54 protein-coding genes and 2 tRNA genes (1 of these 56 running past the window's edge) are annotated in these 57,671 nt (G+C 38.0%); 48 read left to right on the top strand and 8 right to left on the bottom strand.

Annotated features, from left to right (window positions below):
- Positions 1-988, bottom strand: partial view of an O-antigen ligase family protein gene (locus CTER_RS19810; protein WP_004628547.1) — the 5' portion only. It extends 890 nt beyond the left edge of the window; the window shows 988 of its 1,878 coding nt (coding positions 1-988); the start codon lies at positions 986-988; the stop codon falls past the left edge of the window.
- A gap of 173 nt (positions 989-1,161) precedes the next feature.
- Between CTER_RS19810 and CTER_RS19805 the strand changes: the two genes are divergently transcribed.
- From CTER_RS19805 to rlmH, 24 genes are all read left to right on the top strand, one after another.
- Positions 1,162-1,665 carry a winged helix-turn-helix transcriptional regulator gene (locus CTER_RS19805; RefSeq protein WP_004628650.1) on the top strand — a complete coding sequence of 168 codons (504 nt, stop codon included), beginning with the start codon at positions 1,162-1,164 and terminating at the stop codon, positions 1,663-1,665.
- Between the two features lie 44 nt (positions 1,666-1,709).
- On the top strand, positions 1,710-2,342 hold the full coding sequence (locus CTER_RS19800) for a sugar transferase (RefSeq protein WP_004628579.1): 633 nt from the start codon (positions 1,710-1,712) through the stop codon (positions 2,340-2,342).
- Between the two features lie 13 nt (positions 2,343-2,355).
- Positions 2,356-3,219: an NAD-dependent epimerase/dehydratase family protein gene (locus tag CTER_RS19795; RefSeq protein WP_004628589.1), complete on the top strand. Its 864-nt coding sequence runs from the start codon at positions 2,356-2,358 to the stop codon at positions 3,217-3,219.
- 18 nt (positions 3,220-3,237) lie between these two features.
- Positions 3,238-4,374, top strand: coding sequence for a glycosyltransferase family 4 protein (locus CTER_RS19790; protein WP_040761714.1), 1,137 nt, complete (start codon positions 3,238-3,240; stop codon positions 4,372-4,374).
- Positions 4,375-4,446: 72 nt separating this feature from the next.
- Positions 4,447-5,766: a nucleotide sugar dehydrogenase gene (locus CTER_RS19785; protein WP_004628560.1), complete on the top strand. Its 1,320-nt coding sequence runs from the start codon at positions 4,447-4,449 to the stop codon at positions 5,764-5,766.
- Positions 5,767-5,786: 20 nt separating this feature from the next.
- Positions 5,787-6,752 carry a glycosyltransferase family 2 protein gene (locus CTER_RS19780; RefSeq protein WP_004628602.1) on the top strand — a complete coding sequence of 322 codons (966 nt, stop codon included), beginning with the start codon at positions 5,787-5,789 and terminating at the stop codon, positions 6,750-6,752.
- Entirely contained in the window at positions 6,749-8,179 is a 1,431-nt protein-coding gene (locus tag CTER_RS19775; protein WP_004628614.1) for a lipopolysaccharide biosynthesis protein, read from the top strand. Before CTER_RS19780 ends, CTER_RS19775 begins: the two co-directional genes overlap by 4 nt.
- A gap of 26 nt (positions 8,180-8,205) precedes the next feature.
- Positions 8,206-8,724: an acyltransferase gene (locus CTER_RS27170; RefSeq protein WP_004628599.1), complete on the top strand. Its 519-nt coding sequence runs from the start codon at positions 8,206-8,208 to the stop codon at positions 8,722-8,724.
- 56 nt (positions 8,725-8,780) lie between these two features.
- Positions 8,781-10,103, top strand: coding sequence for a phenylacetate--CoA ligase family protein (locus CTER_RS19765; protein ID WP_004628582.1), 1,323 nt, complete (start codon positions 8,781-8,783; stop codon positions 10,101-10,103).
- An 8-nt stretch (positions 10,104-10,111) separates the two neighbouring features.
- Entirely contained in the window at positions 10,112-11,272 is a 1,161-nt protein-coding gene (locus tag CTER_RS19760; RefSeq protein WP_004628566.1) for a glycoside hydrolase family protein, read from the top strand.
- A gap of 4 nt (positions 11,273-11,276) precedes the next feature.
- On the top strand, positions 11,277-12,479 hold the full coding sequence (locus tag CTER_RS19755) for a glycosyltransferase family 4 protein (RefSeq protein WP_004628595.1): 1,203 nt from the start codon (positions 11,277-11,279) through the stop codon (positions 12,477-12,479).
- A complete protein-coding gene (locus CTER_RS19750; RefSeq protein ID WP_004628608.1) occupies positions 12,460-13,695 on the top strand; it encodes an O-antigen ligase family protein in 1,236 nt (411 codons plus the stop codon). The genes CTER_RS19755 and CTER_RS19750 overlap by 20 nt, the downstream gene beginning before the upstream one ends.
- Positions 13,696-13,734: 39 nt before the next feature.
- A complete protein-coding gene (locus CTER_RS19745; protein ID WP_083909043.1) occupies positions 13,735-14,808 on the top strand; it encodes a Wzz/FepE/Etk N-terminal domain-containing protein in 1,074 nt (357 codons plus the stop codon).
- Between the two features lie 151 nt (positions 14,809-14,959).
- On the top strand, positions 14,960-16,801 hold the full coding sequence (locus CTER_RS19740; RefSeq protein ID WP_004628628.1) for a polysaccharide biosynthesis protein: 1,842 nt from the start codon (positions 14,960-14,962) through the stop codon (positions 16,799-16,801).
- A gap of 145 nt (positions 16,802-16,946) precedes the next feature.
- Positions 16,947-18,272: a TolC family protein gene (locus CTER_RS19735; RefSeq protein ID WP_004628554.1), complete on the top strand. Its 1,326-nt coding sequence runs from the start codon at positions 16,947-16,949 to the stop codon at positions 18,270-18,272.
- Between the two features lie 22 nt (positions 18,273-18,294).
- Positions 18,295-19,443 carry a TolC family protein gene (locus tag CTER_RS19730; protein WP_004628629.1) on the top strand — a complete coding sequence of 383 codons (1,149 nt, stop codon included), beginning with the start codon at positions 18,295-18,297 and terminating at the stop codon, positions 19,441-19,443.
- 154 nt (positions 19,444-19,597) lie between these two features.
- Entirely contained in the window at positions 19,598-20,290 is a 693-nt protein-coding gene (locus tag CTER_RS19725; protein WP_004628616.1) for a response regulator, read from the top strand.
- 97 nt (positions 20,291-20,387) lie between these two features.
- Complete coding sequence (locus tag CTER_RS19720) at positions 20,388-22,229, top strand: ATP-binding protein (RefSeq protein WP_004628638.1); 1,842 nt, start codon at positions 20,388-20,390, stop codon at positions 22,227-22,229.
- A 105-nt stretch (positions 22,230-22,334) separates the two neighbouring features.
- Complete coding sequence (locus tag CTER_RS19715; RefSeq protein ID WP_004628606.1) at positions 22,335-22,805, top strand: hypothetical protein; 471 nt, start codon at positions 22,335-22,337, stop codon at positions 22,803-22,805.
- Between the two features lie 201 nt (positions 22,806-23,006).
- Positions 23,007-24,293 carry a hypothetical protein gene (locus tag CTER_RS19710; RefSeq protein ID WP_004628641.1) on the top strand — a complete coding sequence of 429 codons (1,287 nt, stop codon included), beginning with the start codon at positions 23,007-23,009 and terminating at the stop codon, positions 24,291-24,293.
- 37 nt (positions 24,294-24,330) lie between these two features.
- Entirely contained in the window at positions 24,331-25,155 is an 825-nt protein-coding gene (yycI, locus tag CTER_RS19705) for a two-component system regulatory protein YycI (RefSeq protein ID WP_004628587.1), read from the top strand.
- 132 nt (positions 25,156-25,287) lie between these two features.
- A complete protein-coding gene (locus CTER_RS19700) occupies positions 25,288-26,553 on the top strand; it encodes a UDP-N-acetylglucosamine 1-carboxyvinyltransferase (protein WP_004628652.1) in 1,266 nt (421 codons plus the stop codon).
- Positions 26,554-26,618: 65 nt separating this feature from the next.
- Positions 26,619-27,410, top strand: coding sequence for an MBL fold metallo-hydrolase (locus tag CTER_RS19695; protein WP_004628624.1), 792 nt, complete (start codon positions 26,619-26,621; stop codon positions 27,408-27,410).
- Positions 27,411-27,491: 81 nt separating this feature from the next.
- Complete coding sequence (gene rlmH / locus CTER_RS19690) at positions 27,492-27,971, top strand: 23S rRNA (pseudouridine(1915)-N(3))-methyltransferase RlmH (protein ID WP_004628570.1); 480 nt, start codon at positions 27,492-27,494, stop codon at positions 27,969-27,971.
- A gap of 99 nt (positions 27,972-28,070) precedes the next feature.
- Here rlmH and CTER_RS19685 read toward each other — a convergent pair whose 3' ends face one another.
- Complete coding sequence (locus CTER_RS19685) at positions 28,071-28,631, bottom strand: flavin reductase family protein (protein ID WP_004628572.1); 561 nt, start codon at positions 28,629-28,631, stop codon at positions 28,071-28,073.
- A gap of 445 nt (positions 28,632-29,076) precedes the next feature.
- On the opposite strand from CTER_RS19685, the gene CTER_RS19680 reads away from it, so the two are divergent.
- From CTER_RS19680 to CTER_RS19665, 4 genes are all read left to right on the top strand, one after another.
- Complete coding sequence (locus CTER_RS19680; RefSeq protein WP_004628565.1) at positions 29,077-29,520, top strand: GreA/GreB family elongation factor; 444 nt, start codon at positions 29,077-29,079, stop codon at positions 29,518-29,520.
- Positions 29,521-29,688: 168 nt separating this feature from the next.
- On the top strand, positions 29,689-30,330 hold the full coding sequence (locus CTER_RS19675) for a lactate utilization protein (RefSeq protein WP_004628648.1): 642 nt from the start codon (positions 29,689-29,691) through the stop codon (positions 30,328-30,330).
- Between the two features lie 51 nt (positions 30,331-30,381).
- Positions 30,382-30,879 (top strand): hypothetical protein, encoded by a 498-nt coding sequence (locus tag CTER_RS19670; RefSeq protein WP_004628610.1) that lies wholly within the window; start codon positions 30,382-30,384, stop codon positions 30,877-30,879.
- A 71-nt stretch (positions 30,880-30,950) separates the two neighbouring features.
- Positions 30,951-31,688, top strand: a complete 738-nt coding sequence (locus CTER_RS19665; RefSeq protein WP_004628562.1) for a class I SAM-dependent methyltransferase — start codon at positions 30,951-30,953, stop codon at positions 31,686-31,688.
- Here CTER_RS19665 and CTER_RS19660 read toward each other — a convergent pair.
- Positions 31,685-31,957, bottom strand: coding sequence for a hypothetical protein (locus tag CTER_RS19660; RefSeq protein WP_004628646.1), 273 nt, complete (start codon positions 31,955-31,957; stop codon positions 31,685-31,687). The two genes, CTER_RS19665 and CTER_RS19660, sit on opposite strands and share 4 nt — an antisense overlap.
- A gap of 231 nt (positions 31,958-32,188) precedes the next feature.
- Here CTER_RS19660 and arcA point away from each other — a divergent pair, with 231 nt between their 5' ends.
- The gene (gene arcA / locus CTER_RS19655; protein ID WP_004628627.1) at positions 32,189-33,421 is read left to right on the top strand and encodes an arginine deiminase; all 1,233 of its coding nucleotides are present in this window, start codon (positions 32,189-32,191) and stop codon (positions 33,419-33,421) included.
- A 37-nt stretch (positions 33,422-33,458) separates the two neighbouring features.
- On the opposite strand, the gene CTER_RS19650 is transcribed toward arcA, so the two are convergent.
- Together CTER_RS19650 and deoD are read right to left on the bottom strand one after the other, a co-directional pair.
- Positions 33,459-35,966, bottom strand: coding sequence for an LTA synthase family protein (locus CTER_RS19650; protein WP_004628642.1), 2,508 nt, complete (start codon positions 35,964-35,966; stop codon positions 33,459-33,461).
- A 263-nt stretch (positions 35,967-36,229) separates the two neighbouring features.
- Positions 36,230-36,940: a purine-nucleoside phosphorylase gene (deoD, locus tag CTER_RS19645; RefSeq protein ID WP_004628583.1), complete on the bottom strand. Its 711-nt coding sequence runs from the start codon at positions 36,938-36,940 to the stop codon at positions 36,230-36,232.
- A 329-nt stretch (positions 36,941-37,269) separates the two neighbouring features.
- On the opposite strand from deoD, the gene CTER_RS19640 reads away from it, so the two are divergent.
- The 9 genes from CTER_RS19640 to prmC all read left to right on the top strand — a co-directional run bounded on the left by CTER_RS19640 (position 37,270) and on the right by prmC (position 45,390).
- A tRNA-Val gene (locus CTER_RS19640) sits at positions 37,270-37,345 on the top strand.
- A gap of 4 nt (positions 37,346-37,349) precedes the next feature.
- A tRNA-Thr gene (locus CTER_RS19635) sits at positions 37,350-37,425 on the top strand.
- A gap of 502 nt (positions 37,426-37,927) precedes the next feature.
- Positions 37,928-38,110, top strand: coding sequence for a hypothetical protein (locus CTER_RS19625; RefSeq protein WP_004628626.1), 183 nt, complete (start codon positions 37,928-37,930; stop codon positions 38,108-38,110).
- A gap of 272 nt (positions 38,111-38,382) precedes the next feature.
- Positions 38,383-39,444: an HD-GYP domain-containing protein gene (locus CTER_RS19620; RefSeq protein WP_004628597.1), complete on the top strand. Its 1,062-nt coding sequence runs from the start codon at positions 38,383-38,385 to the stop codon at positions 39,442-39,444.
- A gap of 154 nt (positions 39,445-39,598) precedes the next feature.
- Entirely contained in the window at positions 39,599-40,258 is a 660-nt protein-coding gene (locus CTER_RS19615; RefSeq protein ID WP_131469465.1) for a hypothetical protein, read from the top strand.
- 203 nt (positions 40,259-40,461) lie between these two features.
- Positions 40,462-42,804, top strand: a complete 2,343-nt coding sequence (rho, locus tag CTER_RS19610) for a transcription termination factor Rho (protein WP_004628592.1) — start codon at positions 40,462-40,464, stop codon at positions 42,802-42,804.
- A 189-nt stretch (positions 42,805-42,993) separates the two neighbouring features.
- The gene (gene rpmE, locus CTER_RS19605) at positions 42,994-43,203 is read left to right on the top strand and encodes a 50S ribosomal protein L31 (protein ID WP_004628621.1); all 210 of its coding nucleotides are present in this window, start codon (positions 42,994-42,996) and stop codon (positions 43,201-43,203) included.
- A gap of 284 nt (positions 43,204-43,487) precedes the next feature.
- Positions 43,488-44,423 carry a DUF1385 domain-containing protein gene (locus CTER_RS19600; protein WP_004628576.1) on the top strand — a complete coding sequence of 312 codons (936 nt, stop codon included), beginning with the start codon at positions 43,488-43,490 and terminating at the stop codon, positions 44,421-44,423.
- Positions 44,424-44,487: 64 nt separating this feature from the next.
- Positions 44,488-45,390 carry a peptide chain release factor N(5)-glutamine methyltransferase gene (gene prmC / locus CTER_RS19595; protein WP_004628559.1) on the top strand — a complete coding sequence of 301 codons (903 nt, stop codon included), beginning with the start codon at positions 44,488-44,490 and terminating at the stop codon, positions 45,388-45,390.
- A gap of 128 nt (positions 45,391-45,518) precedes the next feature.
- Here the strand turns inward: prmC and ytvI are convergent, their stop codons facing one another.
- The gene (gene ytvI / locus CTER_RS19590) at positions 45,519-46,580 is read right to left on the bottom strand and encodes a sporulation integral membrane protein YtvI (RefSeq protein WP_004628612.1); all 1,062 of its coding nucleotides are present in this window, start codon (positions 46,578-46,580) and stop codon (positions 45,519-45,521) included.
- Between the two features lie 582 nt (positions 46,581-47,162).
- Between ytvI and CTER_RS19585 the strand changes: the two genes are divergently transcribed.
- The 9 genes from CTER_RS19585 (at position 47,163) to hypB (ending at position 54,578) form a co-directional block, all read left to right on the top strand.
- Positions 47,163-49,148: an NADH-quinone oxidoreductase subunit 5 family protein gene (locus tag CTER_RS19585; RefSeq protein WP_004628634.1), complete on the top strand. Its 1,986-nt coding sequence runs from the start codon at positions 47,163-47,165 to the stop codon at positions 49,146-49,148.
- Positions 49,145-49,999, top strand: a complete 855-nt coding sequence (locus CTER_RS19580) for a respiratory chain complex I subunit 1 family protein (RefSeq protein WP_004628578.1) — start codon at positions 49,145-49,147, stop codon at positions 49,997-49,999. The genes CTER_RS19585 and CTER_RS19580 overlap by 4 nt, the downstream gene beginning before the upstream one ends.
- A 97-nt stretch (positions 50,000-50,096) precedes the next feature.
- A complete protein-coding gene (locus CTER_RS19575) occupies positions 50,097-50,546 on the top strand; it encodes an NADH-quinone oxidoreductase subunit B family protein (protein ID WP_004628553.1) in 450 nt (149 codons plus the stop codon).
- Positions 50,547-50,645: 99 nt separating this feature from the next.
- A complete protein-coding gene (locus CTER_RS19570) occupies positions 50,646-51,026 on the top strand; it encodes an NADH-quinone oxidoreductase subunit C (RefSeq protein ID WP_004628619.1) in 381 nt (126 codons plus the stop codon).
- Positions 51,026-52,105, top strand: a complete 1,080-nt coding sequence (locus CTER_RS19565; protein ID WP_004628623.1) for a hydrogenase large subunit — start codon at positions 51,026-51,028, stop codon at positions 52,103-52,105. Before CTER_RS19570 ends, CTER_RS19565 begins: the two co-directional genes overlap by 1 nt.
- A gap of 111 nt (positions 52,106-52,216) precedes the next feature.
- A complete protein-coding gene (locus CTER_RS19560) occupies positions 52,217-52,594 on the top strand; it encodes a 4Fe-4S binding protein (RefSeq protein ID WP_004628557.1) in 378 nt (125 codons plus the stop codon).
- A gap of 211 nt (positions 52,595-52,805) precedes the next feature.
- A complete protein-coding gene (hypA, locus tag CTER_RS19555) occupies positions 52,806-53,147 on the top strand; it encodes a hydrogenase maturation nickel metallochaperone HypA (protein WP_004628550.1) in 342 nt (113 codons plus the stop codon).
- Between the two features lie 96 nt (positions 53,148-53,243).
- Positions 53,244-53,912, top strand: coding sequence for a trimeric intracellular cation channel family protein (locus CTER_RS19550; RefSeq protein WP_004628632.1), 669 nt, complete (start codon positions 53,244-53,246; stop codon positions 53,910-53,912).
- Between the two features lie 21 nt (positions 53,913-53,933).
- Positions 53,934-54,578: a hydrogenase nickel incorporation protein HypB gene (gene hypB, locus CTER_RS19545; RefSeq protein ID WP_004628600.1), complete on the top strand. Its 645-nt coding sequence runs from the start codon at positions 53,934-53,936 to the stop codon at positions 54,576-54,578.
- Between the two features lie 123 nt (positions 54,579-54,701).
- On the opposite strand, the gene map is transcribed toward hypB, so the two are convergent.
- Together map and CTER_RS19535 are read right to left on the bottom strand one after the other, a co-directional pair.
- Positions 54,702-55,526, bottom strand: coding sequence for a type I methionyl aminopeptidase (gene map, locus CTER_RS19540; RefSeq protein WP_040761709.1), 825 nt, complete (start codon positions 55,524-55,526; stop codon positions 54,702-54,704).
- Between the two features lie 31 nt (positions 55,527-55,557).
- Complete coding sequence (locus CTER_RS19535) at positions 55,558-56,685, bottom strand: SpoIIE family protein phosphatase (protein ID WP_004628585.1); 1,128 nt, start codon at positions 56,683-56,685, stop codon at positions 55,558-55,560.
- Between the two features lie 258 nt (positions 56,686-56,943).
- Between CTER_RS19535 and yyaC the strand changes: the two genes are divergently transcribed.
- Entirely contained in the window at positions 56,944-57,588 is a 645-nt protein-coding gene (gene yyaC, locus CTER_RS19530; RefSeq protein ID WP_004628563.1) for a spore protease YyaC, read from the top strand.
- The last annotated feature ends 83 nt before the right edge of the window (positions 57,589-57,671 follow it).

Here is a 57,671-nt window from a genome sequence, read left to right as displayed (position 1 = left end):
TGGTATCACCATCTTTGTAGATTGGCTGAACATGTTTTTTGGGCAAAAAATCTGTAATTTCATTTGAAATTATATTTCCAAGACTTACGTTAAGAATTATAAGTAAAATAGAACTAGAAAGGAGTATCCCTAGTACTGGAACCCAATACTTTAGTAGCTGTTTCCTATGTAAAATGACCAAGGCTATTGTAGTTATAATGACACTGACAATTCCTGCGCTAGAACGACTTCCAATAAGATTGATCAGAACCAGACCAGATAGAATTGCAGAAAAGATTTTTAAGTATGTTTTTCTTGAAAACAGAAGAGTTACAATAGTAATAGGCAGTGTCATTGCACAGAAGCTACCAACATAGTTTGGATTAAACAGGGTAGAATAAATATAGCGGGATGGGAACTTAAAATTTAAAGTAGTGCCGGAATCTACATATTTTTGTGGGAGAATCAACTGTTTCATAAAATCAGTCTGAAGAAAATCAAAGTTAAATAGCTGAGAGATTCCTAATGTGCTCAAAATAGCAGCGCATATCATTAAAGAACCAAATAACACTTTAATGTCCTTCTCGTTGGATATCAAATGTGCTGATATAAAGCAAATAATAACATAACATAAAATCACCCAAAAACCCTCATATCTATCGATAAAACCCATGAACGCAATATCATGGTATTTTGACATTGACGAAGACAAAAAAACTAAGAAGAGATAAACAAACAACGGTATAAAACCAATATTTAGTTTTAAAATAATTTTCTTAGTATACAAGTAAAAAGAAAAAAAAACAGTTGAGAAGACAGTGAAAATTATTAACCACTGCACTTTGTAATAATTAAAAAAATCACCTACCGTAGGGGAAGAATACAAATTTTTTAGCCCTTCATTTACAGGAACTTCCTTCAAATAAACAATCATTGGTACTACTAATAAAATTAAAGCCAATGGAATTATTTTCACATAATTTTCATTGCTTTTATTAATTTTTTTCAAATTGGTTTCGACCACCTTTCATTATCAACTCACATAATTTTAACATAGCTTAATAAGTAAATAAACTGTAAAATATAACTTTCTAGATATATTCTGAAATAACTTCAATTGACAAACATAAGGGAAAATAGTAATATTAACGTGTTCATAAATTAAACATATAAGAGTATAACATGGATAAAAAACACATTGTACTTAACGAAATACGTAAAAACCCAAAGATAACTCAAAGAGAATTATCAAAAATACTGCAATGCTCTCTTGGGAGCATTAATTTACTCTTGAGTAAAATGGTAAATGAAGGCTTGATTAAGATAAAAAGAATGCCTATGAATAGAATTCGTTATATACTTACGCCAAACGGAGTCTTAGAAAAGCTGCAAAAAACAAGTAAATACATAAAAAGTAACTATAATTTTATCATTAATATACAAGAAACAATTAGGATGACGCTGGAAGATTTAACAAATGAGTATGGAGATATAACCGTCGTTTTAGAAGACGATGAGATAAGTGAGCTTGTTAAGCTTTCAATAGGAGAAAACGATAAAGTAAACTTGATTAGACATGGGGAAACAATTGGAGAATTTAAAACAGTTGTAGCTTTAGATATAAATACTTATAATGTGTTAAAGTCCAAATATAAAAGAGTTGTAAATCTAATTGAATTGATTTAAATAAAGATAATAATTTCAATAAGCTGGGGGTGGTGAAAATATATTTGGTTGTGAAAAGAGTGTTAGATTTTTTAATTGCTTTAATAAGCCTAATAATAATTTTACCAGTTTTTCTGATTTTAGCCATTGCAATAAGATTTGATTCCAAAGGACCTATCTTATTTAGGCAAAAGCGAATTGGAATGAATAAAACATATTTTAATATTTTCAAATTTCGTACAATGAAAATAAATACACCAAAAGATAAACCAACTCATATGCTTGAAGATCCTAAAAAGTACATAACACGACTTGGTGGTTTTCTTCGTAAAACAAGCCTAGATGAGCTTCCGCAAATTATAAATATTCTAATCGGAAACATGTCATTTATAGGACCTCGGCCTGCATTGTGGAATCAGTATGATTTGATTGCTGAACGTGATAAATACGGTGCTAATGACATTCTACCTGGCCTTACAGGATGGGCACAAATTAATGGCAGAGATGAATTACCTATAAACATTAAAGCAAAACTAGATGGTGAATATGTCGAGAAAATGGGATTTTCTATGGATATCAAGTGTTTTTTCTTTACCATTATTTCTGTAATAAAACGTGAGGGTGTTGTAGAAGGAGGGAACGGCAAGATGGAGAAAGTATTAGTGGAAAGTGTGGCTACCGAAAAAACTACCCGCTAGGAGATATTAGAGCATGAAAAAGATTCTTATAACAGGTGCCGACAGCTATATAGGTACTTCACTTGAAAAATGGGTGACACAATGGCCCAATAAATATCAGGTGGAGATTATTGATATGAAAGAACCATCATGGAAGTATAAAAATTTTTTCGGATATGATGTGATTTTTCATGTGGCAGGTATTGCTCATGTGTCTGCTGATCCAAAAATGGAAGAATTATATTATAAGATTAATCGTGATCTCACTATAGAAACTGCTGTCAAGGCAAAGAATGAAGGTGTTAAACAATTCATTTTTATGAGCAGTATTATTGTTTATGGAGATAGTAGTTTCATTAATAGTTCGAGAGTTATAGATAAAAACACAATTCCTAAACCGGCTAATTTTTATGGAAAAAGCAAATTAGAGGCTGAAGAACGGATTAGCGTTTTAGAAAGCAGCGAATTTAAAATAGTAATACTTAGACCGCCAATGATTTACGGTAAAGGATCAAGGGGGAATTACCCGAGATTGGCGAATTATGCCAAGAGGTTTCCTCTTTTCCCTGATATTGAAAACAAAAGAAGTATGCTCTATATTGATAACTTATGTGAATTTATACGGCTTATGATTGATAATGATGAGCAGGGTACTTTTTTTCCACAGAATGCGGAATATGTTAATACAGCCGAAATGGTAAGATTAATCGCAGATATTCACGGAAAAAAGGTTAGACTTGTTAAAATTTTCAACTTAATTTTGAAGATGCTAGGGAGATTTTTTGGAGTGGTTAATAAAGCCTTTGGCAGTCTGGTATATGATATGAAATTATCAGAATACAAACAAAACTATAGGGTTAGAAATTTTCGGGATTCAATTGAAATAACAGAGAAGTGATGAAGGGGTTAGTATAAAATGAGGAAAATGTTAATGCTTGCATCTGTTGCTTCAATGATAGATCAGTTCAATATGTCTAATATAGACATTTTGAAAAGCAAAGGTTATGAAGTTCATGTTGCTGCGAACTTTGAATATGGTAATACAAGTTCAAAAGAGCGGGTAAAAGAGTTCAAGAAGGAATTGGAAGCTCTCGGTATTAAATATTATCACATTGATTTTTCACGTGATATTAAAGATGTAATCGGTAGTATAAAAGCGTATAAAAAGATAGTACAATTAGTAATTAAAAATAAGTATGAGTTTATCCATTGTCATTCACCGATTGGTGGGGTGTGTGGAAGGGTGGCTGCGTTTGAGACAAAGACCAAAGTAATTTATACTGCACACGGATTTCATTTTTTTAAGGGTGCGCCGTTACTTAACTGGTTGATATATTATCCTGTGGAACGATGGCTAGCTAAGTATACTGATGTGCTTATTACAATAAATAGAGAAGATTATGAGCGTACAAAGACATTTAAAGCAAAAAGGATTGAGTATATACCGGGTGTGGGGATAAATATCGTAAAGATTGGGAACGTCAATATAGATACAAATATAAAACGGAATGAGTTGGGTATATCTTCAAATTCTTTAGTCATATTGTCAGTAGGGGAATTAAATAAAAACAAAAATCATGAAACCGTTTTAAAAGCAATTTCAATACTTAAAGAACGTGATATTTGTTATCTAATATGTGGTACAGGTTCCCTGGAGGAATATCTAAAAAAACTATGTACTTCACTAGGAATAGAAGATAAAGTAAAATTCCTTGGTTTTAGAAATGATATTTATGAAATTTACAAGTTAGCTGATATATTTGTTTTTCCATCTTTTCGGGAAGGCCTTTCAGTAGCACTGATGGAATCAATGGCCTCAGGCCTTCCTGTTGTATGTTCAAAAATAAGAGGAAACACTGATTTGGTAAAAAACAACAGAGGTGGTTTTTGTGTCGGACCGCATGATGTGAACGGTTTTACCGAGAGTATTAAAAAGTTATTTAATAATGATCGAAGGATAATGATGGGAAATTTTAATAAAGAAGCGATTAAGAATAATGACGTTATTTGTGTGCAGAACAAGATGAATAAAATTTACTCAGATATAAATTGATGAATTCCACTGTACAATAGCATTTATGAATTGAATGGGAAGAGATTTCGAAAGTACGAAGGGATTAATAATATGAATCTTTATGAAAAATTATTGAACAATCAAGAGAAGATTTCGGTAGTTGGATTGGGCTATGTTGGAATGCCTATTGCTGTGGCCTTTGCTAAAAAAGTAAATGTTGTTGGTTTTGATTTGAATAAATGCAAGATTGAACAATATAAAAATGGTATTGATCTAACTAATGAGGTTGGTAATGATGTCATTAAACAATCTACCGTAGATTTTACGTACGATGAAACCAGACTCCAGGAAGCAAAATTTCACATTGTTGCTGTTCCAACTCCTGTCAATACGGATAAAACTCCAGATCTAAGTCCGGTAGAGGGAGCAAGTAAAATCCTGGGAAGAAACCTATCTAAGGGATCAATTGTAGTGTATGAATCAACTGTATATCCGGGTGTTACTGAAGATATATGTATACCTATACTTGAGAATGAATCAGGATTAAAATGTGGTATTGACTTTAAGGTGGGTTATTCACCAGAACGTATTAATCCGGGAGATAAAGTACATAAATTAGAGAATATAAAAAAGATAGTGTCCGGTATGGATGAAGATTCATTGGACATCATTTCAAAGGTTTATGAACTGGTTATTGAAGTAGGAGTACATAAAGCAAGCTGTATTAAAGTCGCTGAAGCTGCTAAAGTTGTTGAAAACAGTCAACGTGACATAAATATTGCATTTATGAATGAACTAGCTATGGTATTTGGCAGAATGGGCATTGATACAAAAGAAGTTGTAGATGCTATGAACACTAAGTGGAATGCGATTGGATTTTATCCGGGGCTAGTCGGCGGACACTGTATTGGGGTAGATCCTTATTATTTTATATACCAAGCCGAAAAACTTGGGTATCATAGCCAGATTATTTTGGCCGGGAGAAAAATAAATGATGGGATGGGTGAATATATCGCTGACATTATCATTAAAAAGCTTATCTTAGCCAATAAGGTTGTTAAAAAGTCAAAAGTTGTTATCTTGGGATTAACATTTAAAGAAAATTGCCCTGATACACGTAATTCAAAGGTTAATGATATTATTGTACGACTCAGGGAATATGGTATTGAACCTATTGTAGTAGACCCGCAAGCAAACGAAGACGATGCAAAGAAGGAATACGGAGTATATTTGACTGATATATCTGAGGTTAATGATGCAGATTGCCTGGTTTTCGCGGTTGCACATAAACTATTTAAAGAAATGAAGGTTTCAAATATAGATAGTATGTTTAAAAATATAAAAAATTGTGAAAAAGTAATTATCGATGTTAAAAGTATGTTATGTAAAAGTGAGATAGAAGTTGCAGGTTATAGCTATTGGAGATTATAACATTGAGGGAGTTACAATAAATGGTGTTTTTATCAATTATCATTCCTATGTATAATTCTGAATTAACAATAAAAAAGTGTTTAGACTCAATAGGTGATAATAATAAAGTTGAAATAATACTGATTGATGATGGCTCAACTGACAGCACAAAATTAATATGTGAGACTAACTATCGGAATAAAAATTTGATTAAATACATATATCAGAACAATTCAGGCCCTGGTGTAGCGAGAAATACTGGTATATCAGCAGCGACAGGTAAATATATCATGTTTCTGGATTCCGATGATTATCTGGACACGCAAGTTCTTAATACAATTTTAGATAACTATTTGATTCAGGGTGAATATGACATAATATATTATGATTTTGACCAAGTAAATGAAGCAGGACAGGTGATAAGGCATTTTGATTTATCAGCGTTTAACCGTGTTGACAAATATGATCTTATGACATATACGTTATCATGGACACTTCCTTGGGGACAATTTAAAATAATCAATAGAAATATAATTGACAAGTTCAATATCAGGTTTGATGAAGATAACAGAAATTCTGAAGAATTGATATTTACATTAAATTGCATAAATTCAGCATCAAAATTACTATTTTGTAATCTGACCCTGTATAAGTATTTGAAAAGAGAAGGGTCAATGTCAGTAGCAGTAACATGGGAACATTTGTTCAAAACAAGCGTATTGATAATGGGAATTTTAAAAAGTAATTTTGGAGATACGCATAAACAAGGAATTTATAATTTTGAACTGGTTATAAAAATACAAATACTTAAGCTATTGGCTGAACAGTGTAAAGGATTTAGCGGTTATATTAAATATAAAAAATTGCTATACAGTGATGTACACTATTTACTTGAGATGGCTGATATTAATTATTTGCAAAAACGCTATCAATTTATTTATAGATGCTTAAAGGTCAAAATGGACATAATACTGTATATTTCTTTCAAGGGTTTAAAGTTGGGGTGATAATTATTTCTGATCAGTTGGAAAGAAAATATAATAATGGAGCTAAAGTAGTTTTATTAGTATCTGTTTTAGCGATTCCTCTTCAACTTGCTACTTCGGCTGTTATTAGTAGAGTATCTGCCGAAGCATCAGGAATTTTAGGAATTATAGAGTTGTTTTATAATATAATAATTACTTTTTTCTTATTTGGTGGAGAAACAGCTATAGTTAAATTATTGTCTGATATTAAACAACCCTTAAATAAAAAAAGGTTTATTGTATATTACATACGAATATGCTTAATATACTTTGTTGTGTTTACTGTTGCCTTCAGATTATTTGGGATTGATATTATAAAAATATTCGTTGGTATAGACGAAAATACCACGCTAAGTATGTATTTAGCTGGCATATTAATAATTATATGTAATATTTTATTAGCATATGTGAAGGAGCAAGAACATTTCTTTATCTATTCAATTGGTACTAAGGTATTTAACATAGTCACTTTTTTTGGGACTTTATATATTGCTGTTATTAATAAAAGCAATGCTAAATCAAATCTATTTATGTCACTATTTATAGGGTTTATATTATTACTTATATACCTTTTGATAAAAAATAAGCTTTTTAATTTAAAAGCTTTATTTGAGTTTAAAAGACCTGAGCAGAAGATTTTCAAATATGCTCTATTTCTACATCTCTCAACAATTATGGCTTTTATATTTGATAAGGCTGATCAGATCATAATCATTAATAAACTGGGCCTGGGTGTATTGGGAGGATATTACCTAATAGTGAAAATAGTAAATATGATTAAGTTAATCCCTAATATTTATAATTCAACTTTTTATCCATATATATGTAAACAATTAAATAAAGAAACCTCTAATAAAATTTTTGGAATTCTGATTAATAGAAATCTGATGATTATTTTTCCAATTACCGTGTCAATTGTGATGAACTCTAAGTTAATTGTAAGAGTTCTTTTTGGCCCGGAATACTTAGATTATACAAATATATTACAGCTTTTTACAATTACTGTTATTATTTCTGCACCGGCAATAATATTGAACAATTATTTGTTTGCTCTAGGGAAATCAAAGCAGTATTTTATTATAAGTGTAATATCAGTAGTATTTCAAGTGTCTTTAATGCTTCCATTGCTTAAATATGTGGGGATTGAAGGCCTAGTAATTGTAAGAGTTGTTGCATCAATTATTACCATTAGTTTGTGTAAGCTTTACTTACGTAAGATGGATTATGAGATAAAATTATCAAATCAATATTATTTATATTGCTCACTATTGTGTATTTTGGGTTTGATAATTAAAATTAAAAACACAAATGATTTAATAAACCTACTTATAACAATTGTTGTTTTAATAATATTTTGTATATTTAACCGTAATAGTTTGTTGAATCTTATAAAAGTCAAGCAGATTTAACATCATTAAAATGAGGAGATTTTCTTATGAGAAAGGTATTATTTATAATTAAGATCACCATTATCGGTTTTTTTGAGGGGTTTTTAGACGTATTTCCTGATGGTTCATACGGTGATCTTATTCGTGGCTGGTTTATTAAAACTAGGATAAAAAAGTGTGGAAAAAAATTAAAGGTATCTAAACATGTTAGAATTCTTAATGCACAGAATTTAATAATAGAAGATAATGTTTATATTGGTTATGGAACATGGATGGATGCAAAATATGGAGTTTCTATAGGAAGTAAAACAATGATTGGGCCATATGTTATAATTGCATCAGGTAATCACGAATTTAATTTAGATGATATGTCTTTTTTTAACAAGTCTAAGGGAAAAATGGTGACAATAGGTAGAGGTTGCTGGATAGGGGCAGAATCAGTTATTACTTCGACAGGTAACTTAAGTAATTATTGTTTAGTAGCTGCGAGAACTATAATAACAAAACCTATTCCAGAAAAAAGTAGGGTTATTAATGTTAATCAAATTGTAGGAAAGGTAGTCTAAATTAATTGTTGATTTATATTTGTAAGTTTGCATTAAGAAAAATAGGAGGATTATGTATGAGTTTTTTGAGTAAAGTATATAAAGTTTATAAATACGATAATCCGTATTTTAAAAGGATTAATAAAATATTTTTAGAGTATAATGGTGCATCTTTAGATGAAATTCAAAGTTACCAAGTGGATAAACTTAAATCTTTACTAATAGAAAGTTTTAAATATGTACCTTATTATCACAAACTTTTTGATGAGTGTGGTTTTAATCCTGAGAGATTTAGTAATTTAGATGACCTTTGTAAGATTCCTATATTAACGAAGAAAGATATCAATACCAACAGAAACGATCTTATCTCAAAAAATTATCAAAACAAAAAGTTAGTTGAGATAAGTACAGGCGGTACAACAGGTACACCAATGGTTCTTTATTTTTCTAAACAAAGTAAGTATGTTAGGATCGGTAACTGGACGAAATGGAAAAAAGTTAGTGGTGTAGATTTTAAAAATGATAGATATTGTTATATTGGGAAAATACTAAACTCTGATTTTCCTATAAAAAAAGATCAGTTAAATGATATAATACTGTTTGCCTCAAATAAAATGACAGAGCCAAATATTCTAAAACTTATTGAGGAACTTAAAATTTTTAAACCTGTGTATATTCAAGGGTATGCATCGGCTTTGTATATACTTGCGACGGGTATAAAAAAACTGAATATTGATGTTTCCCAATTACGGTTAAAGGCAATTTTAACATCTTCTGACACGCTTTTTCCTACATATAGAGATACTATTGAGAAAGTATTTAATTGTAAGGTATTTGATCATTATGGACAGAATGAAGATTGTATAGTTGGTACAGAATGTGAATTACACAATGGTTATCATATTCATGAAGAAACAACATATGCAGAAGTGATTGATTTAATCAGCAACAGACCATCTGATGCTATTGGTAAAATAGTAGGAACTAATTTATGGAATTATGCTATGCCTTTAATAAGGTATGAAATAGGTGATGTTGGGAGGCTTGTTTCTGAGTCGTGTGAATGTGGAAGTAAGCATAGGAGAATTCTTGATTTTCAAGGAAGATTAGATGATATTATTAAACTACCTGATGGGACACCCATCTCAGCGGGAAGTCTGAATCAACCTATGAAAAAATCTGTTCAAGAAATCATTGAAATACAATATATACAGAAATCAATTAACTCCTTAGACATAAATATCGTTCCAGATGTTCATTTTTCACAAAAAACTATAGAAAAATTTAGTCGTGAGTTAGAAAATTTAATTGGAAATAATTTGGAGATACAATTCAAAATTGTTGATTCAATTCCCAGAGAAAAGAACGGAAAATATAGATTCATTAAGAGTGAATTGTAGGTGTATTTATGAAGATAAAAGATTTTGTTTTGAAAATAGTTAATAAGCCAGTAGATAACATTACTAGCTCCCAAACTTTATATGAAGCTTTACTGGCCATACTCAATATGGATATTAAGTTTGATGATATAAAGTACAAGATACAAGCTAAAAAAGTTGCTGATTTGATTATGAAATCTCAACTAAAAGATGGTGGTTTTGATATAGGGTATAATTTTTTATTCGGTAAGCAAATGAGCAAAAAGTCACACAAAGAGTCAACTACGCCGGAAATACTATCTGTTTATGCACTAATTAAATATTACGACCTATACAAAGATGATAAGGTTGTACAATCAATTAAGCACGGAATTAACTGGATCAGAAACTTTTCCTATAAATATAAAGATTGTTACTGGGTTATACCCTATGCTCCGTGCTCATACAAAGAAGTTCATATAACCAATGGCATTTCATTTACCGTTGGTACATTAGTATACTATATGCATGTTTTTAATGATTATGGTTTAAAAGATATATGTGATGGAATGCTAACGTACATGAAAGATCAACTTATAATTTATAGAGAAAGCGGATACTGGAATTACTTTGAAAAGGAACTTATGACAGATCCTTTTTATATTAAAATTGATAACTATCATATAGCTCAACAATTATATTATCATTTAGAGATTGATAAGTACTATTCAAACGAGGATAATAAAGAAATAATAAGATTAGTATCTGTATATCTTAAACGAAAATTGACTGATGATATAGCTGTTCCATATATTGAGGTTAACGGTAAAATATCAAGGGATATACACACATGGGGGTATTGTTCATTATTATTGTGTGCTTTGTTGTGGGAAGATTCGTTGCATATTGAAAGAATAAAAGCCTTTATGGCTAGTAAATTTATTGTTTCAGATCATTTTGCACCCATTATCAAACCATCTGGTGAAATAGTTGACAAAAATTACTATCCCAGATCAGATGCTTGGGTATTACATTCTTTGAGTGAATATTTGCTATATGTTAGTGATGAACAGGTAAGAAAAATAATTGATACTGGGTTGGATAAATTAGGTAGCTGTTATTATAAGGGATATGAAAATCATGTCTTGACTAAACGAAAAAAAATGTTTAATTTTTTAGTAAGAATATTAAAAAACGCAATTAGAAGGTGAAAACGTGAAGATATGGATAGTAACAAATGCATATTTGCCTGAAAAGGGTGGTTTGGTATCGTATACAAGGAACTTGGCACTACAGTTGCTTAAAGAAGGCAAAGAAGTGGAGATAATAACTTCAAATTTAAAGAATACGGAACTGCCTGAGTTTGAGAACATTGAGGGAGTTTCTGTTAAGAGGGTGGATTATTCTAATGTACCGAAGCTTTTAATGCTATTTTCCCCCATTGTATATTACTTCCGGACTAAGGCTTATATAAAGGCATTGCAGATAGCTGAAGATGATATTGTTATTTCAAGATTTTATAGTTTTGCACTTGCTGTTTCAAAGGCAAAAAGACATGACAGGCACATCTTTATTACTCCCTTAGTTGCAACAAAACTTCAGATTATTGCCGCTAAAGAAAATAGAAGCTTAAAAAAATTATACTACTATTTTATTCTGCCACAATTAGCAATATTGGACAAACTAGCTATAAAAACAGCACCTAAAGTTGGAGTTTTAAGTGATTCAAAACGGCAAGAAGTAGTTAATTATTTCAAGCTGAAGAATAGAAAGGTTGCAGTACTACCGCCCGGTGTAGATACTAACAGGTTTGATTTGGCTTCTGATAATGAAAAGGATAGTTTAAGGAAAAAGCTAAACTATGCTGGCGAAGACATTATTCTTTTATGTGTTAGCAGGTTATCAAGTGAAAAAAATTTAGAAATACTTATTCGCTGTATGACTAAAATAGAAGATAAAAATGTAAAGTTAGCTTTTGTTGGAGATGGAGAATGTTGGAGTATATTGGAATCACTAATATTAAAATACAATTTACAGAAACGTGTAAAATTGTGGGGTGCGAGGACTAATGTGGAAGATTACTATAAAATGGCTGATGTTTTCATCTTGCCAAGTAAGTATGAAGGGTTCGGACATGTTTATATTGAGGCTATGTCTTGTGGTTTACCCTGTATAGCAGCGAAATCAAATCCACCTGAAACAATTACAGCAAGCGGAGAAATTATAACAGATAAAAAATTGGGATGCTTGGTTGATTATAATAGTGAAGAGCAGATTATAGCGGCTATATTTAATTGTATTACCAATCTTGGTAAAAATGGGCAGGAGAGGCGTAAGCACGTTCTTGACAATTATACTTGGGAAAAACACTATAAAGATATTGAAAGGATAATACTTAATGATAGAAGCTGGGAATAAAAAAATTGATTACCATCAATTAATTTATCTTTTTCTAATACTTGTTTTTTTCCCATTCCCATCAAAATCGATAGGTTATTCGGTGGCGTTATACGTTTGTGATTTTACATTGATAGGGTACATTTCAATATTAATATTGAAAAAGCGATACCCATTTGTAATAACAAACACGTCAAAATATTTTGCTTTTATCCTGATTTTAAATTTTATGGGGATATTAGTATCCTGGATAAACGGGTATGGTTCGAGTTTGCGCCAGTTCACTGAAATAATAAGAACGATAGAGTGGGTGATTATACATAATTACTTTTATAATTTATTTGAAAAGAACAAACAGAGGAACATTAATTTTAATGACATAATAACAAGGTGTATTGTTATTATCTTACTATTGTTAATTCCATTTATAGTAGTTGAGCTTTTTAACTTACCTTTAAAGCCTGTTCTAAGAGAACTTTATGAAATGAATAAATCCGGTAATATATTTCAGTACTATAACCGAATAGTCGGGCCTTTTAGAAATCCTAACTTTTTAGGTATATGGATATCAATTACATTTATATATATATACTTGTCAAATGTAAGAGTTTTACTCAAGGTTATGTTACTTTTGGAATGTGGAGGAATAGTATACTTTTCCGGATCGAGAACAGCGCTATTTACTTGTGGAATACTATTTATTATTGCATTGGGGTTTCAGATGTTTAATAATTATGGGATGGCGTTTATTAAACAGATCGCTGTTATAGGTATTTTGATTGTTTTAGCAGGTATTGTTGTTTCAAATAATTCAAATTTATTTTTTTCTATAAGACTTAAATCATTGGGTAGTGCGCTTACCACATTGGGAGAACGAACGGCAATTTGGGAAAGCCTTGGCAAGTTAATATCAGATAACTTCATATTTGGGAATGGAATTATTAAAAGTGACGATTATATTTTGGATAATTTGTACCTACAATATATTTTCAATTACGGAATAGTCGGATTAAGCCTCCTTGTTTGTTTTCTTATTCGAAACCTGTATAGAATATTTATTGTATATGTTCAGAACAAGAAGAATAATTTTCTACTGTTTCTTTTAATGACACAAATAGCTTTTATCATAGTTGGTGTTACCGTACAAATATTTGATGTCCTACAGATAGTCTTTTGGTATTTTATGAGTGTGGCGTATACTGATTATCTATGGCATAATAGGAATACAGTCAAATAATTAATTGAAAATAAAAAATTAAATTTGAGAAAGGAATGCATGTGGCGTTTTTTATGTCATGCAAGTATTAATATGATTGAAAATCAACTGAACGTTAACAGTCAGAGTATTAACCAACAGAATGAAATTTATTTGAAAGAACTCTTTATGGCTTTATGGAAGCGCAAGATTATGATAGTAAGCATTGCACTTATAGGTGCTATTTTGGCAGGTCTGTTCAGCATGTTTATACTATCACCTGTTTATGATGCAAAGCTGAATATAGTTATAAGCATGCCTGAGACATATAATACAAGATACGGAGAATACAAGTTACCCATTACTACTAATGAACAATACATAAATTTAATTACCAGTAATGATGTTCTTTTAAAAACAATAAAGGACATGAAATATAGTAATGTGACCCTTGAAAATTTAAAGAAGCAAATATCTATAGGTAAAGTCGCTGCAAATTCGACAGATATTGTCCAGAACAGCTTTGAGGTGACAGTGTCGGCAGATGAGCCAAAAGAAGCACAGAAACTAGCTCAGGTCCTGTACAATAATTATATTGAGTTTGCAGATGTTATGACCAAGGAAAGAGCAATTAATTATTATATTAACCATTTCAAGGTTGACAAGAACTCTCAGGATATTTTACTGAAGAGTGCCCGTGAGATTTTAAAGAAAAATGAAGAGCTTCTGGCAAAAACTCCTGAAACAATTAATCAAAAGGATGCTATGAGCCAGGTGACAAATACCAAGGATTTTGTTGTCCTTGAAAATATTATTAATCCCAATTATACAAAAATTGAAAATGATATTATTCTAAAAAATCAGGAAATAAATACCATTGAGGATACTATCAGGACTGATATTGAAAATCTTACGCAGCTGGATATTGAGAAAAAAGCTATAGATAAATACTATGAAACAGGGAAAGAAGCTAAACTTGATTCAAGCCTGATAGGTGTCGTTGAAACAAGTATTTATTTACCCTCTCCGCCGGTGGCACCGACTCAGAAAACAAGTCCAAGTAATGCTCGTAATGCTGCTATAGGTTTGATTCTAGGTGGTATGCTTGCATGTGGAATAGCTTTAATTAGGGAGTATTGGTTTAAGAAAGCATAGTTTGGGTTAGGAGAAATATAGTTAAAGAATTATGAGTTTTTATAAGGTTTGAGTTGATAAGACTCAAGCCTTTTTTGATATACTTCACTCAAACCTGATTTACTGTTATAATAAAGTAAGTTGATGAAATCCAAGGAATGGAGTTTGGCAAATGATATACAAAGTAAGAGTATTGTTTTTAATAGTACTGGATATAATCTTGATAAATATTTCTCTTTTACTTGCATATTTCTTGAGATTTGAGTTGAGCTTTGGAAATATTTCGTCAGAGTTTATAAAAGAAATACCGCATCTTATATTAATAGCTACAATTATAAAAATAGCAGCATTTTACATATTTAAATTATACAACAGCTTATGGAAATATGCCGGAATATATGAACTGATGAATATTATAATAGCATCGTTCCTGAGTAATACATTTATGCTTGGATACGTATTTCTAACCCAAACACATGTGCCCAGAAGTATATTCATAATTACATTCTTTATAGATTGTTTTTCAATTGGCGCCCTGAGGCTTGGATACCGTGTTTTCAGACGTATAATAAGAGGCGAAGTTATCCTGATCAGAAATAATAAAAAAATTCTTCTTATTGGTGCTGGAGATGCAGGTGCCTCACTTATAAACGAGTTTCATCTTCATCCCGAACTGAAGAGTACACCGGTGGCAATAATTGATGATAGCCGTGGAAAGCAGGGTAAAAAGCTCAATGGAGTCACTGTTGTGGGTACTAGAAACGATATTGTCAGGGTGGCTCAGGAGAAGGATATTGATGAGATAGTTATTGCTATTCCTTCTGCATCACCTAAAACCATCAATGAACTTTTTAGCATATGCTCCAACACCAAATGTAAGGTGAAAATTTTGCCTTCACTTTCCCAATTAATAGATGAAACAGTTTCGGTACAGAAAATCCGTGATGTAAATATTGAGGACTTGCTGGGGAGAGATCCGATCAAGCTTGATAATAATGAAATTGGCAGCCTTATCAGTGAACGTGTGGTAATGGTAACCGGAGGCGGTGGTTCCATAGGCTCAGAGCTGTGCAGGCAGATAGCAGCTTTTTCTCCTAAACAGCTTATAATATTGGACAATTATGAAAACAATGCATATGACATACAGAATGAGCTCCTTGTAAAACACCCCGAATTAAATCTTGTTGCGGTCATTGCCAATGTCAGGGAAAAACCAAGATTGGAAAATATATTTAGAGGTTACAAGCCTGATATAATATTCCATGCTGCCGCTCATAAGCATGTCCCGCTCATGGAAGCCAATCCCACGGAAGCCATAAAGAACAACATATTTGGAACGCTGAATGTGGCCGAATGTGCAGATAAATTCGGAGCAAAGCGATTTGTTATGATATCCACTGACAAGGCGGTTAACCCTACCAATATCATGGGGGCTACAAAAAGGGTAGCCGAAATGATTATTCAGGCTTTCTCAAAACATAGCAAAACAGAATTTGTTGCGGTCAGATTCGGAAATGTACTGGGCAGCAACGGCAGTGTTATCCCCCTGTTTAAAAAACAGATAGAGCAGGGCGGCCCTGTTACAGTCACAGATCCTGAGATCATCAGGTATTTTATGACAATACCCGAAGCGGTTCAGCTAGTGCTTCAGGCCGGGGCTATGGCAAAGGGCGGGGAAATTTTTGTACTGGATATGGGTGAGCCGGTCAAGATTTATGATCTTGCCAGAAACCTTATAAAACTGTCAGGATTTGAACCAGACGTGGATATTAAAATTGAATTTACAGGCTTGAGGCCCGGGGAAAAGCTCTATGAAGAGCTGCTGCTGGCCGAAGAGGGAATTGAGGCTACAAAAAACAACAAAATATATGTGGCCAAGCCTTTACATACGGATCTTGCAATACTCAGGCGTGAAATCGAATGTTTGAGAGATATAATTATAAACAATGCCGACCAGGTCCGGGATTACATGAAAATAATAGTCCCTAATTACGATTATAAGGATATTGTTTGATCTAAAATCATACAAATTAAAAAATACACAGTATTATATTATAACTGAAATTATAAGCTTAAGAAAAAAGGAAGGGAGGTAGCTGCGTAAAGCTGTGATGGTGAAAACAGATCGCGAAGCAATTTTGTTTGCGCAGCAATGAAGATTGATACATAAAAACAAAAGGTTGCATATATGTCTGCTGATTATTTTAACTCTGACATTCCACATTCAGGGTATATCTGTAGCAGCAGACAATGGTGACGGTAAACAAAATGTCAATAATGTTTCACAACCCTTAAAGCTGTCTCTGGAAGATGCCATAAAAAGGGGAGTGGAGAGTTCTTCGCAATTAACTTCAATGGATATATCAATAAAAAAAATGTGGAGAGTGACAGATGAGGATAAATCCTTTAAGGAGTTGACCGCTGTTACCCAGGGTGAGCTGGATGAGCTGGATGAATACTATAAATTGTCTGAGAGAAAGACACTCTCTGACAATCTGACCAATTTAGAAGAAGATCTGTTTGCAAAATACAGGGATAAATATGGGGATGCACCATATTACAGACAGACACTTTATGAGAATTATTTAAACGGCAGGGCATTTTCAAATTATTCTTCCTGGCTTCAGGTGCTGAGTCTTAAAGATTCTTATAACACAAACAGGGCAAAGCTTGAGGGTGATATTCAAGCTGCTTACTATAACTTGCTTTATTTTAATGAACTGTACCAATCTCTGGAGGACTCTCTCAATACAATGGAAAAGCAGTATTCGGGTATGGTTTTGAAATATGAAAAAGGGTTAGTCTCGGAACTTGATAAATATAAGTTTGGGGTAGAGCTCAGCAAAAAAAAGCTGCAGTTACAAAAAAGTAAAAGAAACAGAGAATATCAGGAATTGGTACTTAAACAGATCTGCGGCATAGAACGTTCTCAGGCAATAGAATTGACCGGTAAGGAAGCCGGTTTGAATAAAGAATATAAGCTGGATACATATAAGAACTACCTTGATAAGGCTCTTGCAGAAAGAAGTGAAGTGGTAAATGCAAAGCTTCAGATGGATGTGTATAAACAAGAGCTGGAATATTACGACAAGTACATAAGGCAACAATACACATTTGCCCGCACAAATCTTCAGCAGCAGCTGGAGGATTCTGAATTTGCCGTAACACAGAGTACATTGAATATAACAGGCGATATTCAAGCGGCATACACCGATGCAAAGTCGGTTCAAAGCCAACTGGAAATCAAAAAAAGCGATTCCCAAAATAAAAAGTCTGATTATAATATCGCAGAGAAAAAGTATTCACAAGGGCAGCTAAGCCTTGTAGAGCTTTGGAATGCAAAGGATGCGGCAAATAATGCTGAAATAGAATATAAAAAGGCACAACGGGATTCGGCGTATTGCTTTTATAGACTTAAGGAGCTTGCATGCAAGCTTGGTCCCGGCTACCAGGTAAACGGCGCAAATGTTGCCATACTAGAATAATTAAAGAAAAGATGGTGTTTGTATGAAAATAAATATAAAAACAAAACTGAAAAACATAATAGCCGGGCTGATGATATTTGGCATCACGTTTTCAACACCCTTTGCCGTGCCGGTTCAGGCGGCAGGTGCCGAAAGTATGACTAAAATATTTAGTCTTGACACTTTAATTGCAGAAGTGATGAATACAAATCCTGAAATCAAGCTTCTGGACAATCAGCTGGTAACTCAGGAAAAGCGTTATAAAAATGCGGTTGACAATGCAGAAAGTCAAAAGCTGTATGATGAAAACCCGGGTAAGGATATAGCGGAAACTAAAAGAAATATTTTATTATACCCGCTGCAGGTTAAAAACAGACTGGAACAGCTTAAATGGGAAAAGAACAACAAGGTTATGACTATGAAGGCGGATGCTTCAAAGTTGTATTATCAATATATTTTTAAGCAGTATGAGATTGAGTCCCAGGGAAAGTCTGTCGAAAGAGCAAAGATTGAACTGACTGTCGAACAGGAAAAAGTCAAACTTGGAAAGTTAAGCAGCCTATCTCTTGGTCAGAGTGAAAACGCTGTAGATCTGGCAAACCAGAAGCTTGGTAAACTGAATGCAGAACTTACAGCTATAGAAATGAAAATTAATTCCTTGCTTAATTATGATTTGGAGCAAAAGATTCAATTTAATTCAGAAACAGTCAAGATAGATGAATATACAATAAATGATAAAAATATTGAAGCTCTTACTGAAAAGAGAAAGCTGGAGAGCAATTCTATAGCTCAGCTTCAGAGACAGATCGAAGAAGCAAAGATTGATTCCTATGCCGGGTCCTACACCCGTGGAAATACCGGATCAAATTATGAAATGCTGCAGGATAAACCAAAAGAATTGGAAAATCAAATCGAGATTGAAAAGTATAATATAGAGCAAAAGATAAGGACCGATTATACAAAAATATTAAATTTATATGATAATATTTCCATTTCAAAGCTTCAATACGATTTAAGTGCTAAGCTTTTTGACGTAGCTGACAAGAAGTACAAACAGGAAATGATAAGCTATGTAGATTATTTGAAAGCGGCTGAGGACAAGGAAAATGCCATGATCCAGTATGACCAGGCACAACTTTCCTACCTCACGGCAGTTTTGGATTTCAAGCTGTATACTGAGCAATTGGTGTAATTTGGCAGCAGCAATTCTGCAACATTTTTCGACTTATTGCGTCTAAATTACAGCATTGGCAAAATATTAATTTTTCATTACATGTATTTAGTGATATAATTCAAATGTATATTTCGGATTAATCACCGATTAAATTTTGTTAGGGGTGTATTTTTTGAGCAAAAAAGTATTGATTGTAGACGATGAGAAGAATATTGTAGATATTTTGAGATTCAATCTTAAAAAAGAAGGGTATGATACCCTGGAGGCATTTGATGGCGAAGAGGCCGTGGAGCTTGCACTTTCACAGAATCCGGATCTGATACTGCTGGACATTATGCTTCCGAAGATGGACGGCTTTACAGTGTGCAGGAAACTCAGACAATCAATCTCAACGCCAATTCTCATGCTTACGGCGAAGGAAGAAGAGGTCGACAAGGTATTGGGCCTGGAGCTGGGGGCCGATGACTATATTACAAAACCCTTCAGTCCGCGCGAACTTATGGCCCGTGTAAAGGCAAATCTCAGAAGACTTGTGCCTGCTGAGCAGGTGAGCGCCGATAAATCCCGTGTAAACAAGTACGGCGATCTTACTATAGATTCCGACCGTTATGAAGTCAGAAGGGGAGAGGAAATCATAGAACTGACACTTCGTGAATTTGAGCTGGTCAAGTTCCTGGCGGCACAGCAGGGAACCATCTTTTCAAGGGAGTCGCTGCTGGAAAAGGTCTGGGGCTATGAGTATTACGGAGATGTCAGAACGGTGGATGTCACTGTCAGGAGAGTCCGTGAGAAGCTGGAGCTTGATCCCGCAAATCCCCAGTATATTGTGACAAAGCGCGGTGTGGGGTACTACTTTAATAAATAATTAACAGCATTGCTTGAATTACAATTTTATTGTACGTGTTTTATCTTTGACTTGAGGTCCGGGTGGGCCTCAAGTCAAAATAATAAAAGGAGACAGCATGAAGTTCTGGAAAGGATTTATGAAGCTGCTGCGCAGCTTGCAGTGGAAACTTGTTTATATATTTATATCCATGTGTGTAATCCTGGTATGTGTCGTTTATATAATAATAAATTCAGGACTGCAGTCGATTTATTTTAACAATTTCCAGGAAGATATGGACAAGGGTTTCGAAGACTGGAAGGAATTGAGGGGCATACCTGAATCCAATGAGGACATCTTAACTTATTTCAAAGACAGGCGGGATGATATAAATTGTTTCAGAACAAATTCGGATGTCAACCTGACAATTATAGATCTAAGTATTACCAGAAAGAATAATGACCCGAACAGGGGAATTATTTATTCCACAGACGAGCAGTTTCAAAATCCCGCACGCTTTGCCGATGAGCTTTTCAACAGCTCCACCGACAATCTGTTTCCCATGTGGGCTAAACAGCTGGACGCTCCCATCTTGAACAAAAAACTGGTTAAAACCATAGCGGGGAATGAATATTTTGAATATGTCATTGAGCCTTCAGAGAGAAAAGATCTCATTTTTTACTTTACTTATAACAAAGAGGCCTGGGAGCAAATAATACAAACCTTTAACAACCTCATATTAACCAGTACTGTTATTGCGGTATTTTTGTCGGTGCTTTTGGGGTACTTTTTGTCGAAAACCATAACTTCGCCAATAATAAGCGTAATGCACAAAGCTGAAAAAATAGCCGAAGGGGAATTTGATGAACAGCTGGCTGTCAAATCCGAGGATGAAATCGGGAATCTCACAAAGACCTTCAATTACATGGCCAATGAGCTCAAGAATACCTTATCTGAAATATCCAGCGAAAAGAACAAGGTGGTTACAATATTAAATTATATGGCTGACGGAGTTCTGGCCTACGACCTTAAGGGGAACGTAATTCATATAAATCCCGCAGCCAGAAGGTATCTTGGAGATGATATCGCCGAAAAGAGCTTTCAGGATTTTGCAAGCAGTGTGGGTCTGGATATACAGCTCGAGAATATAGTGTACCTGGAGGAAGCTTCGGTTAAAGAATTTGATACTGTGATCAACGATTTATTCATAAAGGTATACTTTGCGGTATTCACAGATACAAAAAGCAGACCGGAAGGATTTATCGTGGTTTTGCACGATGTTACCGAAGAACAGAAGCTTGACAATATGAGACGTGAGTTTGTGGCAAACGTGTCCCACGAACTGCGCACCCCTATAACCTCAATAAAGAGCTATTCTGAAACACTTCTGGATGGGGCGGTGGACGACAGGGAAACTACCGAACACTTCCTGAATGTAATAAATACCGAGGCCGACAGGATGACCAGGCTGGTTAAGGACTTACTGCAGCTGTCCAGACTCGATAATCAGCAGGTCAGCTGGAATATGGGTGAAGTGCCCATAAAGGATCTCGTAAGGGATATAGTGGACAGAATGCGCCTGCAGGCCGAACATAAGCATCAAAAACTTGAAAGCTATGTTATTGGTGTAATACCAAATATAAAGGGTGATAAGGACAGGCTTGAACAGGTTTTTGTAAACCTCATAAGCAACGCCCTTAAGTATACTCCTGAAAATGGGGAAATTACCGTTTACATCGGCAGGATTTATAATGATGTTTATGTTAAGGTCGCCGACAACGGGATCGGTATACCTGCTGATTCTCTTCCGCGGGTATTTGAAAGGTTTTACAGGGTGGATAAGGCCAGATCGCGTGATATGGGAGGAACCGGCCTGGGACTTTCAATTGCCAAGGAAATTATTCAGGCACATGGGGGTACTATAAGCATAAGCAGTGAGGAAAAGAAGGGCACCGAAATTACAGTGAGACTTGCGGTGTAAATTTTATTTAAATGCCATGTAATGGATTTGTAACAGAAAATGTAATATAATTATAGTAGGGTACTGGTAAAAACAGTACAAGAGTATTTTTTCGGGGTGGACCTTATGAAATCAAAGTTACTTACATTTACTATAATCGTATGCGCTATGCTGTCTATATTTTTGATACCTGTTTTTGCGGCGGATGACAATCATGTGGTTGACATTTCCAGACCCGAAGGGGATGAAGTAGTCACCAAACAGGTATTCTCAATTTTTGGAACCTGTATCTATGATGAGACTACCATCAGTTTTGAATATTATGACACCGAAGCAGGAGATTATAAACCTCTGAAGACAACCGACGGCGTGTCCACTTTCAAGGTTGGAAACGGCAAGATGTTCGGAAAGGACATAAGACTTAAGAAAGGTCCAAATGACATTAAAATAACTGCTTATACAAAGGAAACCAAGAATAGTCCCGAGGAGTTTTATTATACTATTACATTCGGCGAAGCAAAGAAATCAGGAGACTGGTTTGAAAAAGCCATAGACTGGATAACTAATCCCGGCGGTGAAAAAGATAAGAAAGATTAATCTATGAATAAGCGATCAAAAACTTTAGGTTATTATTATGAGAAATTTAGAACGTTCTTATTAATTCTTTTAATCAGCGTTTGTATCATACAGGTGGGAATACTGTGGAGTAGTCAATCCGGCAGTTTCCCTTTTTTATCTTCCTTTTTTTCCGACTCAAAAATAGCTCAGGCATCTATTGAGAAAATGAAGGGGAATTTTATGCTTCCCAGCAGAATAGTTCTCTCAAAAGGCTACGACAACGATCATCTGATAATCCCAAACGGCTCAGAGGAGTATTATACTCTCTGGAACGGTGCCCAGGAGTATCTTAAGGCTGCACTAAAAGACAAGCCCACCCGGACCGAACCTTTCAATGAGGAAAAATGGGGGATCATTGCTGCCAATAATCCCTATTACTTTGAATTTAAAACCGATATTAATATAGATATAGTTAAATGGGTATTGAATATAAAAAATTCCGTTGACTCAGTTATGGGATTAAACAAGGTTGCAATATATCCTGATGATCCGGAAAACGGCTATTCGGACACTATTTACATAAAGGACAGTAATAATATCTATACATATGTTGTATCAGGCTACGGCGGAGCTGCCCTGGATCAGAAAGAGTTTGAAACCGTCTATGAAAGTCATAAAAATAATTTCAAAATTAAAAATTATAAAATAGCAATCGAGACAGGCAGTAAATCCCTGCTGCCCAAAGATATGATTGCTCCCTTTACATCAAACAGTGAGGAAGAGTATACAAATTTAAACAGCATATCCTTTGGCTCTCTTCAGGGGCCTACCTCAAGTCTGGCCGAATATGATGCCATCCAGCTGGAATTGTTGGGTGAAATCAGGAATGACTATTACCCGGATGAAGATGTCTATGGCGCTGTTGTTTTTAAAAAGTCCGACAGTGTTTACAGGTTATATAAAAATTCCGTTATTGAGTACAAGTATACCGGAAACCAAGGTGTAACCGAAAGGACCAGGATACTTGATGCATATCAAAAGGCTGTGGGCTTTATAATGGAGCTCAAGGCCCGCAGCAGGCACATGGACAATATCAATCTATACCTGTCCTCTGTGAAGGAAGGGAGTAACTCTTTCATATTTAAATTTGACTACAGTATAGCTGATGGTGAAGGGCACGGAGATGTCCCTCTGCTGTTGAAGGATTTTAAACTTCCCAACAGCGAACAGTCGCTGGACAGCGCCATAACAATCGAGGCAACTTCAAAAAGAGTGATCCAATGCAGATGGGTAGCGTTAAAACTTGAGGTCAATAAGATTTTTAAAGAATATACCTGGAATTTCCCTGAACTTGTAGATAGAGCCTATAGTTTAAATAAGGAGCTCAGCAACGCAAACCTGCCTATACGGGACTATGGGATATATTACGTACTTACGCCTCCGGAGGTAAACAGCACCATGATTACTCCAAGCTTTGTACTTTTTAATAATACCGGCAGTTATGATATGCCCCTGGATGGGAAATAATGTACAGTAATTACAATATTCTGTGTAGGTGATAATTATGGACTGGAAACAGGCAAAAACAATTTTAATATGGGCGTTTATTGTATTGAACCTTGTTCTGGCCGTTATATTATACCAGAATACCAAGGGAGGGGAAATTTCCCGCGATACCATTATTAACACCCAAAAAATATTGGAACAGAACAATGTACATATCGAATGTCCGATACCGAAATATAACGGTAAAGACTTTATATTGCAGTATGAAGAAACAGTTCTGGATAAAAATAAAATAATTAATGGGCTCCTGGGGGATAATTATTCCAAAATTAGTGATAATATCTATGAGAAGGGTACCGAAAAGATTGTATTCAACAGCGGCTGTTATTTTGAGTACAGTGACAGCGGGAGTAATAAGAAAATATATTCACAGAGCAAAAGTGAGGTTGAGATTTATTTAAAGGAATTGGCCAAAAAGCTTGGCATTCCCCTTGATGAGTTTCAATTGGACAGCTTTTCTTCCTCTCCCTCCGGAGAAGATCCAAAGGCGGTTTACAAGGGGATTTATAAAAATTATACCGTGTTTGATAACTACATTGAAGTAGAGATAGGAAAAGCAGGTTTAAAGAGCATAAAGTATCAATATAAGAAGCCTTTGACCATAAGCAGCAGAGATATTAAAGTAATACCTGTGTATCAGATTCTGGTAACAAAGATGACCGGCTATCCCGGGATTGACATCAGCGATGTTGATATTGGCTTTAAAGGCATAAAGGGGGATAAGGATACTAAAACCTTGTATGAGGGACTTTCCTGGAGAATAACAACCAACCAGGGAAAGGAATTCTACTTCAATGCCACCAGTGGTGAGCTTATGGAATAGTTTGTAAATTGGTAATATTTTTTTTGCTACATTTCTAGTGGAATAATTTATAACTAAATGGTATAATGTTCTCGTGTGTGTAATGTTTAGCAAAACATTTACAGTTTATACAAAAGGTTGGTGTAGAAGGGTTTGGATAAGTTCTTATTAAACGGGCCATGTCCCCTGAACGGAGAAGTTACCATTAGCGGAGCAAAGAATGCTGCAGTTGCGGTTTTACCCGCGGCATTGATAATAAATGGGATCAGTAGAATAGAAAATGTTCCTGACATAAAAGATGTTAAAGTTTTATTGGATATCCTCACCAAATTGGGCGCTAAGATAACTAAAGAAGACAGCAATACCGTAATTTGTGACACACGAGAGGTAAACTGCTGGCAGGCACCTTACGAACTTGTGAAAAGCATGAGAGCTTCGTATTATTTATTGGGAGCGTTGATTGCCAGATTTGGGAAGGCGGAGGTATCACTTCCCGGAGGATGTGATTTTGGATTCAGACCTATAGATCAGCACATTAAAGGCTTTGAGGCTATGGGAGCCCATGTTGTTATTGAACATGGCATAGTAAAAATTGATGCGTCACAGCTGAAAGGTGCACAGATTTACCTGGACGTTGTCAGTGTCGGCGCCACCATAAATCTTATGCTGGCTGCAGTAAAGGCCAGTGGGCAGACTGTGATAGAAAATGCGGCAAAGGAACCCCATGTTGTTGATGTGGCAAACTTTCTGAATGCTATGGGGGCTAATATAAGAGGTGCGGGAACAGACGTTATCAAGATCAGGGGTGTGGAACACCTGAGAGGCGGCGGAATTCACACAATAATTCCCGATATGATAGAAGCAGGAACCTTTATGATTGCTGCTGCAATTTCAAGGGGAGATGTAACAGTTAGGAATGTTATTCCAAAGCATATGGAATCTCTCACTGCAAAGCTGATTGAAATGGGCGTTACGGTTAAAGAAGACGAGGATTTTATAAGGGTTATAGGCGGCAATAAAGTTAAGAATGTTAATATAATGACTTTGCCTTATCCCGGATTTCCCACCGATCTGCAGCCGCAGATTACCGTTCTGCTGAATATGGCTGAAGGCGTCAGTACCATAACAGAGGGTATCTGGGACTCGAGGTTCCAGTACGTGGATGAATTTAAGCGCATGGGTGCCAGGATAAAAGTGGAAGGCAGAATTGCGGTTATTGACGGAGGAGCCCTGCTGACAGGAGCGCCTGTCAAGGCAACCGATCTGAGGGCTGGAGCAGCCATGGTTTTGGCGGGTTTGGCCGCAAAGGGAACAACGGAAATTACTAATATTAAATATATAGACAGAGGCTATGAGAATTTTGTTCACAAGCTTAATTTGCTTGGAGCAGATATAACAAGGATATCAACAGAAGATTAACCATTGAAATTTTTTGGTTCTGCTTTGGGCAAATTTACTTTGCATGAAGAAGAAATGGAGCTTAAATGGTAAAGTTTTGCAGTTTGTTTAGTGGAAGCAGTGGAAACGCTTTATTTATAGGTACTGAGAAAACAAAACTTCTTATAGACGCAGGTTTAAGCGGAAAGAGGATATTGGAAGCGCTCTGCTCCATTGGAGAAAATCCGGCGGAGTTAAGCGCTATATTAATTTCACATGAACACATTGATCACGTGCGTGGAGCAGGTATAATATCCAGAAAACAGGATGTTCCCATTTACGCAAATGAGGCTACCTGGTGTGCAATGGAGTGCGGATTGGGACCGGTCAAGCTGGAAAACAGGGTATGTTTCTGTACCGGAGATGAGTTTGAGATCGGAGACATATGTGTGCGGCCGTTTTTGATACCCCATGATGCGGCCGAACCGGTGGGATACAATTTTTTTGCCGAGGGAAAGCGTATAACAACAGCTACCGATATAGGTCATATGAATAAGGAACTTCTTTCATACATAGAGGGCAATGACCTGATGCTGCTTGAGTCCAATCATGATGTTGAGATGCTGAGGGTAGGACCTTATCCATGGTCGCTGAAGAAGAGGATCATGGGCGATCACGGGCATCTGTCAAACGAGATGGCCGCAAAAGTTATTGCCTACCTGGCTGAAAAGGGCTGCAGGAACTTCATTCTGGGACATTTAAGCCACGAGAACAACTTTCCCGAACTGGCATATCAGACTACATATAATGCTCTTACCGAGAAGCAGATCGCAGTGGGCGGAGATGTGCTGCTTGAGGTGGCAAGCAGGGACAGGGTCGGGAAGGTAAAAATATTATAAGTAAAACATATTATTAGATTTATAATTTGATTAATAAATTCAGGGGGCCGGATACAGGGTTCCTTTTTTATGGAGAAAAAAATGAAAATAACTATTGCGGCAGTTGGAAAACTAAAGGAACGGTACCTCAAGGAAGGTATTTCGGAATATACCAAAAGGCTTTCACGTTTTGCGGATATGGAGCTGATAGAGGTGGAGGATGAGCACGCCCCCGATACACTGAGCCCCGCACAGGAAGCCCAGGTAAAGCAGCGTGAAGCCGAGCGGCTGCTCAAAAGGGTTAAGGAAGGCAGTTATATCATACTGCTGGACCTGGCGGGGGAACAGACAACTTCGGAAGGCTTAGCCTCCAAGCTTGAGAGCGTCATGCTCACAGGAAATTCCCATATAACCTTTATCATCGGTGGTTCTCTGGGATTGGATCAAAGCCTGGTCAGTGCGGCCAGCTACAGAATATGCCTGTCGAAAATGACCTTCCCGCACCAGCTGGCACGTCTCATTCTCCTTGAGCAGACGTACAGGGCATTTAAGATAATGAAGAATGAGACTTATCATAAATGAGGTTAACATGTGAACATTATAGGGAATAGCTTCACGGGTGAGATAAATTTTATAAATAAAGAAGGGATAATCAAAAAATGATATCCCTTCATGAATACTTTATTCATTATTATCTATTTTCTTTCCTTCTTTAAACACGGCTCCTGCCGGCTGGCCTAAATTATAGTAGTTCAAGCCCATTGCCAAAGTCGGATTGATTTTTAGCGGGTCGGGTACATCACCTGTCAAGCAATCCTCATTTACAAACGTTGAAATTATTTCTCCAAAAAATACTTCAAATCCGTTCATAGGAACTGTTTGAATGACTTTGCACAAAAAGTTCATAGGGCATTCACTAATCATTGGAGCTTTCCCAGACTCATTGTAGAAGGATGAAAACAAATGTGATTTATCTATTGCTTTTCCTGATACTGAACCGCAGTAATCTGTTTTTTGAATCATGTCAGCAGAAGGAATATTCACACTGAAGTAACCGTTTTCCCTGACACCAATAGTTGTAAAATGGGTATCTTTTAAGGAGATATAAAAAATCGGTCCTGTACACACTACTCCGAATGCCCCAATAGTGGTATAATTAGGCTTGCCATTAACATCAGCTCCAGCAAGTACAATAGGAGTCGGATTAACCATCGGGTAATTTTTAATTTTTACTTTTTTCATGTTCAAACCTCCAAATATATGTTTTGCTTGGCTGCCAGCATTTATAATATAGCTTGTTTTTTCAAATAAGTATAGACTTTTTCTTTGCAATGAGTTATTATATTGTCAAGGTGTGCCCTGAGGATTTGTTTTTCTTCATGGGCATTTTTTGATATTAACCGAATAATTACTTAAAACAGTTTTTTATTGTGCAGAACAATATGATATACGTAAAGCTTTTCAAGAATTAAAGTGAAATAGATGTCACTGAAATGACCTTGGATATTTATGAAAAAGCCATATTAAATATGTAATTGGCTTTGAAGATATGTACATGCTGGTTTTGACATGGTGCAACAAATATGGTATCATATTACATATGGTGCTTTGCCCTTTTGGGCAAAGTGCCATATGTTTTTTTTTAGGAGGGGTACCATTTAATTACTTGTGAAATGGAGGAGATTTTGTGACAGAAAAGCTTAAGCTAAATACGCCTGCATATGAGAAATTGCTCGCTCATTTAGTAGATTTTGAGGAAAGGAGAACGCAAATCGTTGATCTGTACTTTCCTGAGTTCAACAAACACAGGAAAGAATTTGAGGAACTTTTAGACAACTATTTAAGTGCTGTAGATACAATTGTTAAAAATGTAGTACTATCAGACGAAACAAATAATGACTTTCCGTTTGTATGCTTGAACAGTGAAGTGGAGGTAGAAGATGTCGAGGAACAGGAAACCTATAGTTATAGGCTTGTTGTCCCGGAAACCGGCCGCACCGAGGGTAATTGCATAACTATACTGTCTCCCATGGGAAAGGCCTTGTTATGCAGAAAAGAAGGGGCTGTTGTTTCCGTTAATACACCTTCAGGTGTATACAGATATAGAATTAAATCAATAAAATTGAGATAGGCCGGTATCAGATTACAGAAAAACACTTCCTATAAGACCCTTTAACATATTAAATATTTGTTGAAGGGTCTTATAAATTATAAAGGGAGGATAGCCCCCATCCCATAACTTTAGTATAATATATATCTATGAAAGGAATACTGACTGCGGCGGGGAGCGGATAATATAATGGATGAAAGTGTTTCCTGGTATATGGAAAAGAAAGTGGAAAGAACCCTGGAGGGTTTGGCGAAACATAATATCGGCGGTTTCTATGTGGAAGACGAAATAAAATTGATTGAAACGCTTCAGGACCTTATACCGCAAAATTCCACAGTTGGCGTCGGAGATTCGATGACACTGTTCGAGACGGGTGTAATAGAATTTCTGAGAAGCAGGAAGTACAACTTTTTAGATAAATACAGAGCCGGCATAACAAGCGAAGAAAAGAAAGAGCTGTACAGGAAAAACTTTTCTGCCGACGTATTTATGTGCAGCACCAATGCTGTCACTGAAAAGGGTGAACTGTACAATATTGACGGAAACGGCAGCAGAGTGGCAGCAATGCTGTACGGTCCCGAACGGGTTATAATTGTTGCCGGCATAAATAAGATAGTAAATAACCTGGAAGAGGCAGAAAAAAGGGTGCGCAATTATGCTGCCCCTATAGATGCCAGGAGGCTGAACAAGGATACACCCTGCACAAGCCTGGGATATTGCATTGATTGTAACAGTAAGGATAGAATCTGCAACGATTTTGTAGTTATAAGAAGACAGTTCAACAGGGACAGAATCAAGGTTATCATTGTGGGAAGGCATCTGGGGTATTAATGGCTTGTAGACCGCAGGAGGCTGTTCATTCACACTTGAGGGGATTATATTATGAATAAAAAGGCTTTATATAGAAAAGCATACAGGATGCTGGAGGGCTCCACTCCTTTAAAATTCGATTGCGGCCTGCTTTGCGGCAGTAAATGCTGCTCAGGTGACAACGATGCGGGAATGTGTCTATTTCCGGGTGAGGAGCTTATGTTTGACAGGCAGGAGGGCTTTTTGACAATACGAAAGGAAAAGCTTTTAAGCACCGACGTTCTTTTTACTGTTTGCAAGGGAACCTGTAACCGGGAGCTCAGACCCCTGGCATGCAGGATTTTTCCGTATATACCCTATCTGGGCGAAGACGGCAGGTTAACTGTAATAGAAGACCCCAGAGCAAGATATATATGTCCGCTTTTGATGGAATTCCGTGAGTTTAAAATAGATTTAATGTTTAGAAGAAAAGTTATCAACGTTTTTCACCTCCTTATCAGGGATGGGGAGATAAAGAACTATTTATGCCAGCTTTCGGGCGTTTTGGATGAATATAAAAGGTTTTTGTGATGACCGGATGCATGCATAACAACATACCAGGCTGATAGGCCTAAAAACAGTTGATCTGGAGGATATAAAATATGAAGCAGAATAAATACGATGACAGTACTTTTTTTGAAAAATACAGTAATATGGAGCGTTCTAAGAAGGGACTTGAGGCCGCCGGGGAATGGCATGAACTGAAAAAGATGCTGCCTGATTTTAAAGGTAAGAGGGTTCTGGATTTAGGCTGCGGTTTTGGATGGCATTGCCGGTTTGCTGTTGAGAATGGGGCAAAATCAGCTGTGGGTGTTGATATCTCACAAAAGATGTTGAATGAAGCAGCGAATAAGACTGAATCCGAATACATCAGGTATATTTGCATGCCCATTGAGGATATTGATTTCGCCGGCAATTCCTTTGATGTAGTAATAAGTTCGCTGGCTTTACACTATGTTCAGTCGTTTGAAGATATTTCTGCCAAAGTAAACAAATGCCTCACAAGCGGAGGAGAATTTGTGTTCTCAGTGGAACATCCCATATTTACCGCACAGGGGAAACAGGACTGGTATTATGACAAACAGGGCAACCGGCTTCACTGGCCTGTGGACCAATACTTTACCGAGGGGAGCCGTAAGGCTGACTTTTTGGGAGAGGAAGTAATAAAATATCATAAAACCCTGACCACATATTTAAATGGTCTTATCCAGGCAGGCTTTGAGATAACAGGGATAGTAGAACCAAAACCTGCGGAGCACCTGCTTTATTCTGTTCCCGGAATGGCTGATGAACTGCGCCGGCCCATGATGCTGCTCATATCAGCGGTAAAAAAGCGCTAGGTATTGTCGGTGTAAACATCGACAACCCTGGCCACATAATCATCATAGCCTGATTGGGCCATTACAATCAAAGGCTGACCCTTATCTGCAATTTTAACTTTATAAGCCTGGGCCCCGTCGGTATCCAGAATTTTTTCCCGGTCAATATTAATTTGGGTTCTGCCGGCGACTCCGTATTTCTCAAGTATTCCGGCAACCTTGTTTTCCAATTGTCCTGTCGGGCACTCCAGCGATCTGATGCTGATAATGGCTTCATCAATTTTATTCATTGCATGTCCTCCGCTTACGTGTTAAAATAAATCCTGATATATAGCACTATTTATTTTAGTATGTCCCTTTAGATTTATATAAAACATAATCTACTCATTTGTAAAATTAAAATATTGGATTTAATTTTACACCTCTGCTTTTTAAAAATTTGAATAACAGTGTACCACAAGGGAACTATAGATAAGAATTTATTTCGGACTGAAAGAAAACATGTATCTGGGAGGAAAGTTATGTCTTTTAAACCCGGCATTTCCGTTTATAGTGAAATAGGAAAATTAAAATCTGTTCTGCTTCATCGTCCCGGGCTGGAAGTGGAAAATATAGTACCGGATTATTTGACAAAACTTCTGTTTGATGAAATTGTATATCTGGATCAGGCACAGAGGGAACATGAGCAGTTTGTACAAATCCTCAGGAAGGAAGAGGTAGAAGTAGTCTATATGACTGACTTAATGACAGATATCCTTGAGGATTCACATATAAGAGAAGAGTTTCTTATGGATTTCATGATTGAGGGAAAAGTTGTTACAGACGGGCTTCAGGAAGCGATAAAAGAATATTTCAGCTCATTGACGCCCCGGGATTTTATAAATAAGTGTATAGCCGGAACAAGGCATAGTGATTTGAAGGATATCAAACATAAAACATTGGGAGATATGATTAAAAATGCCTATCCATTCTATCTTGATCCTATTCCGAACATGTATTTTCAAAGAGACCCATTTGCATCCATCGGGAAGGGAATATCCCTGAATGTGATGGCAAATGAAACAAGAAACAGAGAGACCATCTTTGCAAAATATATATTTAATTATCACCCGAGATTCAAGGAAGTTCCAAGATGGTACAACAGGGATAAGACCCATACCATTGAGGGAGGGGATATTCTGGTGCTTTCAGACAAGGTTGTAGCTATCGGCGTAAGTGCCAGAACAAGTACGATAGCGGTTGAGAGGGTAGCTCAAAAGCTCTTGGAGTCAGAGGAACCCTTCAATACGGTCCTCGTTTTTGACATCCCCAAGAAGAGGGCATATATGCACCTGGACACCGTATTTACCATGGTTGATTATGACCAGTTTACAATATTTCCGGGCATAGAAGCCCCGCTGGACGTTTACAGTATAAGCAGGGCGGCAAATAACCGGTTGCATATCAAATATGAGCATAGTGACCTGTCTGAGATATTAAAGAAGCACCTTAAGCTGCCGGCAGTGAATCTGATCAGGTGCGGTGACGGTGATATCATAGCTGCCAGCAGGGAACAGTGGAGTGACGGCAGTAATACGCTTGCGGTTTCCCCCGGGAAGGTTGTATGTTATAACAGAAACCATATCACTAATGATGCACTGAGAAAAAACAGCATAGAAGTCCTGGAATTTGACTCCTATGAGCTTTCCAGAGGCAGGGGAGGACCAAGGTGTATGAGTATGCCCCTTTATAGGGATAATCCTTATAAGCAATAATATGACTAGTGGTCTGTAACATCTAAAACGTATATTGCTAGTTACCGCTCTTGAGATATTTGTTGCCGAAAAGCAGATCGTACTGTATCAGACGATAATCCTTTACCAGTTCATCGTCAGGATCTACCAGTCCCATGTTTTTCAAATGCATTATGGGATATTTTTCTTCCAGCTGGGGCATTATGTTGAAATAATTGGGATGGTCCACACCTGCGTCCTTCAATATCTCATAGGAAAGGTGGGACGGGGAGATTATACTTGAAAAGCTCCTCATTTCCCGGAAATTTGACCACGTAACCAAAGGCGTGGTGTAGTACTTCAATTCACCGATGCCCTGCTTGAGCTCAGAATCCTGTTTTGCACCGAGTTTGTCGTAAACGCTGTAGTAATCATCAAGAGTACCCAGACGAGGTGCGTGATCCCCAAAAAAGTATAACAGGGTAGGTTTGTCACTTTTCTTAAGTTCTTCTATGAGCTTTCCGAGGGATTGGTCTGCATCATACAGTCCCTGGGCATAACCGTTTATAATGCTTTTCTGTGAGGAATTCAACTGGTCGGACTCTACATTGACGTCAAAACTGCTGTATTTATTATCAAAAGGATCATGGTTTTCCATTGAAACTGCAAAGATAAAAGCAGGCTTGTCTGAAGAATTCAAGGTTTCAAGTATCTTGTCAACAAGAGCATAGTCGGAAATATGCGGTCCCTTTGTTTGGGTGTTCATATCGAAGCTGGACACATCATAGAATTTTTCAAAGCCGAAATAGTTGTATACCTTATCCCTGTTATAAAACCAGCCGCCGTTGGGATGAATGGCCGTTGTGCTGTAGCCGTTATCCTTGAATACCGAAGCAATGCTTGGAGTTTCGGTCCTAAGGTAGGCATTGTATGCTATAATTCCAGGGCTCATAAAGTATAAGGACATACCTGTAAGGGCTTCAAATTCGGTATTTGCAGTACCTCCTCCGATTGCCGGCGGAGCCAGCATGCCCCTCTGATACTTGTGGACATTTTCAGCCACATCCTTGCTGAAACTTAACCCGTTTAATTTGGTCAAATCCCAGTAGCTTTCACTCATAATAGCTATAACGTTAGGTTTTTCCGCCGATTTCACAGCTCCTCCGACGGTGGAGGCCGTAACGGAATTATCTACCGAAGCAGGATATTTATCAGAAATGGCCTGCATGGTTTCTTCACTGTAATCATCAGGCTTGGGATTCAGATATTTTTCCAGGTCGGTCAGATAGTAATAATTCTGAGCGTACATACCATTTGCAAGTATTTCAGCTTTGCCGATATACCAGGATCTTTGAACGCCCACCTGGACGGATAGCCTGTAATCAGCCAACACGTTGGCATTTAGAAGAAACAGTATCAGTGCAAAGGGCATTATGACAAAGTTGAATCCCGGCTTGAGATAACTGAGTACATTTTTCCTGAATTTAACCAGTAAAAATATCAGGCCTGCCAGGATTACCAGCACCGCAATTACAATAGGTATATTTAGATAATCCTTACAAATACCTATGAGGTTTTTAAACATGTACAGATCCCATGGGTAAAAAGGTTCATCAAAGTATGTGAACTTGATAAAATTAGCTATAGTAAGGAATATTGCAACTATTGAGAGCAAAACATTTGAAATCCCTTTTCCGAACAGCGAAATAAGGCACATGTATAGGCTGCATAAAACCAGTATGTTGAACATTATGTTGGGATGCAGCATGTCAGTGATTGTTGCCTTTATTTCCTGCCTTATTGAATACTCACATAAAAATGTGATGACTGTAACAAATACAAAAAACGAAATAAAGCTGAAGACAGGTTTGAAATAATCAGAGAGATCAAAGGCCGTATTACCCTTTTCAAAACCTGATGTCAGCATATGGAAGATCAAGTTGCCCGACGCGGCAAACCACGCCATAAACAGTCCTATAAAGGGCAGGTATACGGCGGTAACGGTTCCCAGTTTTGTGATATTTGTAAAAAGGATGCTGCTCAGAACCGATTGCCCCAGGGCTTTATACATGAATAAAACAAGAAGTACTGCAGCACCTGCCAGGTTTAAAAATGCAAACAACCATATTTTTGGAGTCTTAATAATATTTTTCTCATGTGTTAAAACCCCCAATGCATATACCGGATAGAACACAAAAATGAACAGTGGTACGCTGAAGCCTAAGAAAGAAGCGGCATATACTGCTACAAAACACATCAGGAACGTTACAGGTAAAAAGGATTTGAATTTTTGAAAAAACGGTGTTACCGCACTCCAAATCAAATATGACAACAAAAGCATATTTACCAGCAGTACTTTATGTTTGAAGGTGAATACCAACAGCACAATATTTAATATAAATAAAATAAGCTTTGAGTAGGGCAATTTATTAAGTTTATCAGGTATTGCAGGCATGTTGAAAACTGCAAACGAGGCGGCCAAAGCCAGCAGCAGTTGAGAATACCCGTTACCGTTGTAAAAAATATCAATTGCACTAATTGCCACAGCAACAATCAATGCAAGAATTCCTTTGTTTATTTTTTTCATTTTTCTTCCCAGCTTCCATTGATTTATTAATCAATAGATTATACCAAAGTAATATTTATTGTTAAAGTATTGTTAAAAATAAATTAATAATTGTAACAAAAAAGTAAAAAGAATACTAAATACTAATTAGTATTATCAACCAAAAAGATAAATATTAAAAGGGTAAAATAATCTGCCGGATGCATTGGTTACATGAACAATACAAATGACAAATGATTTTACCCCGTATTCCCGTATTATAGTACAACATACAGAATATTGTACTAGGCAAGCTCCAAAGCTATTTCCATCATATTGGTAAAGGAAGTTTGGCGTTCCTCAGCAGTAGTGATTTCATGGGATACCAGAGAATCCGAAACTGTCAGGACGCACAGGGCATTGACTCCTGCACGGGCAGCATTCATATACAATGCCGCAGCTTCCATTTCAATAGCTAAAACCCCCATTTTAGCCCACTTTCTCCAGGTGTCGGGATCATCATCGTAGAATATGTCGGAAGAGAGGACATTGCCAACTCTTGTGGGTATTCCCTTGCTTTCCGCAATATCTATCGCCTTCTTAACAAGAGACCAGGAGGCCGTGGGGGCATATGTTCCGGGCAAATCATACTGTGATGCGTAGTTTGAATTTGTAGAAGCCGAGATTCCTATGACAATGTCCCTGATCCTAATGTCCTCTTGAATAGCTCCGCAGGATCCTATTCTGATTATGTTCTTGACTCCATAAAAATGTATCAGTTCATAAGAGTAAATTCCGATTGACGGCATGCCCATTCCGGACCCCATTATGGATATTTTCTTTCCCTTGTATGTTCCTGTATATCCAAACATATTTCTGACTGTGTTAAACTGAACAGGATTCTCAAGGTAAGTCTCTGCTATAAATTTGGCACGGAGAGGATCTCCCGGCATTAATACCGTTTCAGCTATTATACCTTGCTCGCTGACATTAATATGCGGTGTTGGTATCGACATACATTTTACCTCCAATAATATAGTAATCGTCAAGTCTGCAGCAAACCAACCTTATTTTATCCAGATTGTAGAACTTTATAAATGCCGCAGCCATATTTTAAATTATACAATTTTTCCATTAAAAATACAGGAGAAAATTTATTTATTCCTCTGTGCTGTCTGAAAATATTTAAAAATTTCTTGGATGAAGAAACCAGGGAATACATTATATGCCACGCAAAAAGGATATTGACTTATTAAAAACAACTGTGCTATAATACCTCTTGCAGGAAAGACAGCTGCCTTGACACATATGACTGTGTGGGTTTGAAGTCGGAACTTGCATTGATGGGAGCTTAGCTCAGCTGGGAGAGCATCTGCCTTACAAGCAGAGGGTCATAGGTTCGAGCCCTATAGTTCCCACCATCATGCTGGTGTAGCTCAGCAGGTAGAGCAGCTGACTTGTAATCAGCAGGTCGGGGGTTCAATTCCGTCCGCCAGCTCCAAGACGCTTGCATTTTCTGCGGAAAATGCAGGTGTCTTTTTTATTTATAAAAAAGACACGAAGCGTCTTACGGGAGAGATCAGTCTCCCCGTAGTCCCCACTGGCCTCCCGGCGGGGATAAAAGAAAATGAAGGAATTGAACCCGAAAGGGCACGAGCCCGGCACCTGAACGAAGAGAAGGTGGGCGACGTCATAAGCACGGCGAAGCCGGGCGATTCCGTCCGCCAGCTCCAGGGCGCTTGCATTTTCTGCGGGAAAAAACATAACTACCTTATGTAAATTTATAAAGGACTCAAAACCAAAACAGATATCAAAGAATCGTCATAATTCCTAATTTGAAAAGTATAAATGTAAAATAAGCATTTTAGACAATATTACAATTAGTCCATTTACTTGTGAAGGAAAATGTAATATATTTACTTAAAGGTAAAGTCTTAAAGCTAAAGATTTTTATCATAAATAAACGGAGATAGAAACAAAGAAATAAGAAATGAGGGTTGAAAATGAAAGATTACCGAGTAATGTTGTTTGGGATTGCTCTTATTTTATTTGGAATAGCCTGTAAAGTAATGTTGATTGGATTTGTAGAAGGGGGTTTCCTTTTATTTATGGGAAGGGTAACACCGTTCGCAGGTATTTTTATTACAGCGGCCGGCTTGTTTACAACAGATAGTAAATCACAATAATAACGGATGGTAGATGGTATATGTGCATACAATTAGAAAAAAATAAAAACAATCTGGCGAGTATATCAATATGCCGGTTGTTTTTATTTTTTCATAATAATACAAAAAATTTTTATACAAAATAACTATTTCCAAGGTTATGTCAATTAATATATAATAGAAATCGTTTTTCTTTTTAGGTACGGTTGAAATGCTTGACAGCCGCTAATGCAGCACGACAGAGTATTAAAACAACATAACGGTTTAAATTTTCTTAAATCATGGGGGTATAAGTGAGGTATTTAGCAATTAATCTCGTACAGGAAGGTATGAGGTTAGGGAAAACCATTTTTAACGAGCAGGGCGTTGTACTGATCAATACAAATACGGAATTGACAAGAGCAGCTATCGACAGACTTGAACTACTGGGCTATAAGGGATTACTAATAGAAGATGAACTTTCAGAGGGTATAGAATATCAGGAAAACTTTGTTTCCAACGAGGTAAGATTTTCTCTGGCCAAGAAATTGAACAATGCTCTTACTCTGAAAAGTGATAAAAAAACTCTAAGTAATGAAATAGACAATCTGCAGTCAATGATTTCCGAGCTGGTGGACGATATACTCTCAAAGAGAGAGCTGAACCTGAATCTCCTGGAATTAAAAATGTTTGACAATTATACATATTTTCATTCCGTGAACGTAGCAATAATTGCGCTGGCAATAGCATACCATTTGAAACTGAACAAGGCGGATATGCTGACAGTGGGTACTGCTGCGCTATTTCATGACATCGGAAAACTATTTATCGGAACGGAGATATTGAATAAACCCGGTAAATTAACCGATGAAGAATTTGAAATAATGAAAACCCACAGTAAAAAAGGGTATGATGTGCTGTCGGGCGGAAATAATCTATCTTCAAAGATAACAGTATCCGTTTTATCACACCATGAGCATTATGACGGCTCGGGATATCCCAACGGATTGTCGGGAGAGAATATCATTCTTTTCGGAAGGATAATATGTATTGCCGACGTATACGATGCTTTGACATCCGACCGGTCATACCGCAAAGGCTGCCCGGTACTTGAAGCAATAGAATATGTCATGGCGAACAGCGGGACCTTGTTCGATCCGGAGCTGGTGAAAATATTTACTTCCAGGGTGTATCCATATCCTGTGGGAGCATCTGTATTACTCAGCAATGGGGAGACAGGGCTGGTAATAGGCAATAGTGATGAAGTTTGCTTAAGGCCGACGCTTAAGATAATATCCGGGGAAGAAACCAGAATAGTGGATCTGATCAATGACAGTGAATACCGCTCGGTGGTAATAACGAAGCTGATACAATAACTGTTTGTTAAAATAAGATTTACATAATGCCCGGGAAAAGGAATTTTTTTATTTTTATAGAATATATTATATCAGCAGAGTAGATTTCATATACGGTTTGCCTGAATTACCGTTGTGAAACCGGCGCACACGTTTGTCAAGGAGTTCTTGAACAGTGAGGATGAGAGATATGCTGATAGATATGGATATAACAATTGCATATAAATGCTTCTCTTGCGGGACATTTGATTTTGCTAAAGTCAACCTTTTCAAACTTTTTTTGAACGGGAATATAACTTCAGGCTGCAAATGCGGAAAGTCCCGGCTGGAGATAGAGAAATTAAGTAAAAACGAATACAGGCTGACGGTTCCGTGCATTGGCTGCGGTTCGGAGCATAAGCATATTATCAGCAGAGAAGCCCTGCTGGCGAATAATATAATTATTTATACATGCCAGATAACCGGTATAAAGAATTGTTTTATTGGCAAAGATGATTCTGTAAGGAAATTCATCGATAAATTTGAAAAAGAATTGGACGGAATTATTGACGGATTCGGTTATGACAGATGTTTTGAAAATACTCAGGTCATGTTTGATACACTTAACAAAATTCATGACATTGCAGAAAAAGGCAATTTACGGTGTGAGTGCGGAAGCGACGGAATTATTGTTTCGATGCTCAGAAGAGGAATTACTCTTAAATGCAATAAATGCTCAAGAACCAAATTCATACCTGCATCTACCAACAATGACCTGAAAAAGATACTTCAAAGAGATAAAATAATTTTATTCGCCAGGAAATCCAAATTAAATACCAGACAAAAATATAATTGATAAGTTCGGAAATTATGACAGAATTGTGGGAAAACAACACTAAGATTGACATGTATTTACACATTTGATATAATGCTTTTTGTGGAATATTCAAAAATTCTCCTCTAGAAAAAGGAATTAAATAAAAAAGGTTTTTCTAAAGATTTTTTCGAATCAAATTTCCTATTTAATGTTCAATAAATGATTTTATAAGGTGGTGAACTATGGATCAGATTGATTTACAGTCAAAAACACTAGAAGATTTGCGTTATATTGCAAAAATGATGGGTGTAAAAAACATATCCAAGTTAAAAAAGAATGAATTATTGGATATATTGAAAAATTCTGATGAAGCAAATAAAGCTAATGATTCCAAAGCAGTTGAAAAGGCTGATTCCGGGAAAATAGTACCTGACCGGAGCAAAAACGGCAGTAAAAGTGAAAGCGAAGCCAGGGCTTCAGGTGAAAATAATACAACTGAGACTATAGGCGGGGAGAAAACTGAAGGTACTAAAAATAAAGCGAGCAAGAGTAAACCGGAAAATGCCGGCAAAACCGAAAATCTAAGCAGCCCGGAGAATACGCCTGTTCAAACCGGCAAAACCAGGAAAAGCGCTAAAACGGAAAAAAGTACTGATTCAAGTAAGGAAAAGGATATTCCTGTTATTAAGCAGGAAATACAGGAACCGGCAGCCGAGAAGGTTTCTTCAGACGAAAATGGCACGGCTGAACCAAAAGCGGCTGAAGAAAACAAGCATGTTGATGCCGAGACTTCTGTTTTGAGAAAATCCAAAAGAGGCAGACCAAGCAAGGCATTAAAAGATGCATCAGCTGAGCCTGAGACAGAAGAGAAAAAAACCTTACCCGAAGTATCTGAAAAAAAAGAGGAGACAGTTAATCCGGAGCCCAAACCGGGAAGATTATCGGAGAAACTGATACATCCTGTTAAAACCGTTGAAAATAAAAAGCCTGCTTCGGTAAAAACTCATCCAGTAAAAAATGATCAAAAAACAGAAAACGTGGAAGCTGAAAAGAAGCCTTTAATTCCCGTAAAGCATGTCCCAAGGCAAATAAAAACCAATACTTCTGTTGTGAATCAGGACAAACCTGCTCTGCCACAGCCTCAGTCACAGAAATCAGTCAATCAGTTGCCAAGACCGCAGCAGCACCAACAGCAGAATAATATACAGCAACATAATAATAATGCACAGCAGCAGAATAATGCACACCAGCAGTCTCAGGTACAGCAGCCCCAGACATCACAGCAGTCGGCTGTGCAGCAGCAAAACCAGCCGGTTTCCCAACCGCCGCAGGTAAATGCATCCAATGCTCAGGCAGCTCTGCAAGTACCGCAGCAGACAACTCAGCAAGTGCAGGCAGCTCCGGTGCCACAGGCTGTCCAAACTGCCCAGCCTCAGCAGCAGTCAAATGAGAAAATTGAAGCTGACGATCCTGTAGAAGGCGTTCTGGAAGTATTGCCCGATGGCTATGGGTTCCTCAGAAGTGAAAACTATCTGTCAGGGCCAAGAGACATATACGTATCTCCTTCCCAGATCAGGCGGTTCGGCCTTAAAACGGGAGACAAGCTGAGAGGAAAAGGCAGGATTCCAAAGGAAGGGGAAAAATTCCAGGCATTACTCTATGTCCAGTCAATAAACGGTGATACACCTGATGTTGCCTCCAAGAGAGTACCTTTTGAGTACCTGACACCAATTTACCCTGACAGCAGAATAACTTTGGAAACTTCTCCAAGAGAATTCTCCACAAGATTAATAGATTTAATAGCACCTATTGGTAAAGGCCAGAGAGGAATGATAGTATCACCTCCGAAAGCCGGTAAAACCATTTTACTTAAAAAAATAGCCAACGCTATCACAGTAAATTATCCTGAAGTGGAACTTATTGTTCTACTGATAGATGAGCGTCCGGAAGAAGTAACCGATATGCAGCGTTCCATAAAGGGAGAAGTAATCTACTCTACTTTCGATGAAGTGCCCGAACACCATATCAAGGTTGCGGAAATGGTTCTGGAGAGGGCTCAGAGACTGGTTGAGCAGAAGAAGGATGTGGTAATACTTCTTGACAGCATCACAAGACTGGCAAGAGCCTATAACCTCACTATTCCGCCTACCGGAAGAACTTTGTCGGGAGGTTTGGATCCGGGTGCACTGCACAAGCCCAAGAGATTTTTCGGTGCTGCCAGAAATATTGAAAACGGCGGAAGCCTGACCATTATGGCTACTGCTCTCATTGAAACAGGCAGCAGGATGGACGATGTTATATTTGAAGAATTCAAGGGAACGGGTAACATGGAACTTCACCTTGACAGGAAGCTGTCTGAAAAGAGGATCTTCCCTGCTATTGACATTAATAAGTCTGGTACACGAAGAGAAGAATTGCTGCTTAGCCAGAAGGAACTCGAAAGTGTATATGCTGTCAGGAAAGCAATGAGCAACATGGGCACCGCAGAGGTGACAGAGATATTGATAAACAGGTTATTGCAGACTAAGACCAACGATGACTTTGTAAAGAGTATTAATATTTCCTTCCTTGATAAAAACCAATAATAACCGGTTGAAATTACCGCCAAATTGGAATAAATCGGATTGAGCAATAATCAAAAAGGGTATTGCGGTAAGTGCGTTTTTATGTTAAAATATCACTTGCCTCTTTAATACGCAACTTGGTACAATCTGTACGTTGAATATATAAAAATTGAGGACGTTTCAATTTTGTTTGAAAGAAGGTGAAAAGCAATGAAAGAAGGAATACATCCAGATTACTCGGAAGCAGTTGTTAAGTGTGCTTGCGGTGAGACTTTTACTACTGGTTCTACAAAAAAGTCCCTTCACGTTGAAATTTGTTCAAAGTGTCATCCTTTCTTCACAGGAAGGCAGAAGCTCATTGATACCGGTGGACGTGTTGATAAGTTTAAAAAGAAATATGGTATCGTTGATAACGCATAATATGAAATCATTAAAGGACTGGGAGCGAGTTTCCCAGTCTTTTGTTCATTTATGGGAATTTATATGTTTTAGCTGATACACAAATTTCTTGATGTCTGGCAGTCCTTAATCGCTTGAGACAGGTGATTTTGGACGCAGGGTCATTTCAAAAAAGATTATTATTTTAAAATAATTGACTTGCTTTAATAATTGCTTTAATATGAGCCTTAGTAGGATTGTTTATTGATAGAGAAATAATATTTGAAATTTATTATAGACAGGACAATATATTTGAGGAGGTTACAATGAAGAAGACAACTATTGGCGGACAGGCTTTGCTTGAAGGGCTATTGATGATTGGACCCGAATTCAGAGCCACAGCGATAAGAAAACCTGACGGTGAAATAGTAATCGATAAAAAACCGCAAAAGCCCAAAGGCAAACTTTCCAGGATTCCCATCGTCAGAGGAGCTGTCAACCTCTTTTCCCAGATGGTTATCGGGGTAAAAGCATTGATGTATTCGGCGGAATTTGTTGACCTTGAAGACGGGGACAAATATGAGCCGTCGAAGCTTGAAAAATGGCTGGATGAGAAATTCGGAGATAAAATAGCCGATGTTGCCATTTATTTCTCTGTTGTAATATCTATCTTGTTCAGTGTCGGTCTTTTTATATTACTTCCGAATTTTATAGCAAACTTTATACCAATAAAAAGAGACTCGTCATCAGGTGTGGTCATACTCAACCTGATCGAGGGAGCAATAAGAGTAGGACTGTTTATCGGGTACCTTGCACTGGTTTCACTTCTCAAGGAGATGAGGAGAGTGTGGGAATATCATGGCGCCGAGCACAAAACCATTCACTGTTATGAGCATGATGACGAGCTTACAGTTGAGAATGTCAGAAAATACACCACAAAGCACCCACGCTGCGGTACTTCTTTATTCTTTACCATTATGATTATCAGTATATTGATATTTTCCTTTACGGGCTGGCACAATGTCTTTCTAAATGCGCTTATCAGAATACTGCTGGTGCCCGTCGTCGCTGGTGTTTCGCTTGAAGCCATAAAGTTTGCGGTGAAACATGACAACTGGCTATTTAAAATTTTCAGCGCTCCCGGTCTTATGTTCCAGGCTTTTACAACCAGAGAGCCTGACGACAGCCAGATAGAGGTGGCTATCGCGGCTTTTAAGGAAGTTATTCCCGCCGAAAACGGAAGTGACGAGTGGGGAAAGTAAGTGCGAAAGCGAGTGAGAAAGTAAGAGAGAGGGTAAGCTAAAGAGTAAGCGAGCGTGTAATTATATGAAAACTATCAAGCAGTTTTTGCAATATGCAGCAGAAACTTTAAAAAATGCTGGAATAGAAACCCCGGTTTTGGAAGCCGGGGTTATACTTTGTCATGTATTGAATTGCAATAGGACTTACCTGTATACACACGGTGACAGGGTACTTGAAACCGGTGAACTTGCGGAATTGGAGGTATTCCTCCACAAGCGGTCGGAAAATGTGCCGCTACAGTATCTTCTGGGTGAGGCCGAGTTTATGTCCTTGAGCTTTAAAGTTAGTCCCGCCGTGCTGATTCCGAGGCAGGATACCGAAATTCTGGTGGAAAAATGCATTGAGCTGATAAACGGGAACGGGTTCAATGGACTGACAGATGAATGTAGCCAGGAAAAAGCCTGCTGTGTTTCTGGAGCAAGGGTTTTGGACATGTGCACCGGATCGGGCTGTATAGCCGTGAGCATTGCACATTACTGTCCCGGCAGCAGGGTGGCAGCATGTGATATATCACAGGAGGCTCTGGAAATAGCCCGGATAAATTCGGTGCGGGCCGGAGTGGAGAAACAGCTGGAATTCCGCTGCGGAGATCTGTTTGAGGCACTTGACGGCCGGGAGAAGTTCCATATTATAGTCAGCAATCCCCCGTATATTGAAACCGGAACGGTAAAAACCCTTGAAAGGCAGGTCTGTGATCACGAACCATACATCGCCCTGGACGGCGGCGCAGACGGCCTTGATTTCTACAGAAAAATAATTTATGCTGCGCCCGGGTTTCTTTATAAGGATGGCTATCTGGTGCTGGAAATAGGCTATAACCAGGGTGAAAGTGTCGGCAGGCTAATGGAGAACAGCTTTGGAAGTGTTACCGTCCTGAAGGATCTGGGGAGTAACGATAGAGTTGTTTTGGGACGATTAAAAAAATAGGAGAAACGATACTGTTGTATCTGGAAGTACCGGTATAGCCTGTACACTTTTACTTGCAATATTGATTATGATTAACCAACTGGCATAATGTGTTAAATATTTGGCCTTCCAAGCACAACCCTGAGTTTCTAGTCGTTCCACAGCTTCAAAGCGCCTGCGTCCTGCAGATTTTTTACTATAATCATACTGATGGGCCCGATAAACATGCCGAGAATGCTGAAAAACTGCAGACCTATATACATGGCGAACAGTGTTACCAGCGGGTGAAGGCCTATCTGACTCCCTACTATCTTTGGTTCCATGATCTGTCTTATCAGTATTCCAAGGATATATATTATTGCCAGACCGAAGGCCAGGGGCATATTGCCGGTGAATACGTTCCACAGTATCCAGGGGAGCATGACCACTCCTGTTCCGACAATTGGAATGGCATCGGATAATGCCACTATTAAAGCCAGTAAAAAGGCATATTTCACGTCCAGTATAAACAAGCCCACACTCACTTCCACAAAGGTAAAACCCATGAGTATCAAAATTGCCCTGAAGTATCCCAGCAAGGCTTTGATGGTATCCTTTTTAATCCCCGTCATACGCTTTCTCCAGGAGAATGGCAGCTGCCTGTAAAAGAAAGAGGATATAGCCTTCCGGTCACTGCTGATGAAATAGGTTGCCAGTATGGTGACGATGGCAAACACTGTTAATTTCGGGATGGAAGATACGGTGCTGATGGCTGTTTGTATAATGGCTGTTATAAAATCAGTGATTTTTGTAGTTACGGATGAAAGGTTTGTTGTGACGGTGCCCGTTACTTCAACCGGGAGAGCATTATAAAAGTTGGTAAACTTAAACAGCAGCTTGTTCAATTTGTCAGATATGTCCACAGAATAGGAGTTAATATTATCCTGTAGAGCTATCAGCTCATTATAGACTTTAATGACCCCGAGGGTGATTACAAAAGCCAGCACTGACATTGTAAACAGCAGGGAAATACAGGCTGCGACTTTCCTGGAAATTTTAATTTTTTGCAAAAGCCGGATTACAGGCTCATTTATGTAGGAAACGATAAGTGCAATTACGAAAGGTGCAAAAAATGGCAATAAATATTTGATTGAAACATATATGGAAGCGAAAATTAATACTATTAAAACTATTTTCTTAACCGTACCTTTATATTTGTCCCAAAAATCCATAGTACCTCCAATAATAAAAGTAGTTCATCCTCTGAAAACTGTTATTACTATTATATTACAAAATCATGCTGTTGAGTGTCAGCCAATATAACCAAAATTTGCAGTAATATACTTCATATATTAGCCAAATGAGGCAGCAGAAATATTACTTTTATACCTGTATTATACAGCTGTTCACACTAAAAAAGCCATAACTGTTAATAATGGTGTAATCATTTCATATTCTGGGAGCATATAGTAATAAGTGTATACAATATTCAAATTTTTTATTTAAATCCCTTATAAATATAGGCTTTTTGCTTTCAATTTACTAAAATATATTGTAAAATGATAAACGGAAGACATTGTGAGAGTATGGCAGATTAAAGTCATAATTCACTATTTTATTCTAGATTAAAAGAGTTTGACTTAATGTCAGTTTCTCATTATCATTTATTAGGGAATGATTCTTAACTTATAATTTTCCCGTATCTGATTATATGACGTTGGGCTTTTATGAATTTTCATTATTTATGAAATGGATAGTGGCAATTCTTAAAAAAATATAAGGGGTTAAATAACATTTTGAAAGGAGAATTAGCTGTGGATTGGTATTTATTACTGGCAGCTATTCTGCTGCCTGCACTGAGTGCTGTGTTATGCTTTATAATTAGAAATCAGAAATTGCGCATTGCAATAGTAAGCATTTCGACATTATTACTCTTTGCAGTAGCAGGCGGATTTATTGCACTTATGGTAGAATCTCCTGATGGAAAACTTGTATTCCAGATGGAGCACAGTGTACTTGAATTAGTCAGTTGGGTGATCAAGGGCTTTGACCTGTTGCTCTTCTGCTATATAGCGTACATCGGATTAAAGCATAAAAAGGCAATAGTATTTATTTTATCAGTATTACAATTTATACCTTGGGCGTTATTTGAAATATTTGGAGTTTTCGGAAAGGTTAATGAACCTGAAGCGGCATTTGTAATTGATTACCTGTCATTAATAATGATAATGCTGGTATCAATCATCGGACCGATTATTACCGTATTTGCCATAGGCTATATGAAAGAACATGAGCATCACCTGCACTTGAAGGTATCAAGGCAGCCAAGATTTTTCATGATACTGTTCATTTTCTTAAGTGCCATGAACGCATTGGTAATGACCGACAACTTATCCTGGATGTACTTCTTCTGGGAGATAACAACGCTTTGCTCATTCCTGTTGATATCACATGACGGAACAGAAATAGCCGTTAAGAACGGTTTAAGAGCTTTGTGGATCAACTCGATTGGGGGTGTGGCATTCATTATTGCAATAGTGATGATGAATTCCAGCCTCAATACACTTTCCATACAGGAAATCTCGGCATCAGGAATGGAGGGGGCCCTTGCAGGAACTCTTCCGATTGCGCTTGCTCTGCTGTGTATAGCAGGTTTTACAAAGTCGGCACAGTTTCCGTTCCAGAGCTGGCTGCTGGGAGCCATGGTTGCACCGACTCCTGTATCGGCACTGCTGCACTCCAGTACAATGGTTAAGGCCGGTGTGTATCTGGTGGTAAGAATTTCACCTGCATTTGCAGGAACAATACTCGGACAGCTGGTTGCAATAGTCGGAGGTTTTACTTTCGTAGCAGCGTCGGCTATAGCAATAAGTCAGAGCAACGCCAAGAAGGTGCTTGCGTACTCGACAATTGCAAACCTCGGTTTGATTATCTGCTGTGCCGGTATCGGAACAAGAATATCTCTTGCTGCGGCAATACTTCTTATGATATTCCACGCTGTTTCAAAAGGACTGCTGTTCCTTTGTGTCGGTACTATTGAATTGGGTATCGGAAGCCGTGATATCGAAGATATGCAGGGACTGTTCAAGAGAATGCCGTTTACAACCGTAATAACCGTTATAGGACAGATTTCAATGTTACTGCCGCCTTTCGGTGTGCTTATTACAAAATGGATGGCTATAGAAACTGCTGTTCACCAGCCGCTGGTACTTCTGTTTATCATACTTGGAAGTGCTCTGACGGTTGTTTTCTGGTCTAAGTGGATAGGTATCATTTTGACCATGTCCTATAAGCCGAAGTTCCATATTGAAAAGTTGTCCTTTTCAATGAAGGCCGCACTTTCAGCCTTGATTGCGTTTGTTATGGCAGCAAGCATAGGTATTGCTCCATTGTACAATAATTTTGTCAAGCCACAGATCCTGGCGTTTAAGATGGCAGACAGGGAAGAACTTGCAGGAACAGGTCTGGGAATCTGGCTCCATAAAGTGGATGCCGCAGTTTACGGTGGATTTGCTTCCATCATGTTCTTTGCTGTGATTCTGATCCTTATGGTGGCAATACCGATAATTTCAAACAGAATCAAACCCAGCAGATTAAAGCCTCCATATTTATGCGGTTCAAATGCTGACGAGGATTTAAGAGGTTTGGAATTCATCAGCCCTGGAGACAAGGTTGAAACGGTTGTGGTAAGAAACTATTACATGCAGTCTGTATTTGGTGAAAACAAGCTGACCTTCTGGGTTAATGCCGTTGCAGGTGCTGTAATTATTATAATGTTAGGGGTGGTGATTGGATTATGAGCATAAACAATTTAATTATTGCTGTTATTGCCATAATAGCCGCTCCAATAGTTGGTGGTTTATTAACCGGTATAGACAGAAAAATAACCGCAAGAATGCAGAATAGATTTGGTCCTCCGCTGCTGCAGCCCTTTTATGATTTCTTTAAGCTGCTGGGCAAACAGGGTATAGCTGTAAACCAGACTCAAATGGTTTATGTAATGGGACATTTGTTCTTTGCTGTAGGTGCTTTGATAATGCTTGTTTTGAAACAGGACTTGCTGATGCTGATGTTTATCCTGGCATTCTCTGCTGTTTCATTGATAATGGGAGCCATGAGTGTCCGTTCACCTTACAGTAAGATCGGTGCACAGAGAGAAATAATGCAGATGATGGCTTACGAGCCTGTACTGCTTTTAATGGTTGTCGGTGTTTACAAGGCAACAGGCAGCTTTATGATTTCAGAAATATTCAACCATGGGGAGCCTTTGCTGTTCAGCTTGCCGCTGGTGTTTCTTGCTTTCCTGTATGTCCTGACCATCAAGCTTAGAAAGTCACCTTTTGACTTTTCAACTTCACACCATGGACACCAGGAACTTATAAAGGGTCTTACCACCGAGTTTTCCGGAACTCAGCTGGCTTTGATCGAGCTGACACACTGGTTTGATCTTGTACTTTTATTGGGATTAATTACTTTGTTTTTTGCTCAACCTATATGGGTAGGTATATTAATAGCATTAGCAAGTTACTTCTGTGAAATAGTTATAGATAATGTGAGCGCAAGAGTTACCTGGCAGTGGATGGTAAAAGTAACCTGGGTAGCCGGAATCGGCGCGGCGCTTGTTAATATAGTCTGGATGTACCTGATCTAGAGTGGATTCGACAATAAAATGCTGCAAATAAGCCAGTAATTGTCAGTGCTGTTTTCGGAAAAAGAATGGCTAACTAATTGTAAGAAAGGTGAATTGTATGGGTATAATAAGCAAGTCAAGGAAAAAATCACCCTGGGTAATACATTATGACTGTACAAGCTGCAATGGCTGTGATATTGAGGTTTTGGCCTGTCTCACACCGTTGTATGATGCTGAAAGATTGGGAATAATAAATGTAGGCAATCCCAAGCATGCAGATATTTTGCTTGTTACCGGTTCTGCAAATAAAAGAAACGCACATGTATTAAAAAATATATACAATCAAATGCCCGATCCAAAGGTAGTAGTTGCAATCGGCGCCTGTGCCTGTACGGGAGGAATTTTCAGGGAGTGCTACAATGTAATGGGCGGAATTGAAAATGTTATTCCTGTAGACGTATTCGTTCCGGGCTGCTGCGCAAGACCTGAAGCTATTATTGACGGTATAGTCCAGGGTATAGGCAAATTGGATGAAAAGGCAGATGCAATGAAGGACGAAGGCAAATAGTAGCGGTCATGATAGCATTCGGGCTATTCCGGGATTGTTACTTCATATTAGTCCCTTTTGAGGCTCAAAGCCTGAAAGGGCTCAGGAGGTTAGTAGAATATGATTGAAAATTTAGTGGAAATTACGAGTGACCAGTTACTTGGTGAAATAACCAAAGCCAAGGTAGAGGGCTACAGATTTGTTACTGCATCATGTGCAGATAATGGTGATGACACTATAGATGTTATTTATCATTTTGACAGGGACTACGGAATGAAAAATTTCAAGATCACTGTTAAAAAAGGTGAAGAAGTCCCCAGTATTTCAAAAGTAATTTTCAGTGCAGTACTGGTTGAAAATGAAATGAAGGAACTGTTCGGATTAAATATAACCGGCATAGTAATTGATTATGGCGGACATATGCTCTTATCCGAAGAAGAATTGGGATCACCATTCTTGAGGCAGCAAATAACTATCGAGCAAAGAGGGGGTAAACAATAATGAGTTCGACGGTAATACCTTTTGGACCGCAGCACCCTGTGCTTCCGGAACCCCTTCATATCAAGCTGGTTATGGAAGATGAAAATATAGTAGATGCAATACCTGCCATTGGATATGTGCATAGAGGTCTTGAAAAACTCACAGAAACCAAGGAATTTACGCAAAACGTATTTGTGGTTGAGAGAGTCTGTGGAATATGCAGCGTTATGCACGCAATGGCATACTGCCAGGGAATTGAAGAGTTAATGAACATCGAGGTCCCCGACAGGGCAAAGTTCCTGAGAGTTATCTGGGCAGAGCTTCACAGAATGCACAGTCACCTTTTGTGGCTGGGACTCCTGGCCGATGCCTTTGGTTTCGAAAGTCTTTTCATGCAGGTATGGAGAGACAGGGAAAAGGTAATGGATATCATGGAAGAAACCGCCGGTGCCAGAGTTGTTATATCAGCTAATACAATTGGCGGTACGAGACGTGACCTTACCAAGGAACAAATGGTAAAAATCAATGTAACAGTTGATGAGATAAAGCACGATATACAGCAGGTTGAGGCCGTGTTCCTGAACAACTACACTGTCAAACACAGACTGGTGGGAAGAGGAATCCTGTCCAAGGCCGATGCCATTGAATTATGTGCAGTGGGGCCAATGGCGAGAGCAGCAGGAATACCCATGGATTTAAGAACCACAGGCTATTCGGCTTATGGCCAGCTGGATTTTGAACCTGTAACACATTCCGACGGTGATAACTATGCCAGAACATACGTGAGGCTGCATGAAGTATACCAGTCAATAGATCTTATTAAGCAGGCTATAGCCAAGATACCCGAAGGAGAACATGTTGCTCCTTTCAAGGGTAATCCTCCCAAAGGAGAGGTCATATCCAGGGTTGAACAGCCAAGAGGCGAAGTGTTGTACTATTTGAGAGCAAACGGGACCAAGAATCTCGAGAGATTGAGGCTCAGAACTCCTACTTTTCAAAATATACCTTCACTTATAAAAATGCTTCCCGGCAGCCAGCTGGCTGATGTGCCGCTGCTTATACTGACAATTGACCCATGTATATCCTGTACAGAAAGATAACACTTTTAAAGTGACAAGTGTGCCGAGGCATAAACGAATGTATTTGACTGCGTGCGCGGGTGTGGTGGTTGGAGCCGGCAGCACGTCTGACATGTGGATTGGAGGGTTAATATGTTGAAAATGGTTGAAAATGTATTTAAAAACCTGGTGTCAAAACCTGCAACCAGAATGTATCCTTTTGAAAAAAGAGAGCCTTTTAAGGATTCCAGAGGACAGATCGAAGGTTGTGAAATAGATAAGTGTATTTTTTGCGGCATATGCCAGAGAAAATGTCCTGCAAATGCCATTGTGGTTAACAAGGCTGAGAAGTCCTGGGAGATCAATCAGTTCAAATGTGTTATCTGTAATGCATGTGTGGAAGCCTGCCCAAAGAAGTGTATAGTGGCAAGCGCAGCCCACAAGACAGCAGTGTCGACCAAGGAAAATCTAAAGGTTGTGCAGGCTGAGAAGCCTGTTCAGGCAGAAGACGCCAGCAAAGTTACAGCGTAACTTTTATATGGCGGAGCACCTTGTAATGTTATGCTGCTCCGCTGTTGAAAAACAGATAATTAACAATTATAATACGCCGGCTGTCAAGCCGGCGTATTTGCATTTGTATTATCAGCCCGCATGTGCCGGTGTTTATGAATTTTTGTAGGCAATGATATAATAAATGCAGCCGAAAAGCCGGTTAAAGCTGGAAAGATGGTGGTGATGATTCATGCATGAATATGCCGTTACGCAGTCAATGTTAAATATAGCGCTGGAGGAAGCAAAGCGCGCCGGGGCCTCAAAAATCCTGGAAATCCGCCTTGTTATAGGTGATTTGTCCACAATAATAGATGATTCGGTGCAGATGTATTTTGATATCATGAGCGAGGGCACCTTGGCGCAGGGGGCCAGGCTCGCATTTAACAGGGTCAAAGCAGAATTTAAGTGCAGGGAGTGCGGAGAAGTTTTTGTCAAGCCTCCCAAGGGATTTGACTGCCCCAAATGTGGTGGTTTGGGAATGCCCACGGATAGAGGAAAAGAATTTTATATAGAGAGTCTTGAAATTGATTAAAAAGGATTTGATTTTCACTATTCCCTGCAAATATCATATTATGGAATATGATATTTAACTGGGAGTGTGTTGTTATAAATGCCCGGGGGAAGCATAATGCTGGTCTTAAGCATAGTAGATATTATCGGAACCGTTGCTTTTGCGGTTTCGGGAGTACTTGTGGGCATCAGGAACAAGCTTGACTTGTTTGGGGTTTATGTTTTGGCAATGATAACAGCTTCCGGAGGCGGGATAATAAGAGATGTTGTTATTGGCAGGAACATACCGGTGTTTTTTACCGAGTGGAAGTACTTTGCCGCCATTACTGCATCAATGGCGGTGACCTGTGTGCTTTATAAATTTGTAAACAGGATAATATCTGTTATAATTTTATTTGATGCCATTGGTTTGGGTGTTTTTACCGTAACGGCCACTTACAGGGCAATAGAATATGGATTGCCCTTGCTGGGAGTCGTTTTCGCAGGCGTTATAACAGGAGTGGGGGGCGGAATATTAAGGGATATCCTGGTCAATGAAATCCCGCTGATCTTCAGAAGCGAGATATATGCCATTCCGTCCATTATCGGATCGGTACTGTTTTATCTGTTTTATGATAATGTTAATATAAATGTAAATACTTACATATGTATAGCAGTTGTTCTTTCCATAAGGATGATATCGGTTAAATTCGGTTTGAACCTGCCTATACTCAGCAAAAGTGAACACCGTGGAAGTGACGGCAGAAGTGACAGAAGAAACTTCAGGTTCAAGAACAATAATTTATAAATATAAAAGATGGAGGTACTTATGGAAGTTAAAGTTATGAAAAACATAATGCATGCCAACGATAAGCTTGCAGAAGAAAACAGAGACTATTTTCAGAAAAAGAGAATTAAGGCTGTCAACATAATGGCTTCTCCGGGCTCGGGGAAGACCAGCACCATATTAAGGCTGATCGAAGCGTTTGGCGATAAGGTGAATGTTGCGGTAGTCGAGGGAGATATAGCCTCCAGCATCGATGCCGAAAAGATAGACAAGCTGGGTAAGCCCGTTATACAGATTAATACGGGGGGAGGCTGCCACCTGGATGCAAATATGATTAAAGCTTCTGTTGAGAGCTTGAATCCGGATGACGGTACAATTTTATTTATTGAAAATGTGGGAAACCTGGTTTGCCCATCCTCCTTTGATCTTGGAGAAGGCATAAAAATGGTAATCGCCAGTGTTCCGGAAGGACATGACAAACCTTACAAATACACCTCGATGTTTGAACTGGCAGATATAATTGTCCTGAATAAAACTGACCTGATGCCATATATAGATTTTGACAGAGACAGTTTCTATAAAGGTGTCAGAGCTTTGAACGAGAAGGCGGAAATCTTTGAAGTATCCTGCAGAACGGGAGAAGGAGTAGATCAGCTGGCACAGTGGTTTTTAGATGCTTCAAAATGACAGGAGCAGGCTTTAGTAAATGGAATGCAAAAAAGTACATGCCTGAAATTTGTACGGTTCATCGCAAGTGATGAACTGCAATTTCAAGCGTGTACTTTTATTTGAGCTTTATTTGAGCGTCCTTTATCCGGCAAGTATCTCGTAGCCGGTTTCAGTCACTGCAATGGTGTATTCCCATTGGGCCGACAAGGAACCATCCCGGGTTGTGATAGTCCAATTGTCGTGTGCCATTTTAACACTGTAGCCGCCTTCGTTTATCATCGGTTCAACTGTAAATACCATACCGGGAAGCATCAAAACTCCCTTGCCTGTTTTTTCAAAGTGGTCTACATGGGGTTCTTCATGAAATTTAAGTCCGACACCATGGCCGCCAAGATCCCGTACAACCGTATATCCATTCTGGTTTGCATATGGTTCAATGGCCCTGCCTATGTCATTTATTGATCCGTAAGGTTTTACCTGCCTGGTACCCAGCTCCAGACACTCTTTGGTCACTTTCACAAGTCTTTTGGCCTGAGGGGATACTTCCCCAACCAGATACATCCTGCTGGCGTCTGAAAAGAACCCGTTCAGAATTGTAGAAACATCTATATTAATAATATCCCCCGGCTTTAAAACGGTTTTGTCACTGGGTATTCCGTGGCATACCACATCATTAATCGAAGTGCATACACTCTTTGGGAAACCGTTGTAATTCAAGGTGGCAGGAACAGCACCATGATCAGCGGTATAATCATAGACCAGCTTATCAATTTGTGCGGTTGTCATTCCCGGGTGGATTTCCCTATCCAGCAGGGCAAGGATCTCAGTGGTTATCTTACCGCTTATTCTGATTCCCTCAAGCTGCTCCTGAGTTTTAATCAGAGACGGATGAGGAATAATATATCCCTGGAGCCTGTATTTTTCAATGTTTGATAAAATATCATCACTTAGCACGTAAACCTCCATAATAGTGCATTCTGCACCACATATCCAAAATTTATTTTATTTCAATCAATGCAACAGTAATATCGTCAATTATCTCATTAGTATCCTTTTTCCCTGCAAATGCTATGGCTTTGTCGACAAGTCCCGATAAGGCAATAGAGGGCTCCACATCGGATTCAAGCAGGTGCTGGACTATGCGCTCTTCTCCGAATTGCGCATTTTCAGTATTCTTTAATTCTATTATACCGTCTGTATAAAAAAACATTCTGTCCCTGGGATATATATTAACTACAACCTCCACATATTCAGGATTTTCAACCCAGTTGCTTATGGGGATTCCCGGCGCTCTCAATATTTGTGTGCTGTTTTTGGAAAAGATAACGGGGCAAACATTCAACCCTGCGTTTGAGTATGTAAAAGTGTAATTGGATATATCTATAATTCCATAAAAGATTGCTATATATAACTCATCGGCAAAGCCGTTCCTATTAAAATATTCAAATAGCTGGTTAAGAGTCCTGGCAGGTGACAGCAGTTTTTTATCAAGGGCTGTTCTCAGGAACATTGTCAGCATTGAGGCAGCAACTCCGTGCCCCGACACGTCGGCAATATAAACACCGATATGGCTGTCATCTATCTGGTAAATATCAAGGAAGTCTCCGCCCAGGGTTTCACACGGTCTGTATATAAAACTGAAATCAATTTTATCGGTGTTGAGCTGACTATTTGGAAGAAGGCTGCATTGGAGCCTTCTGGCCATTGACAGATCGGCTCTGAGCTTGGCATTCTGGTTTTCCAGTTCCCTGCTCAGGTTTTTTAGTTCGGTAATGTCGTGAAGGACTTCTATAACAGCCTCTACTTCTCCGGTTTCCTGATTTCTCAAAGGGGAACTGGTTACCGAGAAAATACGTCCGCCTATGATTTCTTCCTTACTGGCCGACCAGTCGGTACGGTTATTTCTTGAAATACAATTCGGACAAGGTGATGTACGTCCCAGGGTCTGGTAACATTTCCGACCTATTATATCTCTATTGCCTAAGGCCTGACGCATTGATCTGTTAACGAAGAGCACGGTGCTGTCCAGGGCGATAACGCGGACCCAATCCTGCATTCCGTCAATTATATCTTCAATAAAATTACATGCTGTAGTACCAAGTTTCTTTTTCAATCTGTATGGCAATAGAATCAACCTTTCTCATAATACTTAGAAAAATATCATAGATACTAACTAAGACTACATATATTTTAACATAGTTTATTCTAAAAAGGCTGAAATGATTATAAAAATATTAATCGACTCAATTTCTGTCAATACTAAGGAATGGATAAATAATAAGCCCCGAATTCCGGACGAGGAAATTTCGTTATTCCAGGGCAAAACTATTATTTAATCATCTCTGGGGATAACTAAAAACGAATATGAAATGGAGAAGAGACAATGAGTCTGGGGACGAAAGCTACAAATCCGATATATGTTGATTCAACAGCAGCAAATGCCTTCGCAGTATTTTCTGAAGCAATGTACCAGTATATGAAAGTATGCAGAACCGGTGATAATCAAATAGTGTTTGTGTGTATAGGAACCGACAGATCAACAGGAGACAGCCTGGGACCCATTATAGGGCATAAATTGAAAAGCCTCAGAAGCGACAGGGTTTATGTATATGGAAATCTGGATACCCCGGTTCATGCCAAAAACATTGATGAGATCACAAAGGAGATCAATCAGAAGTTTAATAATCCTTTTATTATCGCAATAGATGCATGCCTCGGAAAGGTAGACCATATAGGCCATATCATAATAGGGAAGGGGCCCATAAAGCCGGGCTCTGCCGTCAACAAGGACCTCAAGCCCATTGGTGATATGCATATAACCGGGATAGTCAATTTCAGCGGTTTTATGGATTTTCTTATACTCCAAAATACCAGACTGGGTACAGTCATGAAAATGGCCGATCTCATATCGGGCGGAATAAAGTACGTGCTGTGGAGAATTTCCCGGGACGAAATGCTGGGTAAAACAATTACACCTCCGGAAGCTCAAAACCATGAAGATATAGCGGTGAACGAAATAAATTCATAAAACATGTTAAATAAAACAATACAATTAATTAAATAAAGGTACGCGAGCACAGTTAGATCAATGGATGAGCCGGTTAAAAGTGC

Source organism: Ruminiclostridium cellobioparum subsp. termitidis CT1112, assembly GCF_000350485.1.
In the GTDB taxonomy this organism is placed as follows: Bacteria; Bacillota; Clostridia; order Acetivibrionales; family DSM-1351; genus Ruminiclostridium; species Ruminiclostridium termitidis.
Note: the sequence above shows the minus strand (reverse complement) of the source record. Positions and strands in the feature narration are given on the sequence as shown.

Bases quoted from the DNA above. Each gene is read 5' to 3' on its own strand.
- CTER_RS19710 (WP_004628641.1), top strand. From the start codon at position 23,007: ATGCTTCCCAGCAGAATAGTTCTCTCAAAAGGCTACGACAACGATCAT.
- CTER_RS19560 (WP_004628557.1), top strand. From the start codon at position 52,217: ATGTTGAAAATGGTTGAAAATGTATTTAAAAACCTGGTGTCAAAACCT.
- deoD (WP_004628583.1), bottom strand. From the start codon at position 36,940: ATGTCGATACCAACACCGCATATTAATGTCAGCGAGCAAGGTATAATA.
- CTER_RS19685 (WP_004628572.1), bottom strand. From the start codon at position 28,631: ATGAAAAAAGTAAAAATTAAAAATTACCCGATGGTTAATCCGACTCCT.
- rpmE (WP_004628621.1), top strand. From the start codon at position 42,994: ATGAAAGAAGGAATACATCCAGATTACTCGGAAGCAGTTGTTAAGTGT.
- CTER_RS19650 (WP_004628642.1), bottom strand. From the start codon at position 35,966: ATGAAAAAAATAAACAAAGGAATTCTTGCATTGATTGTTGCTGTGGCA.
- CTER_RS19575 (WP_004628553.1), top strand. From the start codon at position 50,097: ATGGGTATAATAAGCAAGTCAAGGAAAAAATCACCCTGGGTAATACAT.
- hypA (WP_004628550.1), top strand. From the start codon at position 52,806: ATGCATGAATATGCCGTTACGCAGTCAATGTTAAATATAGCGCTGGAG.
- hypB (WP_004628600.1), top strand. From the start codon at position 53,934: ATGGAAGTTAAAGTTATGAAAAACATAATGCATGCCAACGATAAGCTT.
- CTER_RS19570 (WP_004628619.1), top strand. From the start codon at position 50,646: ATGATTGAAAATTTAGTGGAAATTACGAGTGACCAGTTACTTGGTGAA.
- CTER_RS19675 (WP_004628648.1), top strand. From the start codon at position 29,689: ATGGATGAAAGTGTTTCCTGGTATATGGAAAAGAAAGTGGAAAGAACC.
- rlmH (WP_004628570.1), top strand. From the start codon at position 27,492: ATGAAAATAACTATTGCGGCAGTTGGAAAACTAAAGGAACGGTACCTC.
- CTER_RS19565 (WP_004628623.1), top strand. From the start codon at position 51,026: ATGAGTTCGACGGTAATACCTTTTGGACCGCAGCACCCTGTGCTTCCG.
- yycI (WP_004628587.1), top strand. From the start codon at position 24,331: ATGGACTGGAAACAGGCAAAAACAATTTTAATATGGGCGTTTATTGTA.
- rho (WP_004628592.1), top strand. From the start codon at position 40,462: ATGGATCAGATTGATTTACAGTCAAAAACACTAGAAGATTTGCGTTAT.
- CTER_RS19715 (WP_004628606.1), top strand. From the start codon at position 22,335: ATGAAATCAAAGTTACTTACATTTACTATAATCGTATGCGCTATGCTG.
- CTER_RS19600 (WP_004628576.1), top strand. From the start codon at position 43,488: ATGAAGAAGACAACTATTGGCGGACAGGCTTTGCTTGAAGGGCTATTG.
- ytvI (WP_004628612.1), bottom strand. From the start codon at position 46,580: ATGGATTTTTGGGACAAATATAAAGGTACGGTTAAGAAAATAGTTTTA.
- CTER_RS19660 (WP_004628646.1), bottom strand. From the start codon at position 31,957: ATGAATAAAATTGATGAAGCCATTATCAGCATCAGATCGCTGGAGTGC.
- CTER_RS19795 (WP_004628589.1), top strand. From the start codon at position 2,356: ATGAAAAAGATTCTTATAACAGGTGCCGACAGCTATATAGGTACTTCA.
- CTER_RS19580 (WP_004628578.1), top strand. From the start codon at position 49,145: ATGAGCATAAACAATTTAATTATTGCTGTTATTGCCATAATAGCCGCT.
- CTER_RS19765 (WP_004628582.1), top strand. From the start codon at position 8,781: ATGAGTTTTTTGAGTAAAGTATATAAAGTTTATAAATACGATAATCCG.
- CTER_RS19745 (WP_083909043.1), top strand. From the start codon at position 13,735: ATGTGGCGTTTTTTATGTCATGCAAGTATTAATATGATTGAAAATCAA.
- CTER_RS19740 (WP_004628628.1), top strand. From the start codon at position 14,960: ATGATATACAAAGTAAGAGTATTGTTTTTAATAGTACTGGATATAATC.
- CTER_RS19785 (WP_004628560.1), top strand. From the start codon at position 4,447: ATGAATCTTTATGAAAAATTATTGAACAATCAAGAGAAGATTTCGGTA.
- CTER_RS19730 (WP_004628629.1), top strand. From the start codon at position 18,295: ATGAAAATAAATATAAAAACAAAACTGAAAAACATAATAGCCGGGCTG.
- CTER_RS19790 (WP_040761714.1), top strand. From the start codon at position 3,238: ATGAGGAAAATGTTAATGCTTGCATCTGTTGCTTCAATGATAGATCAG.
- prmC (WP_004628559.1), top strand. From the start codon at position 44,488: ATGAAAACTATCAAGCAGTTTTTGCAATATGCAGCAGAAACTTTAAAA.
- CTER_RS19550 (WP_004628632.1), top strand. From the start codon at position 53,244: ATGCTGGTCTTAAGCATAGTAGATATTATCGGAACCGTTGCTTTTGCG.
- CTER_RS27170 (WP_004628599.1), top strand. From the start codon at position 8,206: ATGAGAAAGGTATTATTTATAATTAAGATCACCATTATCGGTTTTTTT.
- CTER_RS19720 (WP_004628638.1), top strand. From the start codon at position 20,388: ATGAAGTTCTGGAAAGGATTTATGAAGCTGCTGCGCAGCTTGCAGTGG.
- CTER_RS19805 (WP_004628650.1), top strand. From the start codon at position 1,162: ATGGATAAAAAACACATTGTACTTAACGAAATACGTAAAAACCCAAAG.
- CTER_RS19760 (WP_004628566.1), top strand. From the start codon at position 10,112: ATGAAGATAAAAGATTTTGTTTTGAAAATAGTTAATAAGCCAGTAGAT.
- map (WP_040761709.1), bottom strand. From the start codon at position 55,526: ATGGAGGTTTACGTGCTAAGTGATGATATTTTATCAAACATTGAAAAA.
- CTER_RS19670 (WP_004628610.1), top strand. From the start codon at position 30,382: ATGAATAAAAAGGCTTTATATAGAAAAGCATACAGGATGCTGGAGGGC.
- yyaC (WP_004628563.1), top strand. From the start codon at position 56,944: ATGAGTCTGGGGACGAAAGCTACAAATCCGATATATGTTGATTCAACA.
- arcA (WP_004628627.1), top strand. From the start codon at position 32,189: ATGTCTTTTAAACCCGGCATTTCCGTTTATAGTGAAATAGGAAAATTA.
- CTER_RS19750 (WP_004628608.1), top strand. From the start codon at position 12,460: ATGATAGAAGCTGGGAATAAAAAAATTGATTACCATCAATTAATTTAT.
- CTER_RS19695 (WP_004628624.1), top strand. From the start codon at position 26,619: ATGGTAAAGTTTTGCAGTTTGTTTAGTGGAAGCAGTGGAAACGCTTTA.
- CTER_RS19780 (WP_004628602.1), top strand. From the start codon at position 5,787: ATGGTGTTTTTATCAATTATCATTCCTATGTATAATTCTGAATTAACA.
- CTER_RS19625 (WP_004628626.1), top strand. From the start codon at position 37,928: ATGAAAGATTACCGAGTAATGTTGTTTGGGATTGCTCTTATTTTATTT.
- CTER_RS19665 (WP_004628562.1), top strand. From the start codon at position 30,951: ATGAAGCAGAATAAATACGATGACAGTACTTTTTTTGAAAAATACAGT.